General features: G+C 70.3%; 31 protein-coding genes and 1 pseudogene (1 of these 32 cut by a window edge). 20 read left to right on the top strand and 12 right to left on the bottom strand.

Features of this window, described 5'->3' with window-relative positions; all coding sequences use genetic code 11:
• The first annotated feature begins 31 nt into the window (after positions 1-31).
• The 6 genes from PHI64_RS01165 (at position 32) to recD (ending at position 16286) form a co-directional block, all read left to right on the top strand.
• On the top strand, positions 32-1282 hold the full coding sequence (locus tag PHI64_RS01165; protein ID WP_299877287.1) for an exonuclease SbcCD subunit D C-terminal domain-containing protein: 1251 nt from the start codon (positions 32-34) through the stop codon (positions 1280-1282).
• On the top strand, positions 1279-5016 hold the full coding sequence (locus PHI64_RS01160) for an AAA family ATPase (RefSeq protein ID WP_299877284.1): 3738 nt from the start codon (positions 1279-1281) through the stop codon (positions 5014-5016). The genes PHI64_RS01165 and PHI64_RS01160 overlap by 4 nt, the downstream gene beginning before the upstream one ends.
• A 42-nt stretch (positions 5017-5058) precedes the next feature.
• Positions 5059-6684, top strand: a complete 1626-nt coding sequence (locus tag PHI64_RS01155) for a diguanylate cyclase (protein WP_299877281.1) — start codon at positions 5059-5061, stop codon at positions 6682-6684.
• A gap of 162 nt (positions 6685-6846) precedes the next feature.
• A complete protein-coding gene (gene recC, locus PHI64_RS01150; protein WP_299877278.1) occupies positions 6847-10383 on the top strand; it encodes an exodeoxyribonuclease V subunit gamma in 3537 nt (1178 codons plus the stop codon).
• Positions 10380-14090: an exodeoxyribonuclease V subunit beta gene (recB, locus tag PHI64_RS01145; RefSeq protein WP_299877275.1), complete on the top strand. Its 3711-nt coding sequence runs from the start codon at positions 10380-10382 to the stop codon at positions 14088-14090. Before recC ends, recB begins: the two co-directional genes overlap by 4 nt.
• Before the next feature lie 153 nt (positions 14091-14243).
• Positions 14244-16286, top strand: a complete 2043-nt coding sequence (gene recD, locus PHI64_RS01140; protein WP_299877272.1) for an exodeoxyribonuclease V subunit alpha — start codon at positions 14244-14246, stop codon at positions 16284-16286.
• A gap of 123 nt (positions 16287-16409) precedes the next feature.
• On the opposite strand, the gene PHI64_RS01135 is transcribed toward recD, so the two are convergent.
• The 6 genes from PHI64_RS01135 to PHI64_RS01110 form a co-directional block, all read right to left on the bottom strand.
• A complete protein-coding gene (locus PHI64_RS01135; protein ID WP_299877269.1) occupies positions 16410-17384 on the bottom strand; it encodes a PA2169 family four-helix-bundle protein in 975 nt (324 codons plus the stop codon).
• 339 nt (positions 17385-17723) lie between these two features.
• Entirely contained in the window at positions 17724-19337 is a 1614-nt protein-coding gene (locus PHI64_RS01130) for a PEP/pyruvate-binding domain-containing protein (RefSeq protein ID WP_299877310.1), read from the bottom strand.
• Between the two features lie 2 nt (positions 19338-19339).
• Positions 19340-21286: a phosphate transport regulator gene (locus PHI64_RS01125; RefSeq protein WP_299877266.1), complete on the bottom strand. Its 1947-nt coding sequence runs from the start codon at positions 21284-21286 to the stop codon at positions 19340-19342.
• Between the two features lie 316 nt (positions 21287-21602).
• Positions 21603-22304 (bottom strand): PEP-CTERM sorting domain-containing protein, encoded by a 702-nt coding sequence (locus PHI64_RS01120; RefSeq protein ID WP_299877263.1) that lies wholly within the window; start codon positions 22302-22304, stop codon positions 21603-21605.
• A 24-nt stretch (positions 22305-22328) separates the two neighbouring features.
• On the bottom strand, positions 22329-25385 hold the full coding sequence (locus PHI64_RS01115) for an ExeM/NucH family extracellular endonuclease (RefSeq protein ID WP_299877260.1): 3057 nt from the start codon (positions 25383-25385) through the stop codon (positions 22329-22331).
• 351 nt (positions 25386-25736) lie between these two features.
• Positions 25737-26231, bottom strand: a complete 495-nt coding sequence (locus tag PHI64_RS01110; protein ID WP_299877258.1) for a DUF2938 domain-containing protein — start codon at positions 26229-26231, stop codon at positions 25737-25739.
• A gap of 78 nt (positions 26232-26309) precedes the next feature.
• On the opposite strand from PHI64_RS01110, the gene PHI64_RS01105 reads away from it, so the two are divergent.
• A complete protein-coding gene (locus PHI64_RS01105) occupies positions 26310-26756 on the top strand; it encodes a helix-turn-helix domain-containing protein (RefSeq protein WP_299877255.1) in 447 nt (148 codons plus the stop codon).
• A 15-nt stretch (positions 26757-26771) separates the two neighbouring features.
• On the opposite strand, the pseudogene PHI64_RS01100 reads toward PHI64_RS01105, so the two are convergent.
• Positions 26772-27191: pseudogene (locus tag PHI64_RS01100) on the bottom strand (DUF3363 domain-containing protein); the annotation flags it as partial.
• A 62-nt stretch (positions 27192-27253) separates the two neighbouring features.
• Positions 27254-27565: a hypothetical protein gene (locus tag PHI64_RS01095; protein ID WP_299877252.1), complete on the bottom strand. Its 312-nt coding sequence runs from the start codon at positions 27563-27565 to the stop codon at positions 27254-27256.
• A gap of 254 nt (positions 27566-27819) precedes the next feature.
• Here PHI64_RS01095 and gspG point away from each other — a divergent pair, with 254 nt between their 5' ends.
• From gspG to PHI64_RS01030, 13 genes are read left to right on the top strand one after another with little or no spacing between them, the layout of a single operon-like run.
• Complete coding sequence (gene gspG / locus PHI64_RS01090) at positions 27820-28263, top strand: type II secretion system major pseudopilin GspG (RefSeq protein ID WP_299877249.1); 444 nt, start codon at positions 27820-27822, stop codon at positions 28261-28263.
• 3 nt (positions 28264-28266) lie between these two features.
• Positions 28267-29442 (top strand): type II secretion system F family protein, encoded by a 1176-nt coding sequence (locus PHI64_RS01085; RefSeq protein ID WP_299877246.1) that lies wholly within the window; start codon positions 28267-28269, stop codon positions 29440-29442.
• Between the two features lie 17 nt (positions 29443-29459).
• Positions 29460-30980 (top strand): GspE/PulE family protein, encoded by a 1521-nt coding sequence (locus PHI64_RS01080; protein ID WP_299877308.1) that lies wholly within the window; start codon positions 29460-29462, stop codon positions 30978-30980.
• Positions 30961-31689, top strand: coding sequence for a hypothetical protein (locus PHI64_RS01075; RefSeq protein WP_299877243.1), 729 nt, complete (start codon positions 30961-30963; stop codon positions 31687-31689). Before PHI64_RS01080 ends, PHI64_RS01075 begins: the two co-directional genes overlap by 20 nt.
• Positions 31686-32231 (top strand): PilN domain-containing protein, encoded by a 546-nt coding sequence (locus PHI64_RS01070; protein WP_299877240.1) that lies wholly within the window; start codon positions 31686-31688, stop codon positions 32229-32231. Before PHI64_RS01075 ends, PHI64_RS01070 begins: the two co-directional genes overlap by 4 nt.
• Positions 32228-32776: a GspMb/PilO family protein gene (locus PHI64_RS01065; RefSeq protein ID WP_299877237.1), complete on the top strand. Its 549-nt coding sequence runs from the start codon at positions 32228-32230 to the stop codon at positions 32774-32776. The genes PHI64_RS01070 and PHI64_RS01065 overlap by 4 nt, the downstream gene beginning before the upstream one ends.
• On the top strand, positions 32773-33249 hold the full coding sequence (locus PHI64_RS01060; protein ID WP_299877235.1) for a hypothetical protein: 477 nt from the start codon (positions 32773-32775) through the stop codon (positions 33247-33249). Before PHI64_RS01065 ends, PHI64_RS01060 begins: the two co-directional genes overlap by 4 nt.
• The gene (locus tag PHI64_RS01055; protein ID WP_299877232.1) at positions 33246-35489 is read left to right on the top strand and encodes a secretin N-terminal domain-containing protein; all 2244 of its coding nucleotides are present in this window, start codon (positions 33246-33248) and stop codon (positions 35487-35489) included. Before PHI64_RS01060 ends, PHI64_RS01055 begins: the two co-directional genes overlap by 4 nt.
• A gap of 3 nt (positions 35490-35492) precedes the next feature.
• Positions 35493-35963, top strand: coding sequence for a type II secretion system protein (locus PHI64_RS01050; protein WP_299877230.1), 471 nt, complete (start codon positions 35493-35495; stop codon positions 35961-35963).
• Positions 35964-35968: 5 nt separating this feature from the next.
• Positions 35969-36358, top strand: a complete 390-nt coding sequence (locus PHI64_RS01045; RefSeq protein WP_299877228.1) for a type IV pilin protein — start codon at positions 35969-35971, stop codon at positions 36356-36358.
• Positions 36355-36846, top strand: a complete 492-nt coding sequence (locus PHI64_RS01040; RefSeq protein WP_299877225.1) for a type II secretion system protein — start codon at positions 36355-36357, stop codon at positions 36844-36846. The genes PHI64_RS01045 and PHI64_RS01040 overlap by 4 nt, the downstream gene beginning before the upstream one ends.
• 8 nt (positions 36847-36854) lie before the next feature.
• A complete protein-coding gene (locus PHI64_RS01035; protein ID WP_299877222.1) occupies positions 36855-37562 on the top strand; it encodes a LuxR C-terminal-related transcriptional regulator in 708 nt (235 codons plus the stop codon).
• 53 nt (positions 37563-37615) lie between these two features.
• Positions 37616-39010, top strand: coding sequence for a 3'-5' exonuclease family protein (locus tag PHI64_RS01030; protein WP_299877220.1), 1395 nt, complete (start codon positions 37616-37618; stop codon positions 39008-39010).
• A 72-nt stretch (positions 39011-39082) separates the two neighbouring features.
• Here the strand turns inward: PHI64_RS01030 and PHI64_RS01025 are convergent, their stop codons facing one another.
• From PHI64_RS01025 to PHI64_RS01010, 4 genes are all read right to left on the bottom strand, one after another.
• Positions 39083-39589: an H-NS family nucleoid-associated regulatory protein gene (locus PHI64_RS01025; protein WP_299877217.1), complete on the bottom strand. Its 507-nt coding sequence runs from the start codon at positions 39587-39589 to the stop codon at positions 39083-39085.
• A gap of 62 nt (positions 39590-39651) precedes the next feature.
• Positions 39652-41160: a lysine--tRNA ligase gene (gene lysS, locus PHI64_RS01020; protein WP_299877214.1), complete on the bottom strand. Its 1509-nt coding sequence runs from the start codon at positions 41158-41160 to the stop codon at positions 39652-39654.
• Positions 41161-41278: 118 nt separating this feature from the next.
• Positions 41279-42403, bottom strand: coding sequence for a diguanylate cyclase (locus PHI64_RS01015; RefSeq protein WP_299877211.1), 1125 nt, complete (start codon positions 42401-42403; stop codon positions 41279-41281).
• A gap of 53 nt (positions 42404-42456) precedes the next feature.
• Positions 42457-44432, bottom strand: the 3' portion of a protein-coding gene (locus PHI64_RS01010) for an AAA family ATPase (RefSeq protein ID WP_299877208.1). Its footprint extends 826 nt past the window's final position; 1976 of the gene's 2802 nt are visible here — the last part of the coding sequence; its start codon lies beyond the right edge, outside the window — the gene reads right to left on this strand; it ends in the stop codon at positions 42457-42459.

The following is a 44432-nucleotide window of genomic DNA, read 5'->3' as shown; positions in this document are numbered from 1 at the left end:
TGCCAGCCCGTAACCCCACTCCAAGCCCCCCATGCGACTGCTCCACACATCCGACTGGCATCTCGGCCAGACCCTGCATCAGTTCGAGCGCAGCCACGAGCACGCGGCTTTCCTCGCATGGCTTCTCGACACGCTGGAGGCGGAGGCGGTGGATGCGCTGTTGATTGCCGGGGATGTGTTCGACAACGCCAATCCTTCGTCCCAGTCCCAGACGCAGCTTTACCGTTTCCTCACCGAGGCGCGGCGGCGGGTGCCGTGGCTCAATATCGTGATCATTGCCGGCAACCATGATTCGCCGGGGCGGCTGGAGGCGCCTTTGCCGTTTCTGGCGCTGCTGGATGCCCATGTGGTGGGGCAGACGGTGCGCACGGCGGGGGCGGTGGAGGTGGAGCGGCTGCTGGTGCCCCTCAAGGGGCGGGGCGGTGAGGTGGAGGCCTGGTGCATGGCCATGCCCTTTTTGCGGCCGGCGGATGTGCCGCGGGTGGAGGGGGCCGAGGACGCCTATCTGGCGGGCATCGAGTTGCTGCACCGGCAGGTGTTGGATGTGGCGCTGGCGCGGCGGCGGCCGGGGCAGGCCCTGGTGGCGATGGGGCATTGCCACATGACCGGGGGTGAGGTGTCGGTGGAGTCGGAGCGGCGCATCGTGGTGGGCGGGGCCGAGGCCCTGTCGGCCAGCCTCTTTGATCCGGCCATTGCTTATGTGGCCCTGGGGCATCTGCACCTGGCCCAGTGCATCGGCAAGGACCAAACCCGGCGCTACTGCGGCAGCCCCTTGCCCCTGTCGTTTTCCGAGATCCATTACCCCCATCAGGTGGTGTTGGTGGACCTGGACGGGGAGTCGGTGGCCAGCCTGCGGGATGTGCGGGTGCCCCGGGCGGTGGAGCTGCTGCGGGTGCCCGCCAGGCCGGTGTCGGTGGACGAGGCGCTGGCTGCCCTTGAGGCGCTGGCGCTGCCCGACGGCCCCGAGGCCGGCTGGCCCTATCTGCAGGTGCGGGTCCGCCTGGATCAGCCCGAGCCCGGCCTGCGTGCCCGGGTGGAGGCAGCCCTGGCCGGCAAGCCGGTGCGCCTCGCCCGCATCGAGACCACCTACGCCCGCCGCGCCGATGAGGCCGCCGCGCCGGCCCTGTCGGTGGATGAGCTCGAAGCCCTGGGGCCGGCGGATTTCTTCCAGCGCCTGTATGCCCACCGCTTTGGCGACGCGCCGCCCGCCGAGCTGATGGGCGCCTTCAACGAACTCCTCGCCAGCCCGACCAGCCCGGCCGGGGCGGCCCCTGACGCATGAAAATCCTCGCCATCCGCGGTCGCAACCTGGCCTCCCTGGCCACCGAGTTCTGCGTGGACTTCCAGTCCGAACCCCTGGCCAGCGCCGGCCTGTTTGCCATCACCGGCCCCACTGGCGCGGGCAAGAGCACGCTGCTGGATGCCCTGTGCGTGGCCCTTTACGACGCCACGCCGCGCCTGCTGCGCGCAGCCAGCCGGGGCGAGACCATCCCCGACGTGGGCGAGCACAGCGTCGGCCCGTCCGACCCGCGCACCCTGTTGCGCCGGGGGGCGGGGGAGGGCTTTGCCGAGGTGGATTTTGTGGGGAGCGACGGCGTGGCCTACCGGGCGCGCTGGACAGTTCGGCGCGCGCGCAGCAAGGCCGAAGGGCGTCTGCAGGCCAGCGAGCTGGGCCTCACGCGCATTGACGACGGCCAGGTGCTGAGCGGCAACGGCAAAACCGAGACCCTCAAGCTCATCGAGGGGCGCATCGGCCTCAGTTTCGAGCAGTTCACCCGCGCCGTGCTGCTGGCCCAGAACGACTTTGCCGCCTTTCTGCGCGCCTCCGACGACGAGCGCGCCGAGCTGCTGCAGACCCTCACCGGCACCGCCGCCTACGCCGACATCTCCCGCCAGGCCTACGCCCGGGCCAAGGCCGAAGCCGAAGCCCTGCGCCTGCTCCAGGCCCAGCTGGCCGATCAGGTTCCCCTGGAGGCCGACGTCCGCCAGGCCCGGGAGGCCGCCTTGGCCGAGCAGACCGCTGGCCTGGACGCACTCACCCGGCAGCAGGCGGCCGTGGAGGCCCAGCTGCGCTGGCATCAGGAGCGGGCCCGCCTGGCCGCCCGCGTGGCCGACAGCCACACGCAGTGCGAACAGGCCCGCCAGGCCCGGGAGGGCGCCGAAGCCCGGCGCATCGCCCTGGCCCGCGTCGAGGCCGTGCAGCCCGCCCGGCCCCTGTGCGCCGATCAGGACCGCCTGAACGCCGAGCACACGGGCGCCGGCAAGGCCGTGGCCGACGCGGAGGCCGCCCTGGCCGCCGCCCTCCGCACCGCCGCCGACTGCTCCACCCGGCACACGGCCGCCGAGCAGGCCCTGACCGTGGCCGAACAGGCCCGCAACGCTGCCCAGCCCCAGCTCAACCAGGCCCGGGCGCTGGATGCGCGCATGGAAGTGCTTACCCCCCAGCACCACGCCGCCCGCCTGGCCCGGGATGCCGCCGCCCAGGCTCACACCCAGGCCCAGACCACCCGGCAGCGGGTAGTCGCCGAGCGCGAGACGGCTTGCCGGGCGCGGGATGAGGCCGCCCGCTGGCTGGCCGACCACCCCGGCCTGCGCCCCCTGGCCGAAGCCTGGCCCCGCTGGGAGACCCTGCTGGGGCAGGCCGCCGGGCACTGGCGCAGCCAGCAGACCCTTGTCGCTCAACAGGACGAAGCCACCCGCAGCGAGGCCCGCCTCCAGGGCGAACTGGACCGCGCCGGGCAGCGCCTGAGCACCGCCGTCGAGGCCGTAGGCAAGGCGATCGAAGCGCATAAAGGCCTCGCCGAACAGTGCGCCGCCATCGACCCCGACGCCCTGGCCGGCCAGCGCAAGGCCCTTCAAATCCGCCGCAACCACCTGGGCCGGGCCGCCCAGCTGGCCGGCGATCAGGCCCGCCTGCGGGCCAGCCTGAATACCCTGCAAGAAGAAGACACCACCGCCCGCCAGGCCCTGGCCGGGCACGAAGCCACGCTGGCCGAAGGCCAGGGGCGCCTGCCCCTGCTGGCGCGGGATGCCGACTCTGCCGAGCGCGCCCTGGCCATCGCCCGCCTCGCCGCCAGCGAAAACGTGGAAGCCCTGCGTCAGCAGCTCACCCCGGACAGCCCCTGCCCGGTGTGCGGCGCCCTTGAGCACCCCTACGCCACCCACGACCCCCAGGCCCGGGCCATGCTGCAGGGCCTGGAGGCCAACCTGGACCAGGCTAGGCAGGCCCACGCCAGCCTCAGCCAGCAGATCGCCACCGCCCAGGCCCATGTCACCAGCGGCAATGCCCAGCTCACCAGGCTGGCGCAAAGCCTCGCCGGCCTGCGCGCCGAGCTGGAGGCGGCGACCCGCGACCAGGCCGCCTTGGTGCCGGAACTTCCCGAGCTGGCAGGCCTCGCCCCCGAGGCACAAGCCCCTTGGCTGCAGGCCCGGCTGGCCGAGGCCGACACAGCCCTGGCCGCCATCGACCAGGCCGAAGCCCGCCAGCGCGCCCTGCTTGTCCAGCGGGACCAGGCCCAGCGCACTCTGGAGGCAGCCCGGGCCGCCGAGGCCCAGGCCCGTGCCGACCTCAATCAGCACACCCTGGCCCATCAGCAGGCCGTTCAGGCGCGGCAGAGCCTGGCGCAGCGTCTGGAGGACGCCCGGCGTGACCTGGCCCAAAGCCTGGATGGTCTGGACGCCGCCTTTCCGGCCGACGATGACTGGCGCAGCCGCTGGCAGGCCGACCCCGCGGCGTTTGCCCGGCACGCCGGCGCGGCCGCCCAGGAATGGACGACCGCCCAGACCCGCCAGCAGGAGTCCGAGCGCCGCCTGCTGGCACTCGACGCCGAGCTGCTGGCGGCCACCACCGCCCTCGATGCCGCCGCCGGCCAGCAGGCCACCCGGCAGCAGGAGTTCGATACCCACGCCCAAACGCTGAACCGCATGCAAGCCGAGCGTGCAGGCCTCTTTGAAGGCCGCCCGGTGGCGAAGGTGGAGGCCGCCCTCAACGACGCTGCGGCCCAGGCCGCCGAGGCCCTGCGCCTGTGTCAGGGCGCCACCCAGGCAGCCGAGGCCCGGCGCGCCCGCCAGGACGAAGCCCTGGGCCAGGCCCGCAACCGGCATGCGGCCCTGCAGCTTGCGGCCGGGCAGGCGGCGCAGCGCCTGGATGACTGGCTTGCTGACTTCAACGCAGCCCAGGGTGCGGCCCTGGATCTGCCCCAACTGCGCGCCGCCCTGGCCCACGCGCCCGACTGGCTGAGCACCGAACGCCAGGCCTTGCAGGCCCTCGACACCGCCGTCGATACCGCCACCGCCGTGCTCCACAACAACGAAGCCAGCCTGGCCGCCCATCAGGCCACCGCGCCGGGGGAAGAGGGGGTCGATGCGCTCAAGGCCCGCCACACCCGGCTGGCCGCCGAAGTGGCCGAGGCCCGCGAGGCCCACACCGCCATCAAGCTCGAACTGGCCCGGGACGACGAACGCCGCGCCCGCAGCGGCAGCCTGCAGGCCGACCTGGCCCGCCAGCAGGCCCGCACGGATCTGTGGGCGCGCCTGGGCGAGCTGATCGGCTCGGCCGATGGCAAGAAATTCCGCAACTTCGCCCAGCAGCTCACCCTCGACATCCTGCTCGGCTACGCCAACCGCCACCTGGAGGGTCTGTCCCGCCGCTACCGCCTGCAGCGCATCGCCGACAGCCTCGGCCTGCTGGTGCTCGACCAGGACATGGGCGACGAGCTGCGCTCGGTGCATTCCCTGTCCGGCGGCGAATCCTTCCTGGTGTCCCTGGCCCTGGCCCTCGGGCTGGCGTCCCTGTCGTCCCACCGGGTGCGGGTCGAATCCCTGTTCATCGACGAAGGCTTCGGCAGCCTCGACGCCGATTCCCTGCGCGTCGCCATGGAAGCCCTGGACAGCCTCCAGGCCCAGGGCCGCAAGGTGGGGGTGATCTCCCACGTGCAGGAGATGACCGAACGCATCGGCACCCGCGTCGAGGTGCGCCGGCTGGCCGGCGGGCAGAGCCGGGTGGTGGTGGCTTGAGGTCCAGTTTTTTTAGCTCAGGCCGATAAGCGGATTATGTCAATGGACTTGATCCCGGCGCCCGGCTGTGCAGCTGGGCTTTCTTACGCGCCGAACCGGCCGCAGGCCGGGTGGCGGATCGTGCTGGTGCTGCTGTTGTTTGCGGCGCTGTCGGTGCTGTGTGCCGGGGTGCAGGCGGCGACCGAAGAGAAGGTCTATCGGGTCGGCGTCACGGCCTTTCGGGACAAATCGGCGACCGTGCGCGAATGGGGCCCCACCATGGATTTTCTGTCGGCGCAGATCCCCGGCGCGCATTTCGAGGTGGTACCCCTCAACCTGCCCGAGTTCGAGGCCGCCCTGAGCCGGCGCGAGCTGGATTTTGTGCTCACCAACCCCCAGCACTACATCGTCATGGAGACCCGCTACGGGGTGTCCCGGGTGGCGACCCTGGTCAAGCAGGAAAACGGCCGGATGGTGAACCAGTTTGGCGGGGTGGTCTTTACCCGCAGTGATCGTCACGAGATCAACCGCATCCAGGATCTGCGCGGCCTGCGCATCGCCGCCGTGGACCGCACCTCCTTTGCCGGCTTCCTGCTCCAGTACGACCTCTTTGAGCGCGCCGGCATCGACCTTGATGAAGACTGCCATGTGCAGTTTCTCGGCTTTCCCCAGGATCTGGCGGTGAAAGCGGTGCTGGAGGGCCGTGCCGACGCGGGCTTCGTGCGTACGGGGGTGCTCGAGGCCATGGACAAGGAGGGGCAGATCGAGTTGTCGCGGCTGCGTGTCGTCAATCCGGTGCGCAATGCCGAATTTCCCTTCCAGGTGAGCACCGAGCTGTTCCCCGAATGGCCGCTGGCCACTGCCCCCCACGTGTCCATCGACATCACCAACCGGGTTGTGGCGGCCCTGCTGCTGATGCCGCCCGACAGCCCGGCGGCCCGCAGCGCCCGTTACTACCGCTGGTCCACGCCCCTGGAGTACCAGCGCGTGCAGGCGGTGATGCGCCGGCACGGCATCTATCCCTACGACCAGCGCGAGCCCATCGCCGTGGCCGATGTGCTGCGTGAATACGCCATTCACCTGCTGGCCGGGGTGGTGGTGTTCACCCTGTCCCTGGGCGTGCTCTACGTCCGCACCGACCGCCTCAACATGGAGCTCCAGTCGTCGCGCCAGAAACTCAGCGAGATGGCCCACAGCGACGCCCTCACCGGCCTGCCCAACCGCAATCTCCTCGACGACCGCCTGACCCTCGCCCTGGCCCATGCCCGCCGCAGCCAAGAACGCATTGCCGTGTGTCTGATCGACCTGGACCGCTTCAAGCCCATCAACGACACCTGGGGCCATGAAGTGGGCGACGAGGTGCTGCGCGAACTGGCCGGCCGCCTGGCCGCCGCCCTGCGCGAAGGGGACACGGTGGCCCGCTGGGGCGGCGACGAGTTCGTGCTGCTGCTGGACGGGCTGAGCACCGACCAGCAACTCGAAGAGATCATGCAGCGGGTGCTCCGGGCCGTCGCCACCGATCTTGCCGCGTGCCCCGGCTGGCAGGTTTCCGCCAGCATCGGCGTCAGCCTCTACCCCGTCGATGCCCACGACGCCACCGTTCTGCTCAAGCACGCCGACACCGCCATGTACCAGGCCAAGCGCGAAGGGGGGAACCGCTTCGTGGCCTATTCGGGCGAACTGGCGTGAGCCGGTTTCCTCCGTGGGGTCGAATTCATTCGACCAGCACACGTCAATAGTCAACAAGCCGCTGCCAAGTCCGGGGTCGAATGAATCCGACCCCACAAAACCTTTCCGGATATCCCGTATCCTCCGCCCGTTCCCTGTCATAGCCCCGCCCCGGAGTCCGCCTTGACCCCCACCCCGCTGCCCGCTGGCCTGATGCTGGTCCATGGCAATCACCCCGAAGCCCTGCGTGACCTGCTGGTCACCTGGATCCGCCGCTACCCTCTGGCCCCCCTTGAAACCGAGACGGTGCTGGTGCACAGCAACGGCATTGCCCAGTGGCTGCGCCTGGCCCTGGCCGAAGATGTGGAGGACGGCGGCTGCGGGATCGCTGCAGGGCTGGATCTGTCGCTGCCTTCGCGCTTCCTGTGGCAGGCCTACCGGGCCGTGCTGGGGCGTGACGCGGTGCCCGAGGCCTCGCCCTTCGACAAGCCCCTGCTGGTGTGGCGCCTGATGCGTCTGTTGCCGGACCTCACCGGGCAGGCCGCCTACCAGCCCCTGCGCCGTTTCCTGGCGGCGGATGCCGACCTGCGCAAGCGCTTCCAGCTCGCCGAGCGCTTGGCCGACCTGTTCGACCAGTACCAGGTGTACAGGGCCGACTGGCTGGCGGCCTGGGCGGCGGGGGAGGATGTGCTGATCCGCGCCGGGGGCGAGCGGGCGCCCCTGCCGGACGAGCAGCGCTGGCAGGCCTGCCTGTGGCGCGCGCTGCTGGCCGACGTGGCCGCTGCCGGTGCTGCCGCCGGTGCCACCGATCTCGCCGGGCAGGGGCGGGCGGCGGTGCACGAGGCCTTCCTGGCCCGGGTGGCCGGATGGCCCGACGAGGCCCCGCGCCCCGCCGGCCTGCCGCGGCGGGTGCTGGTCTTCGGCATCTCGGCGCTGCCGCGCCAGTCTCTGGAGGTGCTGGCCGCCCTGGCCCGCTGGAGCCAGGTGCTGATGTGCGTGCACAACCCCTGCGAGCACTACTGGTCCGACATCGTCGCCGACAAGGACCTGCTGCGCGCCACCCGCAGCCGCCAGCAGCGCCGCGCCGGCGCCCCGGCCGAGATCGACGAGGACAGCCTGCATCTCCACGCCCACCCCCTGCTGGCCGCCTGGGGCAAGCAGGGCCGCGACTTCATCGGCCTGCTCGACGAGCACGACAGCGACGTCGCCCGGGCCAGCTACCTGCAGCACTTCGCGGATATCCGCCAGCGCATCGACCTGTTCGCCCCCCACGGCAAGGCCTGCCTGCTCAACCAGCTGCAGGACGACATCCGCGACCTGCGCCCCCTGCGCCAGACCCGCGACACCTGGCCGCCAGTGGACCCTGGCGATGACTCGATCCGCTTCCACATCGCCCACAGCCCCCAGCGGGAGGTGGAAGTACTCCACGACCAGCTCCTGGCCGCTTTCAACGCCGACGCCACGCTGCGCCCCCGGGACGTGATCGTCATGGTGCCGGACATCGATGTGTACGCGCCCCACATCCAGGCCGTGTTCGGGCTCGTCGACAGCCACGACCCGCGTTACATCCCCTTCAGCATCGCCGACCAGGGGCAGGGCCGCCACAACCCGCTGGTGGGCGCCATCCGCAAGCTGCTGGAGCTGCCCACCTCGCGCCTTGCCGTGAGTGACGTGCTCGACCTCCTGGATGTGCCGGCCCTGCGCCAGCGCTTCGGTATCGGCGAAGACCAGCTGCCCCTGCTGCGACGCTGGGTGCATGGTGCCCGGGTGCGCTGGGGGCTGCATGCCGCCCACCGCTGCAGCCTCGGTCTGCCTGCGGCGCCGGAGGGCAACACCTGGCTGTTCGGCCTGCGCCGCATGTTCCTTGGCTATGCCGTCGGCGGCACCGCCGGAGCGTGGAACGACATCGAACCCTTCGACGAGATCGGCGGCCTCGATGCGGCCCTGCTGGGGCCCCTGGCCGATCTCCTGGAGCGCCTCGAAGCCACCTGGCAGACCCTCGTCGACAGCGCCGACGTGGCCACCTGGTGCCTGCGCCTGCGCCACCTGCTGGCCGACTTCTTCGCCCCCGACGACAGCGCCGACGCCTACACCCTGCAGCAGCTCGACCTTGCTCTGGAGCGCTGGCAGGCGGCCTGCGATGAGGCCGGCCTGGACAGCCTGCTGCCCCTGGCCGTGGTGGGCGAACACTGGCTCGCCCAGCTCGACGACAGCGGCCTGTCCCAGCGTTTCTTTGCCGGCGCGGTGACTTTCGCCACCCTGATGCCCATGCGCGCCATCCCCTTCCGCCAGGTGTGCCTGCTCGGCCTCAACGACGGTGACTACCCGCGCACCCGGGTGGCCATGGACTTCGACCTGATGGGGCGCGACTATCGCCCCGGCGACCGCTCGCGGCGGGAGGACGACCGCTACCTCTTCCTCGAAGCCCTGCTGTCGGCCCGGGAGCGCCTGTTCATCTCGTGGGTCGGGCACAGCATCAGGGACAACACCGACCGGCCGCCCTCGGTGCTGGTCGGCCAACTGCGCGACCACCTGGCCGCCGGCTGGCGGCTGGCCGGGCGGGAAGGGGAGCAAAACGCCTTGCTGGAAGCCCTGAGCGTCGAGCACCGCCTGCAGCCCTTCAACCCGGAGTACTTCCCCGCCGACCCCGCGGCCAGCCGCCTGTTCACCTATGCCGGTGAGTGGCGCATCGCCGATGACCGCCCCGCCGGCAGCCAGCATTTGGCCGAGCCGGCTGACACGCCCGCCACCACTCTGGTGGAGCTGGCCGCCTTTCTGCGTCATCCGGTCACGGCCTTCTTCCGTCAGCGCCTGCGGGTGGACTTCGACATGGACGACCCGGCCAGCGAAGACCAGGAGCCCTTCGACCTGAACGGCCTGGAACTGTGGCACTTGTGGGACGAGCTCATCGCCGCCCAGGCCCACGCCGTGCAGCACGGCGAGCCCAGGGATGCAGCCCTGACCGACGGCCTGGCCCGCATCCAGCGCCGTGGCGACCTGGCCGCCGGCGCCTTCGCCGAGCTGATGCGGGAGACCCTGGCCGCCCCCATGGAAGACCTCTTCCAGCGCTACGGCGAGGCCCTGGCCCAGTGGCCCGACGTCCAGGCCCACGATGAGCCCATTGACTACACCAGCCCCGCCGGCCTGCGTATCGAGGATCGCCTGGGCGGGCTGCGCAGCAATGCCGATGGCCAGCGCGGGCGGGTGGTGCTGGAAAGCAGCGACCTGCTCAAGAAGGGCCAGTACCAGCGCCACCCCCTGATCAGGCACTGGGTCGCCCACCTGGCCGCCCACATGGCGGGTGGCCCCTTCACCACGGTGGTGGTGGGCAAGGTGGGCAGCGTCACCCTCGACCCCCTCGACCCGACCCACGCCGCCGCCCACCTGGACGCCATCCTGCAGGCCTGGCAGGCGGCCCGCAGCCGGCCGCTGCCCCTGGCGGTGAAGACCGCCTTTGCGTGGATCAAGGACGCCCCCCCGGGCGCCGACGCCGCCGCCGAAGCCCGGGCTACTGCGGCCGCCCGCAAGGCCTACGAGGGTGACGACTACACCCCCGGCGAGCGCGACAGCAGCGCCTACCTGCAGCGGGCCTGGCCCGATTTCGCGGCCATGGCCTCCGGCGGTGAGTTTGCCCGCCTTGCTGAAACCCTGCTTCGCCCCCTCTACCTGGCCACCTTTGCCAAGGGCAAGCCCCGCGCTGCCGCCGGAGACGCCGCATGAGCACCGACACCACCGCCCCGGCATCCCTGGCCCCGCTGGACTTCCCCCTGCACGGCAGCCGCCTCATCGAGGCCAGCGCCGGCACCGGCAAGACCTTCACCATCGCCCTGCTTTACGTGCGCCTGGTGCTCGGCCACGGTAGCGCCGAGAGCGCCCCGCCCCGGGCGCTGATGCCGCCGGAGATCCTCGTCGTCACCTTCACCGACGCCGCCACCCAGGAGCTGCGCGACCGCATCCGCTCCCGGCTGGCCGATGCCGCCGGGCTGTTCCGCGCCGACCCGGCCACCGTCGCGGCTCAGCCGGCGGGGGCCGACCTGCTCCACGACCTGCGCGCCAGCTATCCGCCCGAAGCCTGGCCGGCCTGCGCCCGCAAGTTGCAGCTGGCGGCCGAATGGATGGACGAGGCGGCGGTATCCACCATCCACGGCTGGTGCAAGCGCATGCTCCAGGAGCACGCCTTCGACAGTGACAGCCTGTTTACCCAGCAGCTCGAAACCGACCAGGACGAGCTGTTTGCCGAGGTGGTGCGCGACTACTGGCGCAGCTTCATGTACCCCCTGGATAGCGACGAGGCCCGCCAGGTGAAGGGCTGGTGGGCCTCCCCGGATGCCCTCCGCAGCGACATCGGGCCCCTGCGCACCCACGCCGACAGCCTGCCCCCGGCCGATGCGCCCGCGGCCACCCTGGCCGTGGCCGCCGCCGAAAGGCTGCGCCAGCTGAGCGCGCTCAAAGCCCCCTGGGCGGGCTGGGTGGGCGAGCTCCGCAGCCTCTTCGACGAGGCCCGCAAGCTCAAGGCCTTCGACGCCCGCAAGCTCAACTCGGCCAACTGCGCCCGCTGGCTGGACGCCCTCGAAGCCTGGGCCGAAGCGCCCCTGCTCATCGCCCCGGAGCTCAGCGAGGCCGCCTGGACCCGCCTCACCCCGGACGGCCTGGCGGCGATCTGGGTGAATGGCACGCCCCCCGCGCACCCGGCCTTTGCCGCCCTCGCCGATCTGCCCGAGGCCCTGGCCGCGTTGCCCGAAGGCCACGACGGGGTGCTCCACCACGGCGCCCGCTGGGTGGCCGAACGCTTTGCCGAAGAGCAGGCGCGGCGTGCCCAGATGGGCTTCGATGACCTGCTCACCCGCCTCGACGCGGCCCTCCAGGGCCCCAATGGCCCGCGCCTGGCGGAGCGCATCCGCAGCCAGTTTCCGGTGGCCCTGATCGACGAGTTCCAGGACACCGACGCCGTGCAGTACCGCATCTTCGACGCGGTGTACCGGGTGGCCGCCAGCGACCCGGCCAGCGCCCTGATCCTCATCGGCGACCCCAAGCAGGCCATCTACGCCTTCCGCGGGGCCGACATCTACACCTATCTGGCCGCTCGCGCCGCTACCGCCGGGCGCCTGTACACCCTGCGCCGCAACTACCGCTCCACCCTGGCCATGGTGGAGGCTACCAACCGCTGCTTCGAGGTGGCCGAGGGGCGGGCCGAAGGGCAGGGCGCCTTCCTGTTCCGCCGGGAGGGGGCCGAAGGGGCCAACCCCGTGCCCTTCCTGCCCGCCGGGGCGGCCGGCCGCAAGGACAGCCTGCGGGTGGCCGGTGCCGACGCGCCGGCCCTGAGCCTGTGGCAGCTGCCGGCCCTGGAGGACGACAAGCCCTGGCCCAAGGGCGCCTACCTGGAGGCCATGGCCGAGGTGTGCGCCAGCGAGATGGTGCGTCTGCTCAACCTGGGGCAGCGCGGCGAGGCGGGCTTCGGCACTGCCACCGTGGATGCACCCCTGCGCCCCGGCGACATGGCGGTGCTGGTCAATAACGGCGGCGAGGCTGCTGCCATCCGCGATGCCCTGGGGCGCCGCGGCGTACGCAGCGTGTACCTGTCGGAGAAGGAATCGGTCTTCCAGCGCCCCGAGGCGGTGGACCTGCAGCGCTGGCTGGCCGCCTGCGCCGACCCCGACGACGGCCGCGCCCTGCGCGCCGCGCTGGCCACCCCCACCCTGGCCCTGGGCTGGGCCGAGCTGGATTGCCTCAACCACGACGAAGCCGCCTGGGAAGCCCGCCTGCTGCAGTTCCGCGCCTATCGGGAGTGCTGGCGCCGGCAGGGCGTGTTGCCCATGCTGCGGCGCCTGCTCAACGACTTCCGGGTGCCGGCCCGGCTGCTCGCCAGGGGCGGTGCCGGCGAGCGCAGCCTCACCGATGTGCTGCACCTGGCCGAGCTGCTGCAGCAGGCCGCAGCGGTGCTCGATGGCGAACACGCCCTGATCCGCCACCTGGCCGAACAGCGCAGTGACGGCGGCCATGGCGATGCCCGCCAGATCCGCCTGGAGAGCGACGCCGACCTGGTCCAGGTGGTCACCGTGCACAAGTCCAAGGGCCTGGAATACCCCCTGGTTTTCCTGCCCTTTGCCTGCGCCTTCCGCGCCGCCAAATCCACCGATCTGCCCCTCAAGTGGCACGACGGGGAGGGCCGTCTGCAGGTCGCCCTGCGGGACGACGGCGGGCTGCTGGAGAAGGTGGACCGGGAGCGCCTGGGGGAAGACCTGCGCAAGCTCTACGTGGCCCTTACCCGCGCCCGCTACGCCACCTGGGTGGGCGTGGCCCCGCTGGATGCCCTGGAGGAGAGCGCCCTTGGCTACCTGCTCGGCGGCGGCAGGGCCTTCAGCGGTGCCACGCTAACCCGGTCCCTGGCCGATCTGGCCGCCGGCTGCCCCGCGGTGGTGGTGATTGCCGACCCGCCGCAAAGCACCGAACAATGCACGCTCACCACCGGGCCGCTCCACCAAGGGCCAGCCCGCCAGCCCCGGCGCCCGGTGCGCGAACACTGGTGGATCGCCAGCTACTCGGCGCTCCAGTCCGATGCCGGCGGGCCCGGTGCCGACACCCCGGCCGAGGACGTGTTCCGCGAAGCGGCGGTGGACGTGCCCGCCGTGGTGGCTTCCCCCGTGCCCGTCCCGGCTGCCGTTGTGGTCACCGAATCCCGGGGGCCACTGCATGCCTTTCCCCGGGGGGCGGTGGTGGGCACCTTTCTCCACGACATCCTCGAATGGGCCGCCGGCCAGGGTTTCGACCGGGTTGTGGCGGCACCGGACCTGGTTCGCGACGCCATCGCCCGGCGCTGCGCCGTGCGCGGCTGGGAGGCCTGGATCGACCCCCTGTGCGGCTGGCTCACGGATTTTCTGCAGCGTCCTTTGCAGGCAGCCGAAGGCGGCCCGGCACCAAGCCTCGCCGGGCTGGACGGCCAGGTGGCCGAGATGGAGTTCTGGATCGCCGTGCACGATGTGGACCTGGCCCGCCTGGACGCGCTGGTGTGCCGCCACACCCTCGCCGCCGCACCGCGCCCGGCCCTGCAGGCGGGCCAGCTCAACGGCATGCTCAAGGGCTTCATCGACCTGGTGGCCGAGCACGACGGGCGCTACTACGTGGTGGATTACAAGTCCAACTGGCTCGGCCCCGATGACGCGGCCTACACCGCCGAGGCCATGGCGCGGGAAATCCTGGCCCACCGCTACGAGCTGCAGTACGTGCTCTACCTGCTGGCCCTGCACCGCCTGCTCAAGCTGCGCCTGCCCGACTACGACTACGACCGCCACGTGGGCGGGGCCCTCTATCTTTTCCTGCGCGGCAGCCATTCGGCCAGCGCCGGGGTGCATGCGGAGCGTCCGCCCCGGGCGCTGATCGAAGCCCTCGACCACTTGTTCGCCCGCTCCACCGCCCGGGAGGCCGCATGACGCTGTTTTCCCCTGTGGGGTCGAATTTATTCGACCTGCTCACGCCAATGACCGGCAAGCCGCTAACCAAGGTCCGCGGTCGAATGAATTCGACCCCACGGGAAAGGGTACGGAGCCCAAGGTGGCAGACTGCTTCAAACTGAGGAAAACCGGATGAACCCCGCCCTCGCCGACAGCCACGCCACCCTGGCCCTGGTGGACCACTGGGCCCGCCACGGCTGGCTGCGTGCCCTCGACGCCGCCTTTGCCCGCTTCCTGTTCCGCGAGGCGGGTGCTGCACCGCCTCTGCTGATCCTCGCCGCCGCCCTGGCCAGCCACCAGTTGGGCCGCGGCCATGCCTGCCTGGATCTGGCCGATGTGCTGGGCGACCCGGGCTTTGCCCTGTCCCTGCCGCCGGAAGGGCGAGTGGAGGAGGGCGGGGTGCCGCCGCCATTGCCCGACGCGGTGCTGGCCGGCGTGAGCCTGGCCGACTGGCAGGCCGCCCTGGTGCATGAGCGGCTGGTAGGCAGCGGGCCGGGCAGCACGCCCCTGGTATGTGTTGGCCGGCGGGTCTATCTGCGCCGCTACTGGCAGTACGAAGGGGCGGTGCGCAGCGCCATCGAGGCGCGCTTGGCGAGCTTGGCAGAGCGCCAGGCCGGGTTGCCGGCCGCGGCCCTGGGCAGCGCCCTCGACGCGCTCTTTCCCCGGGGTGCAGCCGGTGCCACCGGCCCCGACTGGCAGAAGCTGGCCTGCGCCATGGCGGCGCGCAGCGCCTTTGCCATCGTCACCGGCGGGCCCGGTACCGGCAAGACCACCACCGTGGTACGCCTGCTGGCGGTGCTCCAGGCTCTGGCCCTGGCCGATAGCCCGGCACGGCCCTTGCGCATTCGTCTGGCGGCGCCCACCGGCAAGGCCGCGGCGCGCCTCAATGAATCCATCGCCGGTGCGGTGGCCCGCCTCGACCTGGCCGGGCTGCCCGACGGTGAGCGGGTGCGCGCCGCCATCCCGGTGGAGGTGACGACCCTGCACCGCCTCCTCGGCAGCCGCCCGGACACCCGCCACTTCCGCCACCACGCCGGCAATCCCTTGGGCGTGGATGTGCTGGTGGTGGATGAAGCCTCGATGGTGGACCTGGAGATGATGGCCGCCGTGCTCGCCGCCCTGCCGCCCGAGGCCCGCCTGGTGCTCCTCGGCGACAAGGACCAGCTGGCCTCGGTGGAGGCCGGCGCGGTGCTGGGCGAGCTGTGCCAGCGCGCCGCCGAAGGCCACTACACGCCCGACACGGTGGCCTGGCTGGCTGGCGTGACCGCTGAGCAGGTGCCTGCCGGGCTCGTCGATGCGGCGGGTACGCCCCTCGACCAGGCGGTGGCCATGCTGCGCCACAGTCACCGCTTCAGCAGCACCAGCGGCATCGGCCAGCTGGCTGCGGCGGTCAACGACGGTGACGTGGACCGCGTGGGGGCCGTGCTTGCCGCGGCCCACGCCGACCTGGCCCGGGTCGAGGTGGACGCCCGGGCCGCCCCGGGTGAAGCAGCGTTCCGCCGCCTGGTGGTGGATGGCAGCCCGGCCGAGGGGCGGGAGGGCTATCGTCACTATCTTGAAACCCTGCACAGCACCCGCCCGCCGATCGAAGCCTCCCGCGCCGCCCTCGACGCCTGGGCTGGCGGCGTGCTCGCTGCCCACGGCCAGTTCCAGTTGCTGTGCGCCCTGCGTCGCGGGCCCTGGGGGGTGGAAGGGCTCAACCCGCGCATTGCCGGCTGGCTGCACGAGGCCGGCCTGATCGGTGCCGACGAAGGCTGGTATGAAGGCCGCCCGGTGCTGGTCACGCGCAACGACTATGGCCTGGGCCTGATGAATGGCGACATCGGCATCACCCTGGCGTTGCCCGTGGTTGGCGGTGGCAGCCCGCTGCGGGTGGCCTTCCCCAGTGGCGACGGCAGCACGGGCATCAAATGGGTACTGCCCAGCCGCCTGCAGGCGGTGGAGACGGTGTTTGCGCTGACGGTGCACAAGTCTCAGGGTTCCGAGTTCACCCACGCCGCCCTGGCCCTGCCCGACAGCCTCAACCCCATCCTCACCCGTGAGCTGGTGTATACCGGCATCACCCGCGCCCGCAGCGGCTTTACCCTGGTGGACGCTGCCGCCTCCCGGGTGCTGGAGCGCGCCGTGGAGCGTCGGGTGCTCCGCCTGTCGGGCTTGCTCGACGGTCTGGCGTGAAGGTTTCCTGAGTCCGTCACCCCGCCAGTCGGGATGCCGGTCCGCACGTAGTTCAGCCCCGGTCACCGACCGGGGCTGAAGTGGATGGACCTGGGTCGCCGGTCCGGGCGCGACCCCTGTCGCTCAGGCCAGCGCGTCGCGCAGTCGCTGCATCTCTGCGTGATTGCGGCGCACACCTTCGAGTTCACGCATGACCAATGCACGCAGGGAGCTCGGCATGGGCTTTTCAATTGCCTCGGTGAAGGCGTCGAGGGCGTCCTTTTCGGCCCGAATGCACTCGTCCAGTACAAGCTTGTCATCTTCGGTGGTGAACACGGTTTTCAGGGTGGTCCAGCCACGGTGGAGGGCCGCTGAGACAGACCCATGCTCCACCGGCGCGCCCCCGAGGCGCTCGATTTCCACCTGGAGTTCGACCACGGCGGTTCTGCAATCGGCGGCACGGCGCAGCAGTACGGCGGAGATCGTCGGTGTTTTGGCGTGCTCGGAGGCGTGGCGGAAGCCTTCATCGCCGTCACGGCTCATCATGAGCAGTTCGTTGAGCGTCTTGACGAGTTCATCGGGGTCGACGGCTTGAGCTACGGCGGCGGTGCGACGCATGGCCGCGCGCTCCCATGCGGCCTTGACCGCCGGGCGGGCTTCGTCCCAGGCCATGTTGCGGCCGGGGGTGGAAAGCCAGTCTTCCCTGAGGTGCAGTTCCACGTCGTCATAGCTGCCCGGGTAGCGCTCGGCGCCATGCCAGCCGAGCTCATACGCGGGGCGATACCAGGCGTAGGGCGTGCCCGGGTGGTAATACGGCTCGCGGACGTGGGCGTTGGCCCAGTAGTTGTCATCGTCCGACGCCGGACCGATGTTGTCGGCCAGCGCCTTGCCGCCGACTGCCCCGGCCACCGCGCCGATCACGCCGCCCACCGCCGCGCCCACCGGGCCTGCGGTTGCCGCGCCCACGGCCACGCCGGTGGCAACGCCCGAGGCGGCGCCGCCCACCAGCCCGATCTTGGTTGCCACGTCCTTGTCTTCCGCGCTGGGCGGCTGCGGCGTGGTGATCTTTCCGTCGGTGGGCTGGGGAATGTTCTGGGTTTCAATGAGGGTGTTGTTCATGATTGTCTCCTTGTGATGTTGAGAACACAGCACCATCTTCCTGTGTCCCGCCAGCGATCACGATCAGCCGCGACCGCGTCTGGCTGTGGGTCTGGACCGACAGCCGTGTAGGAGGCGGGAGCGCTGGGACCGGTGACCTCTCGCCGGAAGGGGGGGGTATGGACCCCGGTGCTTCCGTTGTCTGCGGATGACGTGAGCACCGCCCCCGGCTTGGGGGACGTCAGCATCCGCCTGCGGTCCGCTCTGGCGGCGGGTAGCGTTGCCGAGTCGGCGCTGGATGCGACGACCACCGGGGTGCTCGGGGGCCCCAGGCTGATCCGGGTTTCTCGACCCGGCCCCTCAGCTGGCAGTGGTGGCCTGGCTGAACCAGGTGGCGACCTGGGTCAGCCAGGCGTCCGGGCTTTCGGTGAGTACCGGCACGGCGCCGGCGTAGATGTGGCCGCTGGCGCTGTCCAGGGTGATGAGGTCGCCGGCGTGGAGGGCCTTGCCGCCGATGGTGAGGCTGCGCCGGGGCAGGTCGATGCTCAGTTCGGCGCAGCCCACCAGGCAGGCCTTGCCCAGTTGCCGGGCGACCACTGCCGCGTGGGCGGTACGGCCGCCGCGGGCGGTGAGGATGCCTTTGGCCGCGGCGATGCCGCTGAGGTCGTCGGTGCTGGTGTCTTCCCGGACCAGGATGCAGTCACGCCCGGCCTCGGCATGGGCGCAGGCTTCAGCCGGGTCGAGGGCGATCACGCCCACCGCAACGCCAAGGCCGGCCGGGGTGGCGCGGGCCAGCACCGGGTGAGCGGAGGCGTCGGCGATGCTGCTCCGTGCGAGCCCCTGCAGATCCACTTCACCCAGCACGCCAAGTGCCCGGGCGGGCGACCACACGCCGGCATTCACCTGTTCCACGGCGATGCGCAGGGCAGCCCATGGGGTGCGCTTGGCGCTGCGGGTCTGGAGCAGGTAGAGCACGCCGTCCTGCACAGTGAACTCGAACTCCTGTACGTCGCCGAATTCCCGTTCGAGGATTTCGGCCATGGATTCGAGGCGCGCCTGCACGTGGGGCAGGGTGGCGGCCAGGCGGGCGGTGTCGGGTGCCGAGTGCTGGCCGGAGACCACGTCCTCGCCCTGGCTGTTGAAGCGGAAGTCCAGGTACAACTGCTTCTCTCCGGTGGCCGGGTCGCGGCTGAAGCCGACGCCGGCGCCCGAGGTGCCGCCGGCGTTGCCGAAGACCATGCGCTGCACTGTCACGGCGGTGCCCATCTGCATGTCGATGCGGCGCATGCGCCGGTATTCGATGGCCCGTGGGCTCATCCATGATTCGAACACGGCCTCGGTGGCCCTGTGGAGCTGCTCCACGGGGTCCTGCGGAAAGGGGGCACCGCTGAGGCCTTCAAAAATCTCCAGGTAGCTGCGGGTGAGGCGGGTGAGGGCCCGGAAGTCGAGCTCCTGGGGGCGCTGGGCTGCGGTTTCAGCCATGCACTGGGTCAGGGCCTGGCGGAAGGGGGCGGAGGGCAGGTGATGGACGACCTCGGCATACTGCTGGATCAGGCGCCGGTAGGAGTCCCACACCAGGCGTGGGTTGCCGGTCATGCGCAGGAGGCCGCGCAGGGTGGCGTCGGTGAGGCCCACGTCGAGGATGGTGTCCATCATGCCGGGCATGGACACCGGCGCGCCGGAGCGGACCGACACCAGCAGGGGCTTGCGGCCGGCGCCGAACTCCAGCCCGCAGGCCGCCTCCAGACGTTCGATCTGGCTTTCCAGCAGCTTGCGCAGGGTGGGCCGGAAGGCCTTGGCGTCGGCGCTGAAGGCCTGGCACAGGGGCGTGCCGAGGACAAAGGCCTGGGGCACCGGCAGCCCGATGGCGGCCATGCGGGCCAGGTTGCCGGCCTTGAAACCCATGGCTTCCACCGGCCCCTCGCGCCGTGGGCCGGGCAGGCCGATGCCATAGAGGTGGTGGCTCAAATCCATGCTCACTCGCCCATCACCGTGCCGAGCACGTGGTCCTGTAGCCGCAGGGCCGTGTGGAGCAGCAGGTCGGCGGCGTTCTCCAGGTTGCGGGCACATTCGGCGCAGGCATACAGATCGCGGAAGTCGCCCTCGTCGTTGATGAGGGCGCGCTTGAAGCGACGATGGGCGTCGTCGCTCTGGCGTTCGGCGGCCATGATGTGGTGGATGGATTCGAGCAGGTCCTGCAGGTCTTCCCGGGGGCCGCCCTGGCGCACGTCCCGGGCACTCTCCAGGGCCTTGACGAGCTCCTGGGCGCTGGAGACGGCCAGGCTGGCCAGGGTGCCGAGGGCCTCCAGCAGCATGGCCCCGGGTGGGGTGGGGGGAAACAGGCCGAGGTGGAAGGCGGCCTCTTCGAGTTCGTCGACGATGTCGTCGGCGCCCTCGATCAGCGCGCAGTAGAAATCCCCGTGGTTGGTGTTCTGGCGCTGCAGCTCCCGGGCTAGGTTGACCAGCTCATCGGCCTGATGCTCCCAGTGGCGGGCGCGCTTGGCGTTGTGGATGATGCGTTCGCTGGCCTCGGGGCCGGCCATGTCGAGCAGGCAGTCCCGCAGGCCCGAGGCGATCTCGATGGACAGGGCGGCATGTTCGGCTGCGATGTCGATGAGCTGTTGGCGGGTGCTGCGGAAGCAGGTCAGCAGCTCGGCCCGCAGGGCGTCGCGGATCTCTTCGTCGGGGCGCTTCTCGAGCTGGGCCTGGCTGCAGATGCGGAACGCGAACTGCATGAAGGCCATCGCCCGGCTGCGGTCCAGGGTGTCGTCGAGTCGGGCGCCGAAGGCGGGCGGGGTGCGGGCGGCAAAGGCCAGCGCGTCGAAGACCAGCTGTTCGCCGCCCGCCCGCAGCCAGCCCATGTGGCCGATGTTCTCGTCGGCGGCCCACTTCAGCAGGGCCAGACTTTCCTTTTTGGGTAGCAGCAGGCGCAGGCGTTTGCGGGCCCGGTTCCAGTCGATCAGGAAAACCAGCCGCGAACCGAGGAAGCACAGGTAGTCGCTCAGGCCGGCCTCGTTGTTGGCGGTGAAGGTGCCGGTGCTGATGTGATAGACGCCGTCATTCATGTCCCGGTCGGTGCGCGAGCGGGTGTCGTCCCAGCTCACGGCCCAATGGGCGAACAGGCTCTGGAAGAAGAGCAGGCGCTGGATGTGCACATCGTTGTAGGTGACGCGGACGCAGCCCTTTTCCACATGCACCACCAGGACGTGGGCGTCGGTGGTGCCGATGTCGTTCTGCAGGATCAGGCGCTCGCCGCTGCGGGTGGCGGTGGTGCCCAGGCCGGGGTGGTCGAACTTGAGGGGCCGGGTTTCATTTACCCCGCGCATGAAGGCGGCAATCAGCGGCCGGTCGACGTAGCCGATCTCGTAGGCGGCGGCGCCGTCGATGTCTTCCGCGGCGATCTGTGCCTGCAGGCGCAGCAGGGCCTTGTGGGCATCCATCACCAGCAGGTGGGCGCTGTCGCCGGCGTCCCGGTCACCCGAGACGAGCCGGTTGATCTGCGTGCGGGAGAGGCTGTCCTGGCTGGCGCACCAGGCCTGCCCGTGAAGTGCCGAGAGACGGGCTGCGAGAGCGGCGGCGGCGTCGTCACCGCCGGAGCGGAGCGGGGCGAGCAGGGTGTCGAGGTCGGTGGCAATGGCTGCGCACAGCTTCTCCGCGCCGGGGATCCGGTAGAGACCGTCCTCGATCAGTTCGCTGAGGCCGGGCAAGGCGTCCAGGTCGTCGTCATCAATCCCCGCAGCGCCACGCTCGGCGGACAGGGAGGGCTGAGGATGGCCCGGGTGGGTGGCGTGGAGCTGGGCTGCCTGGAGCAGGCTGAAGTAGAACTTGACCCGGTCGTTGGCGGCCAGGGCCTCGGCCAGCAGGGCCGGGAGCAGCAGGCGGGGCTCCCCGAGGGCGTCGATGATGCGTGCCTTTTCCGTCATGCTGCGGCTCCGGGGAAGGTCTGGACAAACAGGGTGAGCCCGACGGGTGACAGGGGTATGTCAGGCCGGCGGCCTGGCAGCCCTTGTGGGGTCAAATTCATTCGACCTCTTCACCTTCAATCTCAGGCAGGCCGGTGACCGGGAGTCCGCGGTCGAATGAATTCGACCCCACAAAAGTGCGCCCTTTCAGCCCATATCAGGCGTGGCCGCACCCTGTGGGGTCGAATTCATTCGACCTCCGCGGGTTGAATCACAGGCAAGCCGTTGATCGGGAGTCCGGGGTCGGATGAATTCGATCCCACAAGAGCGGGCCCTTTCAGCCCTGGCGGCGCAGGCGGCGGGCCAGCAGGCCGATGCCGGCGAGGCCGAGGGCCAGGGAGCCGGGTTCGGGCACGGTGGTGGGGGCGGTGGTGAGCTGCGCGTTGTCGATGGACAACCAGGAGCTGCCCACGTAGTCGCCTACGTCGACTACGCCGAACACCAGATCCACGCTGCCGGCGGTAGCGAAGCTGTGGGTGAAGCGGCCGCTGCCGAGGCCGGTGAAGATGTCGTCGAGCACGGTGAGCACGCCGCCGATGACCACGAAGGCGTAGTCGTTCATGCCGATGAGGGGGTCTTCGTTGGAGCCCAGGCCCCAGTCGAAGCTCAGGGTGTCACCGGCCTGGACGGTCAGGGTCTGGCGCAGGGCCGAGCCCTCGAAGGCCCAGCTGCCGTTCAGCGGGTCCGGGTCCAGCTGCCCGAGGGGCAGGCCGGCAAACTCTTCGACGCCGCCGGGCTGGCCGACGGGGGCGGCGGCGTTGCCGGAGAGGTTGAAGGCGCCGGCCGCGGCGGGGAAGTCATCCACGTCGAGGGAGGCGGTGCTGAGGCGGGCCGCGCCGGCCGATACGGCGACGTCGCCGAGGCTGTCCCAGCCCGTGAGGCCGGCGGCGAAGTCGCCATTGACCACGGCTGCCGCCGCGGGGTTGGCGATGAGGGCGCCCAGCAGCAGGGCGGTGGAGAGGGCGTGCATGCGCTTCATGGTGTGTCCTTGGATGTTCGGGGGTCAGGGGGCGACGATGATGTCGCGGCTGGCGTCGACCTGGCTGGCCGCTACGCCCTTCAGCAGTACGAGGGGGCGGGCCGTGGCGCTGCCGGCGGTGCCGTCGGCGTCGATCTGCACGCTGGTGCCGGCGGCGGTGCTGACCAGCTTGAGGTAGCCGTCGGCGAGGGGCTGGGTGCCGGTGTAGCCGAGGCTGGCCAGCAGGGCGCCCAGGTGCAGGCGGTCGGTGCCGGGCACGAAGTCGGTGATGGTGTCGCCGGCTTCGCGCAGGTTGCGATAGACGAAGGTGTCGGCACCGGCGCCGCCGGTGAGGGTGTCTGCGCCGTCGCCGCCGGCGATCACGTCGTCGCCGGGGGTGCCGGTGAGGGTGTCACGGCCGCCCGTGCCTTCGAGCTTGCGCACCAATTGCAGGCCGACGATCACCGGGTCGTGGTCGGAAGAGCGGTAGGGTGTGGCGGAGTAAAGATCCGGCTCGCAGGTGGCGCAGGCGGGCTGCTTGAACTCCACGTTGTAGTCGATGAAGGAGGGCTCGTCGGCGTTGATGTGCCAGTGGCCCACGCCGGCCAGCTGGCTGTTGAGGCTGGCGCTGGTCAGGGCGTGGTCCAGGTAGCCGGTCTCGCTGTCGAAGACGTAGGAGTAGGGGCTGGCCTCCCGGGCGGCGAGCTGGTCGATGAAGCCGGCCTGGGTGAGCTGGGCGATGGGGTCTTCCTTGCCGTAGGAATTGAGATCGCCGATCACCACCACGTCGTCGTCACCCGCCGCGCTGCGCACCTGGCCGATGAAGGCCAGCAGCTGGCGGGCCTGGTCGATACGGCGGGGGTTGTAGCAGCCCTGGCCGTCGCCCTGGTCCAGGTCGGCGCCGGCGGCGTCGCTGCAGCTCTTGGACTTGAAGTGATTGACCACCACCGAGAACTTCTCGCCGTTGAGGGCGGCGAAGGTTTGGGCCAGGGGCGGGCGGTTGTTGATGGCGGCCGGGTCGGACACGGATGCACCCACGCGGCTGACCCTGGCCGGCTTGTAGATCAGGGCCACCTTGATCTCGTCGCTGCCGGTGCCGTTGGCCGGGTCGGGCACCACGGCATAGGTGCCGGCGCCCATGGCGGCGTTGAGGCCATTGACCAAGTCCTGGATGGCGCTCTGGGCGCCGTTGCCGTCGTTCTCGATCTCCATCAGGCCGACCACGTCGGCGTCGAGGGCGCGCAGGGCGCCGATGATCTTGGCGCGTTGGCGTTCGAACTCGGCCACCGAGCTGGCGCCGCGGCTGGTGGGGAAGCCCCCGCCGCTGCCATTACCGTTGAAGTAGTTGAGTACGTTGAAGCTCGCCACCTTGACGTTGCCGCCCACCGCCGCCGGGGCCGGGGTACGCGGGTTGGTGCGCGTGAAGGCCGGGGTTTCGGTGGGGTGCAGGCGGTAGTCGAGGGTGGCCGGGCTGCTGGTGTTGATGGGGCCCTGGTCGAGCACGCCCACCAGATTGCCCACCACCGTGTCGCCGGCGCGCACGGTGTTGCCGCTGCCGATGTAGGGGGTCGGGCTGGGGTTCTGCAGGGTGCTGCCGTCGTCCAGCACCAGCAGGCGGCGCTGGTTCTCGTCGTTGAGGGCAATGGCTTCGGCCGAGCCGGCGGGGAAGCGGTTGGTGGCTTTCTCGATGCGCCCGCCCGCCGACAGGGTGAGCTGACCGAAGCGGCCGAGGAAGTAGTTCTGGGCCACGGTCATGGGGCTGACGATGCGCACCAGCATGCCCTCGTAGCGCTCCAGCTCGCCATTGACGCTCTCCGGCAGGCTCACGTCGGTGGGGGCGACGCTCTCGCCCGTGCCCAGCACCGTGACGGCGCTGGGGTTGGTGAGCTCGGTGAGGCCGCTGAATTCAGCCACCGTGCCCTTCACTGAGATGCGGTTGCCCACGGCCACGCCGGCCGGCATGGTGGCGTTGTTCACATACACGAAGAGGCCGTCGGAGGTGGCCGGGTTGCCGTCGCCGGTGGGGTCCTGCAGGTAGAAGCCCTTGAGGCCCGGGAAGATGGCGGTGACCACGCCGCTGGTGGTGAGGGTCTCGCCCACCCGCGGGCTGGTGTTGCCGCTGCCCTGGATTTCGGGGATGGAAATGGTGGCCGCCTCGGCGCTGACGCTCACGTCCACCGTGCAGCTGGCGCTCTGGGCCTCGTTGTTGGTGAATAGCACGCGCACCGGGTAGGTGCCGGGGCTGACCGCGGCGCTGGCCTGCAGGCTGACGCTGGCGGCGGCGCCGTCGGCGGCCGAGGGCGTCACCGGGCCGAGGCTGATGCCGGCCACCGGGGCGCTGTCGATGCTGGCGCCGGTCACCAGGCTGTCCAGGTCACTGGCCGTCAGGGTCACGCTGCCGGCCTGGCCTTGCTGGATGTTCAGGGGGCTGCAGGCGGGGACGATGGGGGCATTCACCGGGGCGCCGGCACACTGGTTGAGGGGGCTGGCGCTGTTGCGGGGGGCCGGCGCGCCGGTACTGAAGTCGGCGCCATTGTTGTCGGTGTCGGTACAGCCGGCCGCAGCCCGGAACAGGGCCGTGGTGGCGCTGGCCGCCGGGGCGGTGCCGCTGCCTTCCTTGAAGTTGGCCGTGCCGTAGCCCACCAGATCGACGATCTGGGCGCTCTGGGCCGGGGTGCAGGGCGTGCTGCTGCCGTTACAGGCAAGGCCGGTGGCCACATTGGCCAGCACCACCTTGCCATTGGCCAGCGCCAGGTTGGAGGTGCCCGTGGCATCAGCCGCCGGCAGGGCGCTGCCCCCGGCCGTGGCGGCGAGCCGCACCAGCAGGTACTGGCCCGGCTGCAGGCTACCGCTGAGCGCCGCCACCCCGTTGCCGGCAAAGTTGCCGGTGCCCGTGGCACTGGCGTACTGCACCGACCAGCCGCTCACATCCACCGGGTTGCTGCTCCGGTTGAAGAGCTCCACGTAGTCGGCGCCATAGACGTTGCCCCCACCCCCGTAGATCTGGCTGATGACGATGTCCGATGCGGCACTGGCGAGGCCGCTGGCAGACAGGAAGCCGGCGGTGCAAAGGGCCGCGGCGAGGCGATGGGGCGTGGGCATGGGAGGGCTCCGGGATGGTGAACTGACCCGGCACTGTAGGCAAGTCGTGCTACAGCGTTCGTGGGGCGGAATCCGCCGCCACTCCTCCGTTCGGATGGGTTTGCTGCAAGCTTGCTGAAAGATTGGCGGCGGCGGGGGGGCGTTATCAACGCTCCGTGTACCGTCCCCCCGGATCTCGCCGATGACAGGATTGGGCAGGGGGAGGATGCCTCCCATCAGAAACTCGGCGCTGCCCATTGCGAACAGGCTTGGGGCAAGCAGATAGACGGCCGGTGGTATCTACGTTGTGTGCCTTCTGATGGTCATGGTGTGCGGTTCCTCGTTTCGTTCTTGGGGGACTGGATCGATCTCTCAGGTCCAGATCCGCTTCAGCACGGCCGCTGAAAGATAGAGGCCGGACCCGAAGACCGCGTGTGTTGCCAAGCTGCGCAGGCCGTTCTTGAATGGCGTGGGTGTGCGCGATCCGGCGATCCCGGCACCCATGGCGGGCTGCATCACGAGCAGGGGGAACACGACCGTTGCCATGCCCACGACCACAGCCCCTTCCCAGGTCGGATCGCGCAGCCAGCCGGTTCCGCAAAGGAGCACCAGCAGCACGGCGAATGCGATGCCAACGCCGTAGTGAATAGCCCATCCCAGCGGAAGCTCACCGCGGATGGGCACCGCCTTGCCGATGCTCGCGTGCGCCAGTTGTCCATGCAGCAGATGACCGGCCCAGCGGCCGACGAGCGCGTAGTTCAGCGTGGAGGCACCCAGCGCCTTCAGGAGTGCTGTCCACAGGTCCATCACCAGGGTCGCCCCGACGCCAATCAGCACCACCCTTGCCATCTCCTCCACCGTCGCCATGTCTGCTCCTTGCCGTTGCCGAAAACCGAATTCAGTGGCAGGATAGAAGTTAAAGTTAACTTCAAGTCAAGAGGGTTCATGGACATTTCAGAAGTCGTTCGGCGCACCGGTGTTCCGGCCTCCACGCTGCGGTTCTACGAGAAGAAGGGGCTGATCTCGGCGACCCGAAGCACGGGGGAGCGGCGGCATTTCGCGCCGGACGTGCTCGACCAGTTGGGGCTGATCGCTTTGGGGCAGGCAGGCGGCCTTTCGCTGGACGAGATTGGCGCCATGCTATCGCCCGCTGGCGCACCCCAGGTCGACAGGAACCTGCTGATGGCCAAGGCCGATGAGATCGACGCCACGATCAAACGTCTGCGGGCCATGAGTGAAGGGCTGCGCCATGCCGCGGAATGCCCCGCGCCCAGCCATGCGCAATGCCCGACGTTCCTGCGCCTGGTCAAGGTGGCCGCGGCGGCCCGATTGAAGCAAGGCCGGGTGACAACTCCCGGTGCAGGCAAGAAAGCAGACGGTACGCGGCGCTGACGCGGCCAACTCCTGCTAGGTGATGATCGCGGGCCTGCGGGAGCGCCCGATTTCCCATGACACGCCGCCGCCCCGCGCCGTCGCCGCAAGCTGCTGCCCCAGCCGTTGTTCGATCACCGGCCGCCAGGGCACCAGGCTGAATCCTATGCCATCGTCGAGCATGGCGTAACGCCCGCTGGCTAGCATGACCGAACGCCGGTAGACGCCGGCCATGCGCTGACCGTCGGCGACGGGCCGATGCTCCGGTCCGGTGTCGGCGGCAATGTCCTTGGCGGCTTGCGCCAGTTCCCGATTGCGCAGCGTGCCCAGCGGGTTCCGGGCGAGGATCACACGCTGTCCCCGCCGCTCGGCCAGCCTCTCCTCGGCGAGGAGATCGGCGCGCTGTTGCGGCGTGTTCTTGACCTCACCGCCAAAGCCCAGGTCGCCCAGATTTCGGCGGCGACGGTCTCCGTCCAAGGCGGTCTGAGTCCGCATGGCGGGATTCAGCCAGATATTCCCTAGCTCTTCCAAAAGGCCGCTATTGATCGACCGAGGCTGTCCGGACTACCAGAGACCAGACTGACCGCGATCTGGCGCAGCTTGCCTATCATGATCGATTGGTACTGTGGATCCTCCGTCCGCAGGTCTGCGTCGATCTCGTAGTGGCTAACGACGTGGTAGAGCTGATTGAAAACATCTCGGCAGGTTGGGACTGCCCGGATGCTTGCAGCCAAGGCGGTCTCAAGCTGAGTGAAGCTCGCCTCTCCTTCGATGTACTTGTTCAGAGTTGTCCCCAGAGATCGGCTCACATCGGCCGCATCAACGCTCATGGCCCACCCCCCCCTCAACCCCCCGCGTATCACTGAAGATATACCTCCCCATCCTCGGGCGGTGATACCGCCTCCAGTTGGAGTGTAGCCCGCTCTCCTGATCATGGTGCTGCCCCGGGCTGCGCAGATGGATCACCGTGGCCTTGCCGTTCCCGTCGCGAGGGCAGGGCGGGCCTCCGCTTCCCCGCCTTGAAACCGCAATGACTTCAAGCCGTGACGCTCCTGTCACGAAGCTCCCCTAGTCTGCGCCGACCATGCCGACTGTCCGTGTTTCCTCCATTCCCCGTGCGCGCTGCCGCCTGGGCGGTTTCACCCTTCTCGAGCTGCTGGTGGTGATGAGCATCATCGGCCTGCTGGCGGGCTATGTTGGCCCTAAGTTCTTCGCCCACATCGGCCGGTCGGAGGTGAAGGCGGTGCGGGCGCAGATCGATGGCCTGGAGAAGGCGCTGGACCAGTACCGCATCGACCTGGGGCGTTACCCGAGCACCGAGGAAGGCCTGCAGGCTTTGATGACTGCGCCGGCGGATGCGTCGCGCTGGGCTGGCCCCTATTTGAAGAAGGCCTTGCCCAATGACCCGTGGGGCAAGCCCTACCAGTATGTGCAGCCGGGTGAGCATGGGGAGTTTGATCTCTACTCCTTCGGCCGCGACGGCCAGCCCGGCGGTACGGGCGAGGCTGCTGACATCGTCAACTGGTAGCCCATGCATTTCCGCATCCGGGCCCTGGCGGGTGCCGCCGCCATCCACGAGCTTGAGCTGGCCGCGCCTGATGCGGCGGCTGCCCGACGTCTGGCCGTGGCCCAGGGGCTGGCGGTGATGTCCGTGACCCCCGTGGATGGCAAGGCTGCGGGGGGGCGTTTTCCGCTGCAGTTGTTCAACCAGGAGTTGCTGGCCCTGCTGGTGGCGGGCATTCCCCTGGCCGAGGCCCTGGCCGCCCTGGCGGAGAAAGAGACCCGGGCCGGCGTGCGGGAGGTGCTGCTGGGCCTCGGGGAGGGCCTGCGGGAGGGGCGCACCTTGTCCCTGGCCCTGGCGGCCCGGCCCCAGGCTTTCCCGGATCTTTATGTGGCCACCATCCGCGCTGCCGAGCGCACCAGTGATCTGGTCCAGGCCCTGGCCCGCTATATCGACTACCAGCGCCAGCTCGCCCTGGTGCGCGGCAAGCTGGTGTCGGCGGCCGTCTACCCGGCGCTGCTGCTGCTTGTCGGCGGGGCGGTGATGCTTTTTCTGCTGCTCTTTGTGGTGCCGCGCTTCGCCCAGGTTTTCGAATCTGTGGGGGGCGAGCTGCCGTGGATGTCCCAGTTGCTGCTGCAATGGGGCCAGTTGATGCAGGCCCATGCGCCCCTGGTGGGGGGCGGGGTGCTGGCCCTGATCACGGCGGCGGTCGCCATCCTGCGTCGCCCGGCCACCCATGGGGCGGCGCTGCGCCTGGCCTGGCGACTGCCCCGGGTGGGGGAGCGCCTGCGGGTTTTCGAGCTGGCGCGGTTCTACCGCACCTTGGGCATGCTGCTGCGGGGCGGCATTCCGGCGGTGACGGCCATGGGCATGGTGGAGGGGCTGCTGTCGCCGGTGCTGCGCCCGGGGCTGCAGGCCAGCATCGCCCAGGTGCGCGAGGGCAAGGGGCTGGCTGCCACCCTGCAGGCCAACGGCCTGGCCACGCCGGTGGCCCTGCGCATGGTGGCGGTGGGGGAGCGGGCCGGCAACCTGGGGGAGATGCTGGAGCGGGCCGCCGAATTCCACGAGGAGGAGAGCGCCCGCTGGCTCGACGTGCTGACCCGCCTGGCCGGCCCCCTGCTGATGCTGGTGATCGCGGTGGCGGTGGGGCTGATCCTGATCATGCTCTACCTGCCCATCTTCCAGGTGGCGGAGAGCATCCAGTGAGCGCCGCACCCGCCGGCATGCCGCCCATCGCCCACGCCGAGCTGCTGGCCCTGGTGCCGGATTTTGCGGTGCTGTCCTTCGACACAGCCCTGCGCCGGGACGCCTTTGCCGGCCGGGATGCCCACGGGCAGCTGGTGATCGCCCTGGCCGACCCGGCCGATACCGACCTGGTGGACGGCCTGGGTGGCAGCCTGGCCGAGGCCTTCAGCCTGCGCCAGGCCCTGCGTGACGATTTGGCCGCCTGCCTGGCCCGGCACGAGTCGGCCCATCGGGTGGTGGCCGATGTGCTGGGCAGCGCCGAGGCACCGGCGGAGGGCGATGAGGGGGAGGATCTGTCCCTGCGCCGCATTGCCGGCGACGCCAGCCCGGTGGTGAAGCTGGTCAACTCCACCCTCTACGATGCGATCCGCCAGGGGGCCAGCGATATCCACCTGGAGTCCCAGCCCGGCGGGCTGGTCATCAAGTACCGGGTGGACGGGGTGCTCAACCGGATGGGCAGCGTGCCCGGCACGGCCCTGGCCGAGCAGGCCGTGTCGCGCCTCAAGGTGCTGGCCGAGCTGGACATCGCCGAGCGGCGCGTGCCCCAGGACGGGCGCTTCAAGGTGCAGGCGGGGGGGCGGGCCATCGACTTCCGGGTGTCCATCATGCCCAGCATCCACGGCGAGGACGCGGTGCTGCGCATCCTCGACAAGGAACATCTGACCCGCGAGCTGGCCGGCCTTTCCCTCGACACCCTGGGCTTCGACGCCACCACCCGCGCCCGCTTGAGGCACATGGCCGCCGAGCCCTACGGCATGCTGCTGGTCACCGGCCCCACCGGCTCGGGCAAGACCACCAGCCTGTACGCGCTGCTGTCCGAGACCCACACCGGCCAGGACAAGGTGATCACCATCGAAGACCCGGTGGAGTACCAGCTGGCCGGCGTGCTGCAGATCCCCGTTAATGAGAAGAAGGGGCTGGATTTTGCCCGGGGGCTGCGCTCCATCCTGCGCCACGACCCGGACAAGATCATGGTCGGCGAGATCCGCGACCCGGAGACCGCCGAGATCGCCATCCAGGCGGCGCTCACCGGCCACCTGGTGTTCACCACCGTGCACGCCAACAACGTCTTCGACGTGATCGGCCGCTTCATGCACATGGGGGTCGATCCCTACAACCTGGTGGCGGCCCTCAACGGGGTGGTGGCTCAGCGCCTGCTGCGCATCAACTGCCCGGCCTGCAGTGCCGACAGTGTGCCGGATGCCGCCACCCTGGCCGCCTCCGGGCTGGCGGGGCCGCTGGGCGACTACCGCTTCCGCGCCGGCAGCGGCTGCGGCCAGTGCCGGGGCTCGGGCTACCGCGGGCGCCGGGCGATCGCCGAGGTGCTGCTGCTGGACGACGAGCTGCGCGACCTGATCACCGGGCGGGCGCCCCTGCGGGTGCTCAAGGACACGGCCCGGCAGCGCGGCTTCATCAGCCTGCGGGAGGCCGGGCTGGCCCTGGTCCGTGACGGCCTCACCACCCTCCAGGAGCTGAACCGTGTCACTTTTGTGGCCTGAAACGGTGCAGCTCGACATCGGCCCCGAGTCGCTCTGCCTGAGCCGGCGCGGCGAGCCCGCCTTGAGCCTGCCCTGCGGTGGCGACTGGGAAGCCTGCCTGGCAGCGCTGCCGGCCCTGCCGCGGCGAACCCGTCTGGCCGTATGCGTGGCCGACCGCCACGTCCGCTACCTGCACCTGGACTGGCCGGCGGGGCTCAAGGCCGGGGAGCGCGCCGCCTTCGTCGAGCATCGTTTCCACACCGTGTTCGGCACCGGCCCGTGGGTGGTGCAGGCCGACCGGGACGCCATCTGTCTGCCCAGCCTGGGCGTGGCCCTGCCGGCGGCACTGGAGGCTGCGCTGCAGGGCTTTGTGCGCAGCCGGGGCCTGCGGCTGGTGGCCCTGGCGCCGGCCTTTCCGCGCAGCTACAACCGCCTGCGCCCCCGCCTGCGCGGCGACGGGGCCCTGGCCCGGCTGGAGGCCGGACGGGTGACCCTGGGCCTGTGGCAGGGCGGCCAGTGGCGGGCCGTGCGCAGTCAGCCGGTGGCCCGTGCCGATGCGGCAGCGGCCGTTACCTGCCTCGTCACCCTGCTGGCCACGCAGCCTGCTGCGGCCACGATGGGCAACAGCCCCGACAGCACCCTGTACCTGTGCGGTGCGTCCGACAGCGCTGCTGCCATCGACACGCTGCCCGCCGGCTGGCGTTGCGTGCACCTGGAGGGCGGCGAGTGAGCCCGCGTCCGCCGCCGCCCCTGGCGCTGGATCGGGTTGCCCGCCGGCGCTGGCCCAGCCTGCTGGGCTGGGTGCTGTTGGCCTTCGGGCTCAGTGCCGCGGCCGGCGTGATGGTTGAACACCTGACCCTGGACGCCCGGCTTGCCGATGAGACCCGGCTGCTGGCCCGGGCCCGCCGCGCCGTGGATGCCCGGGGCGGGGGCGGGGCGCCACCGCGGCCCCTCGCCGACGGGGAGATCCGCCCGGCCCTGGCCGTGGCCGGCCTGCTCGCCCGGGACTGGACAGGCCTGCTCGCCGAGCTGGAGCGGGCGGCCGACGACCCGGGCGTGGCCCTGCTCGAACTGGAACAGGACGCCGCCACCGGCAGCCTGCGCCTGGCCGGTGAGGCCCGTACTCTGTCCGAGGTGTTCGCCTTCGTCAGCCGTCTCGAGGCCGGCCCCCGGGTGCGCCAGCCACGTCTGGCCGGCTATGCCCTGCGTGTCGGCGAGGGCGAGCCCGTGGTCAGCTTCCAGCTCACCGCCCGCTGGGAGGCACGGCCATGAGCGCCGCAGAGCGGATCCGGGAGTCGGCCGGGCGCAGCTTTCGCGGGGCAGGGGCGGCGGGTGTGCTTGGTGTCGCCCTGGCCCTGTTCGCCGTGAGCTTCGACCTCAGCGGCAACCGCAGCCTGGACGCGGAGGCCGACAGCCTGCAACAGGAGACCCGTGCCCTGAGCCGGCGCCTGCGTCAGCCGGCCCCGCTGGCGATGTCCGAGCGGGGCCGGCTGGAGGCCTTCCACGCCGGTTTTCCGGCCGCGGCGGCCTTGCCCGACTTGTTGCTTCGCCTGCACGGCCATGCCCTGGCCCGGGGCGTGGAGGTGGACAAGGCCGACTACCGCAGTGCCGCCGACACCGCCTCGCCGCTGGAGCGGATCACCCTCGAACTGCCGGCCCGGGGGCCCTACGGTGCGTTGCGGGGATGGATCACCGATGTATTGGCCGAAATGCCCGAGGTGGCCGTGGAGCACCTTAGCCTGCAGCGCGCCGCCATTGGTGTGCCGGCCCTGGAGGCGCGGGTGCGCTTCGTGATCTTCGTCAGGCGCCGGCCATGAAGCGGCAGCCCTTGTTGCTGGGTGCGCTGGCCCTGTCCCTGCTGGCGGCCTGGTGGGCCTCCGGCCTGGACGACGCGGAGGCACCGCCACCGCCCCGTGGAGCCGGAAAGGCCCAGCGCCGTGAGCCCGCCGGTTCGCGCCCGGATCTGGCCGCCCTGGCCCGCCCGGCGCGAACGCAGGGTGACGACACCGGCACCGAGCTGTTCCCCGTGCGCAGCTTTCAGCCGCCACCTCCACCCCCGCCGCCGGCCCGCCCGACGGCGCCGCCGCTGCCCTTCCGCCACGGTGGCATGTACGAGGACGGCGGCCCGCCCGCAGCGCTGCTGGCCGAGGGCGAGCGGCTGCACATCGTGCGGGTAGGCGACGTGCTGGACGGCCGCTACCGGGTCAGCGCCGTCGGCCGCGCCCGTGTCGATCTCGTCTACCTCCCTCTCAACCAGACCCAGAGCCTCGCCAGCGGGGCTATTCCATGACTGTTTTTCCGTTCATGCGCCTCGCCGCGCTCCTGTTCCTGTCTGCCGCTCTGTTGGCCTGCGCCGCCAACCCCGCCCTGGAGGAGAGCCGCCAGGCCTTTGCCACCCGTAGCCCCGAACTGGCCCTGCGTGAGCTGCGCGACAAGGTGACGGCCGACCCGCGCAACCTGGAGCTGCGCAGCTACTACCTGCGCCAGCGCGACATGCTGGTGGCCCGCCAGCTGGCCCTGGCCGACCAGGCCCGGGCGGCGGGGCGCTTCGAGCAGGCCGAGGCGGCTCTCGGGCTGGCCCGCCAGTTCGACCCCCTGCACCCCCGGGTGGCTGCGGGTTACGAGGCCATCGCCGCCCGTCAGGCCCGCGACCACAGCGCCCGGGAGGCCCAGCGCCACCTGGACAAGGGCGACGTGGTGAGCGCCGAAACCGCTGCCCGGGCCGTGCTGGCGGCCGACCCCGCCCACCCCCTTGCCCGGGAAGTGATGCGCCGGCTGGACGAGCGGGCTGCCGCCCGCGACCCGCTGCCGGCAGCCCTGGCCGGCCCCCTGGCCAAATCCGTGACCGTGGAGTTTCGGGACGCGCCCCTGCGCGGGGTGCTGGAGGTGCTGTCCCGGGAGTCGGGCCTCAACTTCGTGCTCGACAAGGACGTGCGCCCCGACGCCAAGGTGTCCATCTTCGTACGCCGGAGCAGCGTCGATGACGTGCTCAAGCTGCTGATGGTGACCCAGCAGCTCGAACGCAAGTTGCTCAATGAGCGCTCGGTGCTGATCTACCCCAACACCCCGGCCAAGCAGAAGGACTACCAGGAGCTGGTGACCCGCAGCTTCTACCTGGCCAACGCCGACCCCAAGCAGGCCATGGCCATGATCAAGCAGATGGTCAAGACCAAGGACGTGTTTGTGGAGGACAAGCTCAACCTGCTGGTGATGAAGGACACGCCGGATGCGGTGCGCCTGGCCGAGCGCCTGATCGCCGGCCTGGACCTGGCCGAGCCGGAGGTGATGCTGGAAGTGGAGGTGATGGAAGTGAGCCGCAACCGCCTGCTGGAACTGGGCCTGCGCTTCCCCGAGCAGATCGGCTACGGCCTGCTGCAGCCGACCACCACCAGCGCGGTGACCACCACCACCGGCACCACCATCAGCCAGAACCTGGGCGGGCAGTTGCTGTCAGGCAACATCAACCTGCGCAACACCGGGGCCATGGTGCCCTACGTGGCCAATCCGGGGCTGCTCCTCAACCTGCGCGATCAGGACGGCAATTCCAACATCCTGGCCAACCCGCGCATCCGGGTGAAGAACCGGGACAAGGCGCGCATCCACATCGGCGAGAAGCTGCCGGTGTTCACCACCACTTCCACCGCCAACGTGGGGGTGTCGGCGTCGGTGAACTACCTGGACGTGGGTCTCAAGCTGGAGGTGGAGCCCTCGGTGCACCTGGATGACGAGGTGGCCATCAAGGTGAACCTGGAGGTGAGCAGTATCGTCAAGGAGGTGCTCGGGCCGTCCAGTTCCCTGGCTTACCAGGTGGGCACGCGCAGCGCCGCCACCTCCCTGCGCCTGAAGGACGGGGAGACCCAGGTGCTCGCCGGGCTGATCAGCGACGAGGAGCGCAGCTCGGCCTACCGCCTGCCCGGGCTCGGCGAGGTGCCGGGCCTGGGGCGGCTGTTCAGCAGCCAGCGTGACGTGGGCAACAAGACCGAGATCGTGCTGCTGATCACCCCCCGGGTGGTGCGCAACCTGGCCCAGCCGGCCCTGGCGGGGGCAACCCGGGCGGCGGGCACCGAGACGGCGGTGGGTGCCGCGCCCCTGCTGCTGGGGCCGGGTGGGGTGGCGGCCGCCGCGCCGCGCGGGGCTCAGGCGGGTGCTGCAATGCCGGCGCCGGTCGCTGCCGTGGTGGCGGACCCGGGCCTGCCGGCCCTGGCGCTGGAGGCGCCGGAGCAGGTGCGGGCGGGCGAGCCCTTCGCGCTGGCCCTCACGCTGGCCGGCCCGGCCACCGAAGGCGGCCCCGTGCTGCTGGCCTACGACACGACCCTGGTCGAATCCCTGGATCAGCCCGGTGAGGGCGGCGACGCCCTGGCCCTGCAGCTGCCGGCGGGTACGGCGCCGCGCCTGGAGGCGCGCTTCCGGGCCCGCCCCGGTGCCACCGGCGTGGCCCGCTTCGGGGTCCTGTCGGCCCAGCTGCGCAGCGGCGGCCAGATGCAGCCCCTGCCGGCGGGCGAACCCCTTGCCGTGCGCATCGCGCCCTGACCCATGTCGGCCCGCGGTTTCACCCTGATCGAGATGGTGGTGACGGTGGCGGTGGTGGCCGTGCTGGCGGCCATGGCCGTGCCCGTCATGCAGGTGACGAACCAGCGGGCAAAGGAGAGCGAGCTGCGCCTGGCCCTGCGCCAGCTCCGCGAGGGCATCGACACCTACAAGCGCTACAGCGACGAAGGGAGGATCGCCCGGCCGGCCGATGGCAACGGCTACCCGCCCACCCTGCAGGCGCTGGTGGACGGGGTGCCGGATGCCCGTGCCCCGGGCAAAGGGCGCATCCATGTGCTGCGCCGCCTGCCCCGCGACCCTTTCAGTGCCGATCCGTCAGTGGACGCGGCGGCCACCTGGGGCCTGCGCAGCTACGCCAGCCCGGCGGAGACGCCGGCCCCGGGGGCGGATGTCTTCGACGTGTATTCCCGTGCGCCCGGTGTCGGACTCAACGGGCTGCCTTACCGGGCATGGTGAACACCATGGCGAGGCGCTGCGTAGAGGGCGGCCGGGGCTTCACGCTGGTGGAGCTGCTGGTGGTGATGGCCATTGTCGCCACCCTGCTGTCCATCGCCGCGCCGCGCTACTTCGGCCACCTGGAGCGGGCCCGGGAGGCGGCGCTGGTGCAGACCCTGGCCGTCACCCGCGACGCCATCGACAAGTTCCACGGCGACACCGGGCGCTACCCCCGCGATCTGGACGAGCTGGTGAGCGGGCGCTATCTGCGCGCCCTGCCGGTGGACCCGATCATCGAGCGGCGGGACGCGTGGACTCTCGTCGCCCCACCTGACGGCCGCGGCGACGGCCTGTGGGACCTGCACAGCAGCGCCCCCGGCCACAGCCGCGACGGCCAGCCATTTGCCGAGCTATGAAGAAGGCGTCGCGCCAGGGAGGTGCCACCTATCTGCTGATGCTGTTTGCCGTGGCGGCCCTGGGCCTTGGTCTGGCGGGTTTCGGTACGGTGTGGTCCACTGCCGCCCAGCGGGAGCGTGAGGCCGAGCTGCTGTTCATCGGCGGCGAGTTTGCCCGGGCCCTGGCCAGCTATCGGGCCCTGTCGCCTGGGGGGGCGGCGGCCTATCCCCAGCACCTGGAAGACCTGCTCCTCGACCCGCGCCAGCCCTTTGTGCGCCGGCACCTGCGCCGCCTGTACCTTGACCCGATGACCGGCGCGGCCGACTGGCAGGTGGATCGGGTGGACGGGCAAATCGTGGCGGTGCGCAGCCGCTCCACCCGGCAGGCGCGGCGCCGGGCGGCCCTGCCGCCGTGGGTGAGCATCGCTGCAGAACACGCTGATGCGACCCGCTACTGTGACTGGCAGATGCGCCCGCAAGATGCCGCCGCCGTCGGCCTGGCGAGATAGCAGCCGCCATGGACGCCGTCTCCTTTGATCCCTACGACCTGGAGCGCCTGCGCCTGACCCTGGAAGGTGCCGTCCGGGTGCGTCGGCCGAGCGAGTTCTACCTGTGGGCCCAGGGCGCGCTGCAGAGCTTTCTGCCCCACGAGACGCTGATGTGCGTGTTCGATGGCGGGCCGGCCGGGGAGGCGCCCATCGAGATATTCTCCCGGGCGGTGCTGGCACCCGAGGCCGAGGCCGCGCTGCGTGCGCAGTCCGACGGAATCCGCCTTGCGCTGCGCGGCCACTGGCAGCGTCAGGGTCAGCGCCCGTGCGTCCTCCCCTGGCCGGCTCCGGCAGGAGGCGAGGCCCTGGTGCATGGGGTCGGCGGGGTGTCGGCCCTGTCGCCCTGCCTGTTCGTGTTTCTGGGTATGCCGGTTGCGGCCGGGCCACGGGAGCACTATCTGGCCGAGCTGTTGTTGCCCCATCTGTATATGGCGCTGCTCCGCCAACGCCAGACGGTGCCGCAGGCGGGGGCCGCCACCGGCTTGTCCGCGCGCCAGCGCCAGGTGCTGGAAGGGGTGCGCGGTGGCAAGACCAATGCGCAGATCGCTGGCGACCTTGGCATCAGCCCGGTGACGGTGAAACATCACATTCAGCAGGCGCTGCGCAAGCTGTCGGTGAATAATCGCGCCGCAGCCGCTGCCGTGACCTCTTCGCTGGAAGAGGCGGGGCGGGTCTGAACGTTCTCCGGCCCGGCCGGTCGGAGCCGGGCAGCGAACGAGGAAGGCATATCTTGAAATTCAGCAATGGACGCTGGCGAGGGCTCGCCTTCGTCGATATCGAAACCAATGGTGGCGTGGCCACCGTGGATGGCATCACCGAAGTGGGCATCGTCGAGGTGGATGAGGACGGCGTGCGGGAGTGGTCGCAGCTGCTGCGGCCGGAAGGGCGCATCCCGGAGTTCATCCAGCGTCTCACCGGCATCACCAACGAGATGGTGGAGGACGCGCCGCGCTTTGCCGACTGCGCTGAGGACATTTACAACCGCCTCGACGGGCGCCTCTTCATCGCCCACAATGCCCGCTTCGACTACGGCTTCCTGCGCAATGCCTTCGATCGGGTCGGACTACCGCTGAGACCGCCGGTGCTGTGCACGGTGCGGCTGTCGCGGGAGCTGTTTCCCGGGCACGCGCGCCACGGGCTTGACGCCTTGATCGAGCGCCATGGCCTGGTGGTGGGCGAGCGTCACCGGGCCCTGGCCGATGCCCAGCTAATCTGGCAGTTCTGGCAGCTGATCCATCGGCAGTTCGAGCCGGAGCGCATCGACGCCGCCATTGCCCGCCTCACCGGCCACGCGGCGCTGCCGCCCCACATCAACCCGTCCGTCCTCGACGAATTGCCCGGCACGCCCGGCGTGTATCTGTTCTATGGCGAGAACGACCTGCCCCTGTACGTGGGCAAGAGCAAGGACATCCGCACCCGGGTGCTGTCCCATTTTAGCGCCGACCACAGCAGCGCCAAGGAGATGAGCCTGTCCCAGCAGCTGCGCCGCATCGAGTGGATCGAGACCCCTGGCGAGGTGGGCGCACTGTTGCTCGAAGCGAAACTGGTCAAGGAGCGCCAGCCCATCCACAACCGGCGTCTGCGCCGCAGCACCGGCCTGTGCGCCTGGCAGCTGGTGGAGGACGGGCAGGGCGGCTGGATGCCGGCGCTGGTGCGCGGGCCCGACCTGGACCCGGGGCGCCAGGATAACCTGTTCGGCTTCTTCACCAGCAAGACCGCCGCCACCAAGGCCCTGCGCACCCTGGCCGACGAACACGCCCTGTGCCAGGCGTCCCTGGGCCTTGAGAAGGTACGCAGCGGCCAGCCCTGCTTCGGCTACCAGATCAAGCGCTGCAAGGGGGCCTGTATCGGTGCCGAATCCCGCGGCCTGCACGGCGCCCGCCTGATGATGGCCCTGCACAAGCTGAAGATCGAACGCTGGCCCTACGCCGGTCCCATCGGCCTGCGCGAGGGCGAAGCCCTGCACGTGATCGACAACTGGTGCTGGCTGGGCACCGCCCGGGGCGAGGACGAGGTCCACGCCCTGCTCGAATCCGGCCGCCCGGCCTTCGACCTGGATATGTGGAAGATATTGAAGAAGGCGCTGGCGACGGGGCGGGTGGTGAAGCTGGGGGCGGTCGAATGAATTCGACTCCGCAGGAGAGGAGATTTGGCTCCGACCCCTTGGCCGTCCGGGCTGCAGATCCCCGCTGCGCGCTCAGCGCTTCAGAAAGCTCGCCGGAATCGGCCGTGGTGCGAGTTTTTCGGCGGTGGTTTCGAGGGCGTAGAGGGTGCCGCCGGTGCTCATCCAGGCCAGAACCCAGTCGGGGGTGGGGCCTTTGCCGTCCCAGGTGAGGGCGCGGTTGGAGGGGTGCATGTAGCGGATGTGACCGGGGGCGGCAGGGGCGGGCTCAGGTGGGGGGGCGGCCTTGGCCTTGGCGGCGGCTTCCCGTGCGGCGCTGGCCTCGGCTTCCTTGCGGGCAGCCTCCTGGGCCTGGGCTTCCTTGCGTGCGGCGGCCTCGGCCTTCTTGCGCAGGGCTTCTTCTTCAGCAGCCTTGCGGGCGGCTTCGGCGGCGGCGATGGCCTGGCGCTCTGCTTCAGCGGCGGCTTCGGCGGCAGCACGGGCCTGGTCGGCTTCTTCCTGCTCCCGCTTGTCGATCTCGGCCTGGATCTGTTCGGCCAGGGCTTCGAGTTCGGGGAGGTCGTAGGACTTCAGGTCAGTCATGGGGGCGTCGGTTGGGCTCGGGCAGGAAGGGCGGGGCCGCCGGGGCGGCCCGCGCGGTTTCCTCAGTCAGTCGCTTCCGGGCGCATCTGCGGAAACAGGATGACGTCGCGGATGGCGGGGCTGTCGGTGAGCAGCATGACCAGGCGGTCGATGCCGATGCCGCAGCCGCCGGTGGGGGGCAGGCCGTACTCCAGTGCCCGGATGTAATCTGCGTCGTAGTACATGGCTTCTTCGTCACCGGCGTCCTTGGCCTGGGCCTGGGCCTGGAAGCGGGCGGCCTGGTCTTCGGGGTCGTTGAGCTCGGAGAAGCCGTTGGCGATCTCGCGGCCGACGATGAACAGTTCGAAGCGCTCGGTGATCTCGGGGTTGCTGTCGGAGGCGCGGGCCAGGGGGCTGACTTCGACCGGGTAGTCGATGATGAAGGTCGGCTCCCAGGTCTCGGCTTCGGCGCAGGCTTCGAAGAGCTGCAGCTGCAGGCTGCCGAGGCCGCCCGGCTTCACCTTCTCGCCGAAGTCCTTGATCTTCTGCTTGAGCCAGTCGGCGTCGGCCAGCTGGGCATCGGTGAAGCCGGGGTGGTGCTTGCGGATGGCTTCGACGATGGTCAGGCGGTGGAAGGGGCGGGACAGGTCGAGGGTGCGGCCCTGGTATTCGAAGACTTCGGTGCCCAGGGCCTCGCGGGCGGCGTGGCGCAGCAGGCCTTCGGTGAAGTCCATGAGGCTGCGGTAGTTCGCGTAGGCCTCGTAGAACTCCATCATGGTGAATTCAGGGTTGTGGCGGGGCGAGAGGCCTTCGTTGCGGAAGTTGCGGTTGATCTCGAAGACCTTCTCGAAACCGCCCACCACCAGGCGCTTGAGGTAGAGCTCCGGCGCGATGCGCAGGAACTGCTGCATGTCGAGGGCGTTGTGGTGGGTGACGAAGGGTTTGGCCGAGGCGCCGCCGGGGATGGGGTGCATCATCGGCGTTTCGACTTCGAGGAAGTTGTGGCCGGTCATGTAGTTGCGGATCGACTGCACCAGGCGGCTACGGGCCACGAAGGTGTGGCGCGACTCCTCGCTCATGATGAGGTCCACGTAACGCTGGCGGTACTTGGTCTCGGTGTCGGTGAGGCCGTGGAACTTGTCGGGCAGGGGGCGCAGGCTCTTGGTGAGGAGGCGCAGCTCGCTGCTCTTGACGGAAAGTTCGCCGGTCTTGGTGCGGAACAGGGTGCCGACGGTGCCGACGATGTCGCCGATGTCCCAGTGCTTGAAGTCGGCGTACACCTCTTCGCCCACGCCGTCGCGGGTGACGTAGAGCTGGATGCGGCCGGAGAGATCCTGGATGGTGATGAAGCTGGCCTTGCCCATCACGCGCTTGAGCATGATGCGGCCGGCGACCTTGACCTCGACCGGCAGGGCTTCGAGGTCTTCGGCGGATTTTTCGCCATAGACTTCGTCGAGTTTGCCGGCGGTGTTTTCCCGGGAAAAATCGTTCGGATACGCCTTGCCGGTGGCGCGCCAGTCGGCGAGCTTTTGCCGGCGTTCGGCGATCAGGTGGTTTTCGTCCTGGGCGGGCGAGGAGGTCTGGTCGGACATGATGGGCTCTTCAATCAACGGAATCGGGGGGCGGCAGCATCCACAAAAGGCCGCAAAGCTCCGAATTTTGACACACTCCGGGGCGCCCGTCGCGGCCCGCCCGCCGCAGTGGCCCTGATCAGAGGAAGATCTCGTCGATGTCGGACTGGATCTGGGCCTGGCCGGCCGGAATGGTGATGCGCAGTTTTCCGCTCATGATCAGCTCGTCGAAGCCATTGACCTGGTTGCGGCCGTGCTCCTTGGAGTAGTAGAGGGCTTCGTCGGCGCGGCCGAGCAGTTCGGCGGGGGACAGGCGCGGATCGATGCGTGAGTAGCCGACCGAGCAGCGCACCTGCCCGACCCGGGGAAAGTCGTGATCTTCGACCGCTATGCGAAAGCGGTCGAAGATGCTCTGGACGTTGTCTTCGGCCACGTTACGCAGCATGACGACGAACTCTTCGCCACCGAAGCGGAACAGTTTGTCGTGGTTGCGGAAGCTCTGGCGCATCAGATCGGCGACGCGCAGCAGCACCTCATCGCCGAACAGGTGGCCGTAGTTGTCGTTGATCTTCTTGAAATGATCGATATCCACGACCCCGAGCCAGCAGGGCTGGGTGATGCTGGGGCTGTGGGTGCGGCGTTCGGCGGGCTCCTGGCTGGCCTGTTCGGCCAGCTCGGCAGCGGCGATGAGGCGTTCGAAGTCGTCGTCGAAGGTCTTGCGGTTGAGCAGCCGGGTGAGCGTGTCCAGGTTGGCGTATTCCCAGGCCTGGTGCTGGTTTTCGAAACAGCGGAGAAACAGGCTCAGGCCCTGGCAGTCGGCAACCTGCGGTTTTCTGTGGCTGTGGATCTCCAGCACCCAGCGGGCTTCGCCGAGGGCCCCGACGGCAAAGGCGAGGCGCCAGGTGTCGCCCTCATGCATGACGGCGTGGCCGTGATCGGTGTGCAGGCAGTCGGCCAGCAGGGGATCGACGGGGAGCCAGGACTGGCCGTCGCAGACGTCGTCCCAGTAGGTATCGGTGCCGTCGGAGACGCAGCAGCCGAGCAGGCCGACGGTGAGATCAGGTGGGGTGAAGCGCACGGCAAACAGCAGGCAGTAGCTGCCGTCCAGAAAGTGCATGGCGGTTTCGGCGGTGGTGCGGAAGATCGAACGCAGGTCACGGGTACGTGACAGAACCTCGGCGCCCCGGAGGAGATGCATCTGGAGGGAGTTTGCGGCGTCGGACGCCGGGGTGTGGCGCATGGTGAGCGCGGGCCGTGGCTGCATGGAGCCAATAACGTCAGACTTTGTGAAATCTGAAGTGAGGGCCTGCGCGTCGGTTACAGGGCGCGCTGGATCAAGCCGATGGGCGGGGCCCAGTCGTCGCCGGGTTTCTTCTTGCGGGTGACCAGAGTGAGCTGGGCCGGGGCGAAGACGTTGGCGTTGTGGGTGACCGGGGTGGTGATGAGGTACTGGGCGCGGGTGGCGCGCAGGAAGGTGCCGACCCGGTCGATGTTGGCGATGTCCAGGTGGGCGAAGGGTTCGTCGATGAAGACAAAGCCGCCGGGGCGGGCCTCGTCCATCAGCAGGGCGATGAGCAGGATCAGGGACTTCATGACCTGCTGGCCGCCCGAGGCTTCACCGTCGTTGAGACCCACGGCACCTTTGCGGTCGAAGTCGAAGCGCACTTCGAGGCCGGCGGAGGCCAGGGCCCGGTCGTCGTTGTCGAGGGTTGGTATGGGGCAGTCCACGTCCACGTTGGCCAGGTCGCCGAGGGCGTGCAGATTCTTGCCGTATTGGCGCACGGTAGCGCGCAGCTTGGCGATGTAGGCGGCGCGGGCTTCGCTGGTGATGCGGCGGGCGGCGCTGCAGTGGCGTTCGCGCTCGGCGTACTGGGCTTCCCGCTCATTTACGTCGGCCTTGAGGCGGCCGGCCAGGGTGAGCACGGTGTCGTCGGTGACCCATTCGCCGCCGGCCAGGCGCTGGCGCAGGCGTTCGAGCTCGGCCCGGGCGCCGCGGGCTCCGTCGTATTTGTCGGTGAGCAGGGCGTTGGCGGTCGGGTCGCGCCAGTCGGTGGGCATGCCCCGGCGCAGGCGGCGCAGGATGAGGATGCGCTTGGCCTGGTCGCGGCGGCGCGGGGAGGCTTCACTGGCCAGCTCATTGACGCGGCGGGCGAGGCCGTCGGTGTCCCGTCGGCGGCGGTCGATCTCGATGTCGATGCCGCGCAGGGATTGGTCGATGCGTTCGAGCTCGCCCTTGGCTTTGGCCCGGTCGGCGATGGCGGTGGTGAGGCGGGCGCGGGCGTCGGGCAGGATGCGTTCGGCGTGGTCGAAGTCGTCGGCCCGGGCGGACAGCAGCTGGGCCGCCTCGATGCCGTGGAGGCGGGCGCGCAGGGCGTCGGCTTCTTCCTTGGCGGCGTCGAGCTCGGGGCGCAGGGCGCGCAGACGGGCGTCGATGCTGTGCATGTCGGCGTCGAGCTGCTTCATGCGGGCGCTGCGGGCCAGCTCGCCGAAGTGGAAGTCGGTGGGCTTGCCCAGGTGGCGGGCGCCGCGACGTTCGCGGTGGTAGCCGTCGCGGGTGATCCACTCGGTTTCACGGGGCAGGCGGCGGGCGGCGTCGGCGTCGTCGACGCGCTGGATGCGGTTGAGGAGGTCGGCCAGCCAGCGCGGAATGGCGTCGGCAAAGCGGATGACCTCGGCCAGAGCGCCCCGGGTGGCGGGGGGCGCCATTTCGAGTTCGGGCACGATGAAGTGGCGGAAGCGCTCGGCTTCGCCCAGGGCCCAGGCGGCGTGGCGGTCCTGCTCGCGTTCGAGCAGGAGCACGCTGCGGTAGGGGCGCAGCACGGCTTCAACGGCGCCCTGCCAGTCGGGGTCGGTGACTTCGATGATCTCGGCGAGGGCCCGGTGGGCGATGCCCTCGGCCTTGAGGCGGCTGCGAAAGCGCGCCACGTCGGCGTCGGCGGGGGGGCTGCGGTGTTCGCGGGCGGCGCGCAGCTGGGCGGTCTTGTCCTCGAAGGCGGCGACGGCCTCGCGCTCCTGGCGCTGCAGGTGGAGCAGGCGGGCGTCGGCCTTGGCGTGGGCGGCCTCCAGGTCTACAGCGGCGTCGCCGGCCTCCCGCGCCAGCCGGGTGCGCAGGGCACTGCGTTCGGCGAGCAGCTTTTCGGCGTCGCGGACTTCATCGTGGGCGGCCAGGTGGCGCTTTTCGGCTTCCAGGTCGTGCTGGCGGGCGGTCTTGCGGCGGGCTTCGGCGGCGGCTCTTTCGGCTTCGACGCCTTTGCCGTGTTCGCGCAGGCGCTGGAGTTCGTCCTCGGCGCGCT

The organism is Zoogloea sp., assembly GCF_028689785.1.
Lineage (GTDB): Bacteria > Pseudomonadota > Gammaproteobacteria > Burkholderiales > Rhodocyclaceae > Zoogloea.
This window is presented reverse-complemented; position numbering and strand designations above follow the sequence as displayed.

Bases quoted from the DNA above. Each gene is read 5' to 3' on its own strand.
- PHI64_RS01080 (WP_299877308.1), top strand. From the start codon at position 29,460: ATGCCGCCCATCGCCCACGCCGAGCTGCTGGCCCTGGTGCCGGATTTT.
- PHI64_RS01165 (WP_299877287.1), top strand. From the start codon at position 32: ATGCGACTGCTCCACACATCCGACTGGCATCTCGGCCAGACCCTGCAT.
- lysS (WP_299877214.1), bottom strand. From the start codon at position 41,160: ATGTCCGACCAGACCTCCTCGCCCGCCCAGGACGAAAACCACCTGATC.
- PHI64_RS01115 (WP_299877260.1), bottom strand. From the start codon at position 25,385: ATGCCCACGCCCCATCGCCTCGCCGCGGCCCTTTGCACCGCCGGCTTC.
- PHI64_RS01050 (WP_299877230.1), top strand. From the start codon at position 35,493: ATGTCGGCCCGCGGTTTCACCCTGATCGAGATGGTGGTGACGGTGGCG.
- PHI64_RS01155 (WP_299877281.1), top strand. From the start codon at position 5,059: ATGGACTTGATCCCGGCGCCCGGCTGTGCAGCTGGGCTTTCTTACGCG.
- PHI64_RS01040 (WP_299877225.1), top strand. From the start codon at position 36,355: ATGAAGAAGGCGTCGCGCCAGGGAGGTGCCACCTATCTGCTGATGCTG.
- PHI64_RS01125 (WP_299877266.1), bottom strand. From the start codon at position 21,286: ATGACGGAAAAGGCACGCATCATCGACGCCCTCGGGGAGCCCCGCCTG.
- PHI64_RS01110 (WP_299877258.1), bottom strand. From the start codon at position 26,231: ATGGCGACGGTGGAGGAGATGGCAAGGGTGGTGCTGATTGGCGTCGGG.
- PHI64_RS01015 (WP_299877211.1), bottom strand. From the start codon at position 42,403: ATGCAGCCACGGCCCGCGCTCACCATGCGCCACACCCCGGCGTCCGAC.
- recD (WP_299877272.1), top strand. From the start codon at position 14,244: ATGAACCCCGCCCTCGCCGACAGCCACGCCACCCTGGCCCTGGTGGAC.
- PHI64_RS01055 (WP_299877232.1), top strand. From the start codon at position 33,246: ATGACTGTTTTTCCGTTCATGCGCCTCGCCGCGCTCCTGTTCCTGTCT.
- PHI64_RS01035 (WP_299877222.1), top strand. From the start codon at position 36,855: ATGGACGCCGTCTCCTTTGATCCCTACGACCTGGAGCGCCTGCGCCTG.
- PHI64_RS01130 (WP_299877310.1), bottom strand. From the start codon at position 19,337: ATGGATTTGAGCCACCACCTCTATGGCATCGGCCTGCCCGGCCCACGG.
- PHI64_RS01105 (WP_299877255.1), top strand. From the start codon at position 26,310: ATGGACATTTCAGAAGTCGTTCGGCGCACCGGTGTTCCGGCCTCCACG.
- PHI64_RS01045 (WP_299877228.1), top strand. From the start codon at position 35,969: ATGGCGAGGCGCTGCGTAGAGGGCGGCCGGGGCTTCACGCTGGTGGAG.
- recB (WP_299877275.1), top strand. From the start codon at position 10,380: ATGAGCACCGACACCACCGCCCCGGCATCCCTGGCCCCGCTGGACTTC.
- PHI64_RS01120 (WP_299877263.1), bottom strand. From the start codon at position 22,304: ATGAAGCGCATGCACGCCCTCTCCACCGCCCTGCTGCTGGGCGCCCTC.
- PHI64_RS01065 (WP_299877237.1), top strand. From the start codon at position 32,228: ATGAGCGCCGCAGAGCGGATCCGGGAGTCGGCCGGGCGCAGCTTTCGC.
- PHI64_RS01085 (WP_299877246.1), top strand. From the start codon at position 28,267: ATGCATTTCCGCATCCGGGCCCTGGCGGGTGCCGCCGCCATCCACGAG.
- gspG (WP_299877249.1), top strand. From the start codon at position 27,820: ATGCCGACTGTCCGTGTTTCCTCCATTCCCCGTGCGCGCTGCCGCCTG.
- PHI64_RS01060 (WP_299877235.1), top strand. From the start codon at position 32,773: ATGAAGCGGCAGCCCTTGTTGCTGGGTGCGCTGGCCCTGTCCCTGCTG.
- PHI64_RS01160 (WP_299877284.1), top strand. From the start codon at position 1,279: ATGAAAATCCTCGCCATCCGCGGTCGCAACCTGGCCTCCCTGGCCACC.
- PHI64_RS01135 (WP_299877269.1), bottom strand. From the start codon at position 17,384: ATGAACAACACCCTCATTGAAACCCAGAACATTCCCCAGCCCACCGAC.
- PHI64_RS01095 (WP_299877252.1), bottom strand. From the start codon at position 27,565: ATGAGCGTTGATGCGGCCGATGTGAGCCGATCTCTGGGGACAACTCTG.
- PHI64_RS01025 (WP_299877217.1), bottom strand. From the start codon at position 39,589: ATGACTGACCTGAAGTCCTACGACCTCCCCGAACTCGAAGCCCTGGCC.